Below are 57,671 nucleotides of genomic sequence, written 5' to 3'. Positions count from 1 at the left end.
AAGGATTATACGCTCTGGTATCTGTACCCGAGTCAGACGGCACCTAAGAGTTGGATGATCCCGGATCATACCGCAATCGAGCCTTACAGCTCGGCCGTCATCTGGTTCGCGAAGGAAGCCGTGGCCAACGGCAAAGGATACACAACGACGGCCGACTTCAACCTGCACTTTAACAGCACACTGAACGATAACGACATTATTTTCTACGATAATTCGAAAGCTTCGGATTTCAATCTTCCGAATTCCCTGCATCGCGGGCTTGCTCTGTCCGCGCCGGGACAAGCCCATTCGTACATCGTACAGGCCTGGTATGATCCCAGCACGCCGGACAGCCCGGACAGGCTGGTCAACGACGTACGTAATGCAGTCGTTCGATATGCCTATCCGGATGCAGGGACGACCATGAGAAGATTGGATAACCGGATGTACGCCAATCCTGGCAGCATTGATCCGGGGCAGGTGCCGCCGGTAACAGGCGTCGACATGATAGCCCCGACGCTCGAGCATGAGCAGACCGCCTATAATTTGGGCAAGGGTCAGGCATATGCAGTTACCGTCACTAGCGACGAGCCACTTGCTTCCGCCGAGGTGTTGATTGGAGCAGCCTCCGAGGAGCCGACGGCTTTTACGGATAAACATGCGCTGACGCTTGCGTCCCAGGATAATGGACGTTATGTCTACCAAGGCTCGATCACGCTGAATGAAATCGGAGCCTATCGTTATATCATCGATGCAGTCGACGGAAACGGCAACCGCACGCGGGTCCCATATAACTCCAGAGGCGGGCTTCTGACAGTTAACGAAGAAAGCACGGGGACGGAGCTGCCGGATCCGGGGTTATCCTTAGCCAAAGGCAGCATGCTGAGCGGGAAGGCATCCTTCTACGCTTACGGCTCCCGCGCCGAGGACGATATCGAAGTTCGCTTCGACGGCAATCCGCTGCCGCTTCGCAAGGCGCTGACGGGCAAGGTAAAGCTGGGCATGCAGACCCGGGGGATCGATCAGATCTATCAAGCGTCGGCAAGCGCACTCAATGCAAGCGGAGAGACGGAATTTTTCGGGCGCATACTGCCCAAATATATCGACGGCGCATGGTCGATGTTCGATATGGCTCCCGACCTCTTCGTGACCGGAACGACTGTTTCCGTCCATACCGGGAATGAGAATGCGCCGTATCAACTCAAAGATCACGACAAGGTATTCGGCAAGAACAATCATGACGATTTCGAAGTGATGAATCTCCATCTCGTGCTCCCGGACGGTTCGGTAGTCAAACCGGATAAGGTGCTGAACTACCTGGGCAATCTCGGACAGTCGACCGTGAATTATCGGGAGGATACGTATTACGGTTTCGGAGATGCGGATTACGGCAGCAACCCGAACAAGCCGATGATCAGCGATTTCCATTTTCCGATTCCGCAGGACAAGTTCACGGCAAGATATGCAGAGCTCGACACCGCTTCCGTAAAGGATGGGGTGTATCCTCTAAGCATGTCAATGAACGGACAAGCCTTCCAGTCCATCGACGTGACTGTGGACAATACCGCTCCCGAGATTGAAGGAATATCGTATGGGGAAGGGCAGTTGTTGACCGACGCCATGCAGCTCAAAGGGGCGTTCACGCTGGATGTGGTCGCATCGGACCATCTAAGCGGCGTGACCGACATTACGGCGGAGCTTGATGGCGAGCCAATCTCACTTCCTTACGAAACGTCTTCCGCGCTGCTTGCACCGGGCGAGCATATTCTAAAAGTGACCGTACTCGACGGAGCAGGCAATTCGGCGGACATCTCCCGTAACTTCATAATTGAAGACGAGATACCTCTTCTTCCTGGCGAAGTTTCCCCAGCCGATTTCGCGGAGAACACAGGGTTGAATCCGAGCCTGAGAGCGCGACTCAGCGATCCGAGCGGGGACTCGATGGACGTTCGCTTCTTGGAAGGGGATAAATACGATTTTGCCCGTGAAGACGGGATCAAAGGCCATATCAACGTTGCAGACCGGGAGCCGCCGCTTGTACTGGCGCCGGACGGCGAAAAGGGAATCGGCAAGGAGGAGGCCGACAAAGTTGCTTACCCTGACGGGGAGTATCTTGTTACGGATACGGAATCCGGCTTCCCATATCATCGATTCGAAGTCCAACTGGACGAAGCATGGTCGGAACAGGATACGGTAGAGCTGCACTGGCAAGGACGTACGCTTCCTGGACGCATCGTGACGCTGTATGCATGGGATTATGAGACGGGCAAGTGGACCGCGCTAAAGTCGGCCACCGGTGATGAAGCCGAATCCGACATTACCCTGACAGCAGAAGTGGATCCTAAGCGTTACGTGCGAAACGACAAAATCCAGGCCATGGTTCAGGATGAAGTGAAGAGCGCGAATGCGCCGTTCAACATTTTGTGGTTTACGGACACGCAGTATTACGCGGAATCGTACCCGGACATATTCGATAAACTGGGCGATTGGATCGCAGAAGAATATAAGAAGGGCTTGTTCAGTTATGTGATCCATACCGGCGACATTGTGAACGTGGCTGACGACGAGAAGCAGTGGGTGGTAGCCGACCGCAACTTGAAGAAGCTGGATGAAGCGGGCGTACCGTATGGTGTACTCGCGGGCAATCACGACGTCATCATTGATGGTGTGGATTACTCCTACTACGGTAAGTATGTCGGGGCCGACCGGTATAAGAACAATCCTTGGTATGGCGGGGAAATGGATAACAACCGCAACCATTACGACCTCGTGTCGTTTGGAGGCCATGACTTTATTTTCCTGTATATCGGCTTTGGACTAGAGGACACGCCAGAGACGATCGCTTGGGCCAACGAGGCGCTGAAGAAGCATGCGGACCGCATTGCGATCGTCGGCATGCATGCATATCTGGAGAGCAACGGCACCTTGTCCAATATGGCGCAGAGCGTTTATGACCAGGTCATCGCGCCGAACAAAAACGTACAGCTGGTGCTAAGCGGACATTATCATGCTGCGAACCGGGTCGTGAAGACGGTGACGCATCCGGACGGATCGACAAGGCAGGTCATCGAAATGCTGGCGGACTATCAGGGAGGACCGAACGGAGGCAACGGGTATCTGCGCCTGCTGAAATTCGATCCAACCTCCGGTACGCTGGACGTGGATACGTATTCACCTTACTTAGACGATTATAATTTCTTTGATGATGCCATCGAGGATTTTACCGAGCCGTTTGCGTTCAGGGACATTCAAAAACGGGTGGCAACCGATTATTTTGCGGTTAACGTGTACAAAGATACACTGATTGGCGAGCAAAAGGACGTGAAGTCCGGGGAAATCGCCTCTACCGTATGGAATGGACGCGAAGCCGGTGAGACGTATTACTGGTATATGGATATTACCGATGAATTCGGCGCCAAGCAGCTTAGCCCAATCTATCGCTTTACGACCTCGAAGAAAACGTCTCCTCCGGGCGGCGGGAATGACGGAGGCGGAAACAATGGGGGCGGCGGCAACAACGGAAATAACGGAAATAACGGAAATAACGGCAACAATGGCAACAACGGAAACAACGGCAATAACGGAGGCAACAGTAATCATCCGGGTCAAAGCAAGCCAGGAGGAACGCTGCCGACCACCGGACCTTCCAGACCGGGAACGATTACGGCGGAGGTCGCCATAAACGGTCAGAAGGCTCAGGTAGCGATCGGCGAAGCAGAGCTCAGCCGTGCCTTCGACAGCGTCGCAGCGAACTCGCGCGGAATCAAGACCGTGACGATACAACTGGACGAAAGTGCCCGGTCTTTCAACGGTGAAATCGTCATCCAGGTCCCGTCAGCTTCATTGAACCGCAATCACACGCGGGAACGGATCGAGATCGTTACACCGCAGGCAACCGTGAAGCTGCCTTCCGATATGCTGAACCGTCTGTCGGAAGCAGGGCAGTTGACGAGCCTCGTAATTCGGCCGGGTAATCGAAGCGGGCTTTCCGCGGACCGACTTGCCGGGATTGGGAACAGACCGGTCGTCGAGTTGCTGCTGCAAATCGATGGCAAGACGGTGGAATGGCCGGGAAGCGGCACCCCTGTAACGGTATCGCTCCATTATGAAGCCAAGGCTGACGAACGAGCGGATCAGTTAGTCGCGTGGGAAGTCGATGCGATGGGCTCCGTATCTGCTGTGCTGAACGGATATTACAATGCCAATACTCGTACCTTGACTTTCGAGACGGACAAGCTTGGCACGTATGCAGTCGCATATAAGCAAGTATACTATCGGGATGTAGAACCGGGCAGCTGGTATGCAGACGCCGTACATTTCCTCTCTGCCCGAGACATAGTTAAGGGGACAGGGGGAGGTCAGTATCTCCCGCAGAAGGAGATCAGCCGGGCCGATTTTCTGGTCATGGCCATGAACGCCTTCGGCATCAAACCGGAGAATACGGATGATGACAGTAATTTTGCCGACGCGGGCAGCCGGTACTATACGCCGTATTTATCCGCAGCGAAGAAGCTGGGACTGGTCCATGGAACGGGAGATAACCGGTTCAGACCGGAGGACTCGATCACGCGTCAGGATATGGTCGTCATGCTCCATGCGATCATGGAATCGGCCGGTAGCGAGTTGCCGGGTGGAGATGATAACATCGAACGCTATACCGATGCGAAAGACGTATCCGGTTATGCGAAGGAAGCGATGGACTTCATGCTGGATGCCGAATTGATTCAAGGCACAGGTGGAGGCAAGCTGTCACCGAAGTCCGTTACCGATCGGGCAATGGCAGCAGAGCTGATCTACAACTACCTGGTCAAAAGCCGGGAAGCTTCTTAAGAATCAGAATAAAGATCAGTTATATCATGTTCATGGATTAACGTAGTTAGAGCGGGAGGAGCCTCCCGCTCTTTTTGTTGCCGTTCGGTTGCGGCTGTGATTTCAGGCTGTTGTTAAACTAACTGTCAGATACGTTCAATTAAGGTACTATACTTTGGATATCTTCCTTGACTTGTTCTGGTTATATTTTGTAATCTGTTCTTGGAGATGAAGGAAAGGGGACTCGTATTCCAATGTGGACTTCCTTGTAATGGTTTGATTGTAGGTGATCGCGTGATTCGACCTTGGCTAATTGCCATAGGTTTGGTGAATCATGCCATCCTCAACCATTTCGAGGGATGCGAGAGACCGTTTATTTCATCCGCTGCGCGAATACTTGATGTATCCGCTTTTTTTGGTTAAGGCAGCGGAAGCAATTCATCTCCCATGATGAACGATTCTCTTGTCTTCTCTTAACCGTAGGAGGTATTTCTAATCTTGAAGAGACTGCAAGGGAAAATTGCCATCGTAACTGGCGTAAGCCGTCCGGGGGGAATCGGAGCCGCGATATGCCGGACATTGGCTCGCGAAGGTGCCGATTTATTCTACACTCATCTATATGACTATGATAAAACAATATATCCAAATGACGCAGACAAGAGTTGGCCAAATTTATTTGCCGACGAACTTCGCCAGTTGGGCGTTCAAGCCGCACATATGAATTTGGACTTAGCCGATTCCGGTTCGGCTGTCAAACTGCTGCAAGAAGTCCGAACTACGATCGGTCTTCCGACAATCCTTGTCAATAATGCTACGTATAGCGTCGATGCCGATTTTCGTCAATTAAATGAAGCTCTTATCGATGCCCATTGTGCTGTAAACATTAGAGGGACTTTCATGCTATGTGCCGAATTCGCTCGTATGCTTGAGTCAGAGCAACGTGCACATAACGACGGGTTACCCGGCGGAAGAATCATTAATCTTACCTCTGGACAAGGAAAAGGCCCAATGCCCGGTAATCTCATCTATGCTGCAACGAAAGGAGCCATCTCCGTTTATACCGAATCATTGGCTGCAGAGCTGGCTCCGCTTCATATCACTGTGAACGCTATCGATCCCGGTCCTACCGATTCGGGCTGGATGTCCGAAGAGGTGAAAACAGCCCTGCTTCCGAGATTTCCGATGGGGAGGATTGGTCTTCCCGAAGATGCGGCCCGTCTGATCGCTTTTCTAGCAAGTGAAGATTCACAATGGATTACCGGACAAATTATTCATTCCAGAGGCGGTTTCTAAAGTGGATTTACTTTACCGTCTAGCATTGTAACGTACGAGTTACGAGCTGTCATTGTATTATCAGAGAACCAAAGTTTAATCATGACAGAAGAAGGCAGCCGATCATTATGATCGGTTGTCTTTTTTAAGCTAACGGGCAGATAAAATACATTTATGATATAAGACATAAGATGACATAATTATAATTTACACTGAGTGATATATCCCGAAAGGAGCTACAAATCGTGAAACGTAAAATCATTTTAGATTTAGCCGTTACGTTGGATGGTTTTATTGAAGGGAAGAGTGGGGAAGTAGATTGGTGCATTATGGACCCTGAGATGGGGTTTGCGGATTTTTTAAATCAAATCGATACGATAATGTATGGAAGAAAAAGTTATGATTTATGGGGGCGGTTCACGCCGGATATGGATCCGTCGGATGCTGAGCAAGAATTATGGTCAAACGTTCACAGTAAAGAAAAATATGTGTTCTCCAGGACGCAAACAGGGAGCGATCATAAAGCGACATACATCAATGATCATATCCTTGAAGAAGTAAATGCATTAAAGAATAAGCCGGGTAAAGACATCTGGTTATATGGGGGAGCAAGCCTTATTACAACCTTTATTCAGTTAGGGCTGGTTGATGAATTCAGATTATCGGTTCACCCTGTCATCCTGGGAGAAGGAAAACCGTTGTTTATGGATATCAAGCAAAGGTTGAATTTAAAGATGGTGAATACAAAAACGTTCTCCTCCGGGGTCGTGCAGCTCATTTATCATTTGGATAGGAATGCAGTTAACGATGTTAATCTCGAGAAGACGCCTTAGTTAAAACATAGCTTTGTTTGATCATTTCACGGATTTCTTCTTCAGGTACGGTGCCGTCAAGAATAATCGAATTCCAATGGTCTTTATTAAGATGAAAGGCCGGGACTACTGCAGTGTATGCCTGCCGTAAGAACTCCATCATGCCGGATTCACACTTTACATTGATCCAAATATGATCCTCTTTTTCAAAAATCCACGCAAAAACTTTATTTGTATCTTTATGTCGAACCACGGTCCAATTTTTATCACGAAATGGTTGATCCTCATACGAATGGTCCAAGCTCAAGCAGTAATCGATGGCTTCCTGTCTACTTCTCATCCCTAACTCCTCCAACCTATAACATATAAAAATGCCGTAAGTTTAACGGCATTTTTGTGCTCTCCTAATCAACATCAAGCGTAGGACTACGTATACCATAACAAATAGGATTGTCGGAGGACAAGCCATAACTGAGGTGGAATTCATGGGCATCAAACAAATTCAACGCCCACAAGCCTTAGAAACAAACATTAAAGTACCTAGCTAAGCTATTATAAATTGAAATGGGAAGGATCAAGGGTGTACCGACTTTAACTTAGCACTTGCATCCATGTTGTACAATCCAACTAGATACGTAAAGGAGGAGATCTTTTTGAGAATGGATCATTTTGCTTCCCACCCGTCCCGAAGCGCAAAGGCTGGCGGCTTCATTACCTTCGGCACTTACCCGCAGTCTTCTGACGGTGCAGACAATTCCCCGATCCTGTGGAGGGTGCTGCAAAATTCAGGAAGAGAGCTGTTCCTGTTGAGCGAGTACATTTTGGACTGCAGGCGGTATCACGGCGAAAGCGTGGATACGAAGTGGCGTGATAGCGTGGATATTACGTGGCATGATTGTGATTTGCGCAAGTGGCTGAACGATGAATTCTACAACACCGCATTTAATGCGACAGAAAAAAAATTCATAAAGACGTCGCATTGTTCGGACAACGGAGATGGCAGCCCGGATACGGAGGATAAAGTTTTTTTGCTTAGCGTTACAGAGATCAAGGAGTTATCGGAGATTCACGGAAAGGAGTTACGGCGTGCCGTTGGAACGGATTTTGCCAAATCGAAAAAATACGATGGATGCAGCTTATATGTATACGATAAAACAAACCAGGATAACTACATCATCAGAAACGGCGAAGAAGTCGGCTGTTCCTGGTGGTGGCTGCGAACACAAGGAAACAAGCCTTCGCGTGCGTTTTTTGTCGGTCCAAGCTGCAGTATTCGCAGCTATGCGAATGTCAGTCTCTCCCGTGACGGCGTGCGTCCCGCTTTAAAACTTACTCTGAAATAGAACGGGGCTTTCCCAGATTGGGGAGGCGCTCTAACCCGGATCTTAAAGAATCGCCGTCGGAAATGTCACAAATCAGCACCCTATATTGTTTTATGTGCAAAATGCAAAGGAGCTGAGGAATGATGAACGACTTGACATGCATCATTATTGGAGGCGGCCATGCAGGGCTTTCAGCGCTTAAAGCGATAAAAGAAACAACCCGGAACATGACGAATGGACGGCGGATTCGGTTTGTTCTGTTTGACAAGCAGCCCGGTCATGTGCGCAAAATACTGTTGTTCCGTCCGGCCGTAGGTGAGGAAGTGATTATGATTCCTTGGACGCATTATAGTTTTTCAGAAGGAGTCGAATTCGTGCAAGGAACGGTTGCGTCCGTGGATAGCGGGGGGAAGCAGATTCAATATAAGGATGCGCATGGAGATGAGGCCTGGATTCCTTATGATCTTTTAGTTGTAGCGGTCGGTAGCGTCTTTCGGCGCCCTGATCCTGATCGGGGAGGCATTTCTTTAACCGATCAGCAAACCGCAGCAGTCATCCGGGAGCGCTGGCGCGCCAATCTACGGCAATCTGTTCACGAGACAGATGTTAAGGAACGTAAGCGACTGATGAGCGTCGCAGTTGCGGGAGCGGGTATCAGTGGCATTGAGACATCGGCTGAGCTGGCGCTAGAGATGCAGAAGGAAGCAGCTTTACTGGGACTTGATTCGTCCGAAGTCGCTGTCTATTTACTGAATGCGCGGGAGCGGTTATTCCCAGAAGCACCCGAGAAAGTGGGACATAAGCTGGAATTGACGCTTAACAAATGCGGAGTGACCGTGCTTCATAATCGTAAGGCGCTAAGAGAGGAAGCAGGCGTGGTGACGGTCAGCAATGGTGATCGTCTGCCGGTTGGCCTGTGTATATGGACGATTGGTCTGATTCCGAATCCGGACCTTCGCAGTATGGGCTTGCCGCTTACTCCGGACGGTCAAGTTCTAGTGGATGGATCCTATCGCGTGCAAGGGGCAACGGGTGTATACAGCATCGGCGACTGTACGAGAATCGTCGATCCGAGAAACGACATCGCAGATCAAATGACGTGCAAAGAAGGCGGCCTACAGGGAGAACGATTGGGGAAAATCGTTATGGCCGATTTGGAGGGACGCCCCGCTCCGGTTCACAAGAAGGTTCCCTTAGATTTTTTCTGCATTGGACTTGGGAAAAACCGCGGGTTGGTGTGGGGACGCAAACGGGGGGTCAACCTGATTATAACCGGAAAACTTGCATGGAAATTCAGGAATATTGCATGGAAAGCAGGCAGTAAACTTCTATAGAAAGAAGAGATCTAGCTTGCAGATAAGAGAAGGTGAGAAGACGAAGTGGAAGAACTGTACGATCAATATAAAGCGCTCCTATTCACGCTGGCCTATCAATTAACAGGCTCTGTGGCAGATGCGGAAGATGCGGTGCAGGACGTGTTTGTTAAGGCGCACGACGTACAACCCGAGCGTTTGGAGGAGCCGAAGGCATATTTGTGCAGAATGGTAACCAACCACTGCCTTAATCAGCAAAAATCAGCACGGAAGAGACGCGAAATTTACGTTGGTCCCTGGCTCCCTGAACCGATTCGGACGCCTGAGGCGGATACCATCGAAGCAACCGTTGTCCGCTTCGATCTGCTATCTTACGCCATGCTCGTACTGCTCGAGCGGCTGTCCCCGTCAGAGCGGGCGGTTTTCGTTTTGCGTGAAGCACTTGGCTTCGAATATGCAGAAATTGCCGATCTGATCGGGAAGCGAGAGGCGAATTGCCGGAAGATGATGAGCCGGGCAAGAAGCAAGATGGGGGTTTCCGAGAAGGAGCCCGTAAAGAACGACGCAGATGAAAAGGAATGGATAAACCGTTTCCTCGTGTCCCTCGATCAAGGGAATATCGATCATTTGTTGTCACTGCTTACCGAAGACGTCATGTTCGTTGCCGACGGAGGCGGTAAAGCCCTGGCGTACAAGCGCCCCATACAAACGCGCGATTATGTGGCCCGAGTCTTGCTCGACGGGTTCCAAAGCATACAAGGGAAACTTCACCTCGAGCCCGCACCTCTTAACGGTGAGACCGGCTTCGTCATCCGTTCGGGGAACGAAATTTTGGCGGCGATATGCATACAACTCCGGCACGGAAAGCTTGCCAGAATGTATGCCGTACGGAACCCGGATAAGCTTGCTCGGGTTTAGGTCCTCGAGTGCAGCTTAAATCTAATGACCATTTCGATGAATCAGGACATTTCATTGAAGTGGTCATTTGTTTTATTGCAAATACAACATTGTTATATTAAAATAAACATGCGTTTTATTGCATTTACAATATAAATGAAAACGAGGGAGTCAATGTATGAAAGGAATTCTTCGTGAAATTGGAATGATCGCAAGGGCATTAGATTCGATTAGCAATATAGAATTTAAAGAATATGACCTGACGAAAGGACAGTATCTGTACCTTGTGCGAGTATGTGAAAACCCAGGAATCATTCAAGAGAAGTTAGCTGAGATGATAAAAGTAGATCGAACAACTGCAGCCCGTGCTATCAAAAAGCTTGAACTTCATGGCTTTATTGAGAAGAAAGAAGATCAACATAATAGAAAAATCAAAAAACTCTTTCCAACGGAGAAAGGGAAACATGTGTATCCTTTTATAAAAAGAGAACATGATTACTCGTATACGGTTGCATTAGAGGGATTTTCCGAAAGTGAAGCAGAAGTCATGTTTAATCTGCTACAAAGAGTCAGAAAGAACGTTGAAAAAGACTGGGAGTTTGTAAAAAAGGGCAATAAGAGATTATATTGAATTACTAAATGGAGGAGAAACCCATTGACTCTAAAAATAAGGAAGTGCACGTTAGAGGACCTTTGCTTACTTCAAGACATTAGTGTTGAGACGTTTAATGAGACATTTAAAGGTCAAAATTCACCTGAAAATATGAAAGCCTATTTAGAAAGAGCATTTAACTTAAACCAATTAGAAAAAGAGATTTGCAATAGCTCTTCGGAGTTCTATTTTATTTATTCTAGTGGGGAAATCGCCGGGTATTTAAAGGTCAACACCCATGATGCCCAAACTGAAATGATGGGCAATGATTCGCTTGAAATCGAGAGGATATATATTAAGGGCATATATCAAAAATTTGGGCTTGGCAAGTTCCTGCTGAATAAAGCCATGGAGATCGCGATGGAACGAAATAAAAAGAGGGTCTGGCTAGGCGTTTGGGAACGAAATGAAAATGCCATTGCTTTTTATAAGAATAGGGGGTTTGTTCAAACAGGAACCCATTCTTTCTATATGGGTGATGAAGAACAGAAGGACCTTATCATGACCAAAACATGCATAGAGCACTAAAAAGAATTTTAGCTAAAAACGGGTATTGGGTTCGTGATATCGGATGTGGGTTCAAGGCAAACCTAAAGGCAGCTAATCTGCGGATTAACTGCCTTTGTTTTTGTTCAAGCAACGTTCTTGGATATGCATATGGCGATATAGAGAGGATTAACCCAAATCCACGAAATCATCGTGTAATCTGCGGAGGCGATAAGCGTTCATGGCGGATTCGCGCAGCTCCTCGAGAATGGTGTAATTGGCCCACGCGCCCGCGACAGCGCCGATCCCAGGAACCATCTGCAGCATCTTCCGAAAGTCCATGGCGTCGCGATACTCGATCTGAAATGTCTCCCAGTCCATATTCTGGGCGTATTCTGCGTCAGAGAGCCATTGTTCCTTTTCCATATGCCAATGTTTGATGGAATGGAGCAACCTCGCACGGTTTTCCTGCCCTGAAAAGGTCATTTGAAATACCTTGAGAATGAACACCCGTTCGGAGAAGTGTTTGGTGTCGTAACCGTAAACATGGGCCAGCTCGAACAAAAATTTCATTTTGATCGCAATTAAAGCTGGAAAGTCTACCATGCTAAACATAATGCCGCCAGCACCCGTTCCAGCGCCTTCGGCAACCGCAATTTTCTGGTACAGGGCAAATAACTCTTTCGCTTCTTGATCGGCAGTCTCCAGTTCCAGCGTATGCTGAACCGGACGGCTAGGCGTATATTCCGCACCGAACAACGCTGTGCGCACGATCGATCGTATGGTGGTCGTAATAATGCTGTGCACCTTCGGGGGAATCAAATGATTGATTCGATTGCCAATGGTTTTCGATGTCTTTTCCAGCCATCCCGGCGGTTTGAACATTTTCTGTTCCCAGTCGGCAATTTCCCTTTGTACTTTATGTTCGTAATTCATGATCATTCGCTCCTCAAAAATACTTAGCTATATTGTAACGATTAACTCCGTGATTCGAAACAGACTGCGGAAGGGAGGGGACCTCGACTAAAGTCCAGTTTCACATTGATTTTATGATTTATCAAGGGTTATTCCTGATGATTTCGGTATCCAGCAGCTTGTTAGAAGACAACTATTTTGATATTTCTAATTGGCAGTAAATAGAAATCTATGATAAAATATGAATATGTATTATTGATTTAAGTAACTCAATTCAATGGGGTGACTTGGCAGTGGAGGATGAACAATTCAAGATCGGTCTTTCTAAAAAAGACGGTCAGCTCGGCTTCGTCTTTGATCGTGGAGGGCCTCGCGAGGGGGCAGGAAGAAAGGGAATCGGCATAACAAAGAAGATATCATTGACTCTGACAAAAGATATTTGGGAAGAAATTGATCGTGAGTGTGAAGAACGAGCGATCTCTCGGTCTTCATTCTTCAGAAATATTATGGAGTCCTATTACGCCGCCGCTAATAAGAAAGGCAGGTGAATAAGTTGTTAGTGCACATATCAAGGAATTTACTTGCTAAGGCTGTTCAACATGTCTATAACAATACTTCGCGAGGTTTAAAAAAGGAGATACTAGATGGAAAATAATCAAACTATTCGTTTGGCCATTGAAGAATCTATTCAGTTTCTTGAATTTGCACCGCATTTTACGATGGCTCACGGCGAGTACACTCGTCGAAAATGGGATGGAGCTTGGTGGCATATGGCTGCTCTTTATGAAATGGGAGAAGTGAAACGAATCCCCCAGTCCGCTATTGAAAGAGCGATACACCTTCTCAAAACCCAGGTCTGGCCAACTTTTATTATATCCGCCGATGATCATCCAACAAGTGAAAGTGATAAGATGAAGTTGGATTGCTGCCATTGTGAACTTGCCGTATTCTATATGATTCTAATGGGGTATGGCTGTGATTTGGACAAGGAACTGCCTTGGATTCGTGAATGGCTCTTAAAGCATCAGCTTCCTGATGGCGGACTGAATTGCGATCCTGATGCTTATACTCGTTCTAAAAAAAGCTCTGTTGTCTCAACATTGCCTCCGCTTGAAGCTATCTTACGGCATACTGATCGGGAATTCACTGAACAGGAAGCTGTTTTCTTAGACGAAGGTGCACGTTATTTAATTGAGCATCGACTTGTTTGTTCTAAACAAAATGGGAATGTCATCGATACCGATTGGCTGAAACCTTGCTTTCCGAGGTTTTTTGAATATGATATATTGCGCGGCATGTCCTTCTTAGCAGAATGGTCTCGGCGTAGGAACAAACTGCTTCCGGTTGGGTTAATTCATGAAGGATTGGAACGCTTGAATACATCAATGGCAGCAGATGGTTTGCGAATCGGTAGACAAGTCTTTGATCCACAAGGCCCGTGGGGTGGGCAAACTTTTTCCTTGTTAGAAGCAACGGCCGGCATTGGTGTCGTTTCGCCTTATCTAACCAGACAATTGGATCGAGTAATCGAACGGCTGGGACCGGAATATACCTTACGATCAAAGACAATGGGAAGAGTACCTTAGTAGTGGATGTTTCCAAAGGCAAAACCTACGGACAGTAGTGGCTTAATCGTTCTTTTAAACCTGAAACGACTTCATCCGGTATTTCCCTGATCTTAATATCTCCACCTAGGAAAAGCAGCCAATTGGTCATTTCGGTTAATTCTTCCGAATGAAGAACATTGATAAATGTCTTTAAAGTGGCGGTGGTTTGGTATGGATTCGTATAAGAAATTGAAACTTTTAAAGGATGGTATTTTTTGAACTGAGCAATCGCCTTTGGGCCAAGATCAAGGACAAGATTGATGATCTCTTCCTGCTTACTTAGTTGCTCTAGAATCTTTTTCTTACTTATTCTTTTCTTCACGGGGTATGGTTGTACGTCGGTGAGATTGTCGACAGGAATAATCCGCCTCTTCCCATCCTCTAAGTCAAAACCTTCGATTTGCCATAGGCTTTTTTCACGATAAAGATGCAAGAGATAAATGGGATAAGACTTTATGATCTTCTCTTCCTTGACGGAAACCAATAGATACCGGTCCACCAGAAGGATCTGGATGAGTTTTTCTAACATCGGGTGGGGCAGGTCAGACAGATCAAGCAGGTCTGGATTATGAGGGTTAGTCCCTTCAAAAAGCAAAATTTGATTTAACAGAACAAGGTCATCTTGCTGGTTTTCCGAGATGAGACCTAGCAATTTTTCTGCTAAAGATTGACGACTCTTCAGATAAGGGAGTTGTTGATTTCTTGTGGCCATAAAGGCTATAAACAGAGCTTTAATTTCATTATCGGTAAAGCGGACTGTGGGCAGGACAGAGTTGTTCATGACAAAATAACCCCCATCCCTCCCAACTTCAGCGACAAGCGGCATCCCCATGGCTTCAATTTCTCTAATATCTCGAATCGCTGTCGAACGAGAAATGTTAAATTCCTGCATGATTTCAGAAATGGTAAAGTGGGCACGGTTGTTGATATACCGCATAATGATATTGATCCGTTCAACTTTTTTCATCGGTTCTCCTTTAAACAGTATCATTTTTTGACATGATTTAAGGTTATTATAAACCCATCAAGTGAAAAGACAAATCATTTGATAAAAATAAAAAAAGAGGTAGGGATTGAATATGACAAATTATACGCTTGAGGAAAAAGACAGCTTTATCGTTTTGGGAATTGGGACTGAGCTTCAGAGCGATTACACAGACTATGCTGGCATAAACAAGGAGAAGGCAGACTTTTGGGAAGCAGTGAAACAAGATGGAAGCCTTGATACGTTAAAGGCTGTTGCCGCAAATGACTACATTTTTGCCGTAAACGAAGCGGTGAATAACAAGATGATGTATTATGCTGGCGTCATGACAGAGACATCTCTACCCGAGGCAACTAGGGTTATTCAGTTTCCTAAAGGGGAATACCTCGTAGTAAAAGGGGAAGGGAACACGGCAGATGAGTTGAGTAATAAACTTACTGGCATTGCCTTCGGACAAGTCTTGCCGGAAGCTCAGAATTTTGCCTATGTAGGCGGGCCAAATGCAACGGTAGAGATGGGACAGCGAGACGGGTTGGTATTTGGTGAGTTGTGGATCCCTGTTGTCAGGAAATGAGTGAATGTTTCGATGTAATCTTTGCTCGAAGTAGGTCCATGAACTAACGCTCACCAAACTTTTAGGAGGGATGAACATGTCCAATATCGTTGATTTTAAAACGGTGTCTACGGTGGGTTTAGAGTCTTCACCCGTAGTAGAAGCTCTTGCTGGTTTACGAGCGAATGAAGCCCGTTACTTTATGAACAAATATAAGCATGAATTCACCGTCGTACCAGCCGACGAAAGCCAGGAAACCCTCGACTATGTGAACCGGATTTTGAAAGAAGAACGTGATATCGAGTTTGCGGCCAACCCATTAGAAACATCTCGTTTCCAAGTGGAAAATATCAAATGGGCTTTCGTATTTTATGAGGATGGTCTTGCGGTCAATGTCATGTATACGATTGATGACCCGAAGAAGCGTGCCGTCGGTTTTAAGCTTTCTGAGGGGATGGAGGTACCGCAGGAGTTAGAAGGGAAGTTTAAATTTGCTAGGCAGAAGTCTAAACTAGCTGGAACCATTCGGGGTTCGTTCTTTGTCATAAAAGGGGAATACTGAAGTAAGCAAAAGCGCAAGTGGAGGATTCCAGCCAATTTTAATACATAAAAAGAGCAGCGATAATACGCAGCTCTTTTTATTTGCCTGAAACGTGCGACGAAAATGGGTGGCGCTAAGATTGCTGCGGCCAATGCATCGATTAGAATCAACCTCAGTAGTGCTGTGAGATGTACTCCACGTGCCGAGAAGCGCTTTTAGATCTAAGTAGCTAACATGCCAGCGGCTTACCTGACCTTTTAAACTTTGGGCAAGATGTAGCTGGGTCGGAAGAAGCGAGACATCTTAGCCTGATGACAAGAACAATAGTAGCGAAACTAAAAAAAGAACCTGGCAGTTTCATCAGATTCTTTTTTATTGCATATAAACAGACGCGATGATATAATCAGATCACGACTGAGATTTGATGTATGGACATAATTATCTTATCTTACAATCTAAGTGTATCATGCTGAGAAACTCTTGTCAAATGTTTTTTCTCAAATTAATGGTTAGGAGAGATGTTGAATGCGTTCGTTGGTTCTCGATTTTCAGGAAATGGACAAAAAGCAGCTTGGGCTCGTTGGCGGAAAAGGGCTCCACTTAGGGGAATTATCAAAAATTGCAGGAATACGAGTTCCCGAAGGATTTTGCGTGACAACCATAGGATATCAACGAGCCATCGAACAAAACGAAACGTATCAATCTATGCTCAATCGACTAACCATGCTATCAGCAGAGGATCGAGATCAAATTGTTGAAATTAGCAGGAAGATCAGACAAACCATCATGGAGTTAGAAATTCCATCCGATGTAGTGACAGCAGTAACTCGCTATCTCTCCAGGTTTGGCAAGGAACAGGCATATGCCGTTCGATCCAGTGCAACTGCTGAAGATTTACCGCATGCCTCTTTTGCGGGTCAACAAGACACCTATCTAAACATCATCGGCGTCGATGCCATCATGCAGCATATCAGCAAATGCTGGGCTTCCTTGTTTACAGATCGCGCGGTGATCTATCGTATGCAAAACGGATTTGACCATCGTCAAGTTTATTTATCCGTAGTCGTTCAAAGGATGGTTTTCCCAGAGGCTTCAGGGATATTATTCACCGCAGATCCGATGACTTCTAACCGAAATCTGCTATCCATCGATGCCGGTTTCGGACTTGGAGAAGCGCTGGTCTCTGGCTTGGTATCTGCCGATGGTTACAAAGTACGGGAAGGAGAAATCATCGAGAAGCGGATAGCCGCTAAAACATTGGCAATCTACGGACGAAAAGAAGGCGGAACAGAAACAAAGCAAATCGATCCCGATCAGCAAACGTCACAAACTCTTACGGATGAGCAAATTTTACAACTGGCACGCATCGGAAGACAGATTGAGGCTCATTTTGGCCAGCCCCAAGATATCGAATGGTGTTTGGCCCAGGATACCTTTTATATCGTTCAGAGTCGGCCAATCACGACTTTATATCCGATTCCTGAAGCGAGCGATCAAGAAAACCACGTCTATATCTCTGTTGGTCATCAACAAATGATGACGGATCCCATGAAACCACTGGGATTGTCTTTTTTCCTGCTAACGACTCCTGCACCCATGCGTACAGCCGGCGGAAGGTTGTTTGTTGATGTCACACATCATCTGGCATCACCTGAGAGCAGAGAATCTTTACTGAATGGCATGGGACAACACGATCCGCTCTTAAAAGACGCACTTATGACCATAATAGATCGAGATTTCATAAAACCATTACCAAACGATAAAAAAGAAACGAGTCCCAGTAAGAGCAATAAAGTTATGCCGCCTGCCGGTGCTCAACCACAATTCGAAAACGATCCGACAATCGTTTCTGATTTAATGAAACGCACTCAATCATCGATCGAAGTGTTGAAACAAACCATCCAAACGAAATCCGGATCCGATTTATTTGATTTTATATTGGAAGATATCCAGGAACTGAAGAAGATCTTATTTGACCCCCAAAGTTCGTCTGTGTTTATGGCTGCCATGAATGCTTCATCATGGATCAATGAAAAAATGAACGAGTGGTTAGGTGAAAAAAACGCTGCCGACACGCTTTCTCAATCTGTGCCCCATAATATTACTTCGGAAATGGGTTTAGCGCTGCTCGATGTCGCAGATGCAGTCCGTCCTCATCCGAAAGTCATTGATTACTTACAGCATGTCAAAGATGACAACTTTTTGGATGAACTGGTTAAGTTGGATGGTGGACAGGAATCCCTTTACGCGATCCTTGATTTTCTCGACAAATATGGCATGCGATGTGCGGGAGAAATCGATATCACCAGAACTCGTTGGAGTGAAAAACCAAGTACGCTTATCCCTTTGATCCTGGGCAACATCAAAAACTTTGAACCGAATGAAAGTGTTCGGAAGTTTGAGAATGGGCAACAGGAAGCTTTGAAAAAAGAAGAAGAACTATTAGAGCGATTGAAACAATTGCCGGATGGTGAACAAAAAGCCAAAGAAACCAAACGAAAGATCGACCTCATCCGGAATTTCATCGGCTACCGCGAATATCCCAAATACGGCATGGTGAGTCGGTACTTCGTTTATAAGCAGGCTTTGCTGAAAGAAGCTGAACGGCTCGTGCAAGCGGGCGTTATTCATGATAAGGAAGATATATATTATCTCACTTTTGAAGAGCTTTACGAGGTCGTACGCACAAATAAACTGGATAATCCGGGTTCCATGGTCGAGCAGCAAGCGAAGCTTGCGACCAGACAGATGATCAGCAAACGAAAAGACGAGTACAAAGTATATGAAAAATTAACGCCGCCGCGTCTCATCACATCGGAGGGTGAAATCATCACAGGGGCTTACAACCGAGAAAATCTTCCTGTCGGAGCAATTGCAGGTCTAGCCGTTTCCTCCGGCGTTATCGAGGGACGCGCACGCGTCATCTTAAACATGGAAGACGCCGATCTGGATGAGGGGGATATTTTAGTCACCTCCTTTACAGACCCTAGCTGGACGCCATTGTTTGTATCCATCAAAGGACTGGTCACCGAAGTGGGCGGCCTGATGACCCATGGAGCCGTTATCGCGCGTGAATATGGCTTACCGGCCGTTGTCGGCGTTGAGAATGCTACCAAACGGATAAAGGACGGGCAGCGCATTCGCGTACATGGGTCCGAAGGCTATATTGAAATATTGTCATAGCTAAATACGACAAGCCGTGGCATTCGCCACGAGACCACAATCAACAGTATGCAAAAGAAGTCGCGGAATCCGCGACTTTTTCTCATTTTACGCTGGAAGCTGTAAACGTCCCGGCATTTTTTATATTTATGACAATAACTGTCACTATTATCAATCATAATAGGTTCAAAGCCTAAATGCGCTTAGGCATGTTAGATGAAGCTACAAGAGGAAGTAAGTAGAATCCAAAAAATGAAGCTAAAGGAGCTGTTTAGAAATGAAGTTACATTTCATTCCCTACATTATGCTGAACGGAAACGCCAATGAAGCGATTGCATTTTACGAAAAAGCATTGGATGCTAAAGTCTTGTCAAAGCAAACATTTGGACAGGCACCTGAGAGTATCCAGAACGCCATGCCGTCAGATGTAAAGGATAGAGTGGCTCACTCCGTCTTAAGGATCGGGGAAATTGAGATGTTTGTAGCCGATACGGAACCTGGTCAGCAAACGCAGCCGGGAGATCGGTTGAGCATTTGTATTACGACAAACGATATTGAAAAATCAGAACACTTTTATGAGGCTTTACAACAAGGAGGTCAAGTGATTACGCCACTGCAAGAAATGTATTTTAGCCCAGCTTACGCAATGGTTACGGATAAGTTCGGAATTACCTTTCAGATTTTCACTACAAGGTAACACAAATAAAGAGCTGGCCTGCTTTCAATCTTCCGGTACATGTCGGGGCGTAACATAGAGTAAGCTGCTATATAGTATTCTTAGAAGAGCCTGGTTCACCAGGCTTTTTTTTTAATGCAGATTTCGATAGAGCAGGATGTAGAACAGTATTTAAAAGCCTTATCAGCTCCAGCCCATACGGGACATTGAGCTTCCTCATACGTTATATGGTACCTGCCTAATTTGTTGAAGCAAAGAATGCTCACTAATGATTAAGGAGTTGGATAGCTCGGTGAAATCAGACATTAAGCTTACAGGGCGAGTGATTTTTAGGGGGGATCCAGGTTATGAGTCGGCTCGCAAGAATTGGGATCCTCATACGGACAGATTTCCCAAAGTTTTTGTGTTCGCTCAAAGAACGCAGGATGTAGCAAACGCCATAAGATGGGCCCGGAAAAATAATGTCCCTATTCGCCCGCGAAGCGGAAGGCATGCCCTAGAGACCAACCTTTCACAGGTCAATGGAGGCATAGTCATCGACGTAAGCGAGATGAAGAAAATCAAGCTGAATAAAAAAAGCGGCACCGTTGTCGTCGAAACAGGGAATCGGGTAGGTAGGATCGTTGATACGCTGGCGCGCCAAGGCTATATTGCACCATTTGGTGACAGTCCGACGGTTGGCATCGGCGGAATTACGCTTGGCGGGGGAATTGGCCCGCTGCAAAGGACGATTGGCCTCATCAGCGATAATTTACTCGAGCTTGAGATGGTTGACGCTAAGGGAAGAATCATTCGGGCAAACAAAAAACGAAACTCCGATCTCCTATGGGCTTCCCGCGGCGGCGGTGGCGGCAACTTCGGCGTATACACCAAATATAAATTCAAAGTATTGCGAGCACCAGCCAAAGCTACCGTATTCAGCATCACCTGGCCTTGGGCACAATTCGAAAAAGTCGTGAAAAAATGGCAAATATGGGCTCCTAACGCCAGCACCAAGTTGGGCAGCGAATTAAACGTCGGTCCCAAAAAAGGCGGAAACGTCAGTATGTTGGGACTGTACCTTGGATCAAAAAGCGAAGCCCTTCGCCAATTGGAACCTATTCTTAGCGTGGGGACACCTACTCAAAAAACCATCCGATTCCTACCATACACGGAAGCTACGAAATTTCTGCTAGCTCCCGATCCAGTTCTTACTCAAAGATATAGCAATCAGTTCTCCAGCAGCTTCGGCAGACGCCCATTCCCGGATAAAGCCTTTAAAATCATGCGCGAGTTTCTAGAAAAAGCAGAAGGAGGGACTCCAGCCGGATTTTTCTTCCTCAACTGGGGTGGCGCCATAAGTCGTATCGCACCTAAATCCACCGCATTCTACTGGCGAAAAGCGAAGTTCTATGTCGAATGGAACAGCTCATGGGTGAAGCCATCCCATGCGGCTAGAAATATTGCCTTAGCCCGGAACACCAGGAAGAAGCTGCAGCCTTATATCGTGGGGTCCTACATTAACGTTCCGGATCAGGGCATAAAAAATTCAGGATCGGTCTATTATGGAAAGAACTACGCCAGATTGAGGAAAGTAAAGGCGAAATACGATCCGAGTAATGTATTTAACAACCCGCAAAGCATTCCGCCAGCTTAATCAAAACAAAGTAGTCGATATATGTGCTATTGCAGTCGCATTTTTGAAGTAGTTAACCATGGTTTATACCAAATAAATGATCCCAAACCCCAAAAGCAAGCCGAAAAATCACTCGGCTTGCTTTTGGGGTTTCCCTTACCTATTCACCTAATCCGGATTTTCGTATATATCCTTCTCGTTCCGGGTAATTAAATTACTAACAGCACACCAATCGTGTGACTATGAAGCGGGAAAGGGGATCGACAAATGAAACGCAAATTGTTAATAACGGGAGCGGCAGGCACCATAGGAAATGTCATTTACAACGGGCTGCTTAAAGACAACCGGTATGAGGTTGTTGGAGCGGATATACAGGCGGACGAGAAGCTGGGCATTGTACAAATGGACATCGGAGACGAAACGAGGCTGACGGAGCTGACGCAAGGAGTTGATACGGTGCTTCATTTTGCATGGATCAAGGACAAGGGGGATTTTCTTGGCAAAGTGCTTGCGGGAAATGTGAGCGGTGCCTACAAGTTATTTGAGACGGCGGTGCACAATGGCGTGCGCCGTATCATATTCGCCAGCTCGAATCATGCAACCGGGTATTACAAGACAAATGAGATGGTAGGGCCCCAAGATCCATATCGTCCAGATAGCTTTTACGGACTCAGCAAATGTTATATCGAGCTGCTGGGCCGACTGTATTCGGACCAAGGCAAGATCTCATCGTTCAATATTCGTATTGGCAACTTTCCCGGGGACAATCGTCCTCATTCAGAACGTGCGGGGCATATCTGGATATCCGAACGCGATATGCTCCAATTGATCGTTTGTTGCATTGAGGCAGATGACGAACTGAAATTTTTGAATCTGTACGGCACCTCTGCTAACAGTGATAACTACTACAATATCGATTATCTGGAGGAACTGATCGGATACAAACCTCAGGATGATGCGACAAAGCTGCTTGAGCTGGCCAAGGCAGCGGGACGCAAAGTGCGTCAGGATGAAACGATCTATCAGGGGGGACAGGAACAGTAGCAATTGAACAATGTGACAATGTTGTCACTTGGAATGAAATAATGTTATATGAATCGATGGGAATATATAGATGTCCCCCTTATACTGGAAATGTTAGATTTCCAAAGGGGGATATCCACTAATGACGGATGTAATTAAAGCAATCATACTCGGCATAATAGAGGGCTTAACCGAATTTTTACCGGTATCGTCTACTGGACATTTAATTTTAGCGGGCCATTTGCTAAGCTTTGAGGGAGACGCCGCCATAACTTTTAAAATTGTTATCCAGCTGGGTGCGGTAATGGCCGTTCTCATTCTGTACTGGAAAAGGTATTTGGCGATTGGGACTAATCTGATTCGAATGGACTTTTCCCGTAGTCGAGGATTAAATGCTATACATATGATTTTGGCTATGTTACCGGCATTAATTGTATATCTTCTGCTCAAGGACACAATAAAAAGCCAATTATTCGGCCCAACCCCAGTCTTAATCGGGCTAGTGGCCGGTGGCGTGTTAATGATCATTGCAGCACGGAGTAGGAGAACCGAAACCGCTGATACAATGGATCGGATTGATTATAAACAAGCCTTCGGGATTGGCCTGTTTCAGTGTTTGGCTTTATGGCCGGGATTCTCGAGATCGGGTTCGACGATTTCAGGCGGACTTTTACTTGGCACCAGCCAAAAAGCCGCCGCGGATTTTACGTTCCTAATCTCCGTGCCTGTTATGTTTGGTGCAAGCTTGCTAGATTTATATGATAGTCGGGATTTGCTGAGTTCTGATGATTTCGTCCTAATGTTTATTGGCTTTGCAACATCCTTTCTTGTCGCCATGATTGCCGTCGTGACGTTTATCAAACTGATTAAGCGACTTCGGTTGGAATGGTTTGCTCTATATCGTTTTGTCTTAGCGGCTCTCTTCTATTTGATCATCTTGCGGTAACCCCTATTCGCTATCATTCAGTCAAAACACACGAAATGAGGGAGCGCGTGGTGGTTGAGGGAGTATCTGAAGCATAGCAAGATGAAGCGCAGCATGGGCAAGTTTATTATTTATGATCCACTTCATCGGTCTGGATGCAACTTACATGATGTTGAACTTTCCAATAGCCTTTCATCAATTGTTAAAGCATAGAGCTATACGGTAATCCCATGAATAGGATGAGACGGTTAACAAATAATAAGTAAATTCATGACAGCATGAGATACGTAACCAACTGCATTGAGTAGGGAATGAATGCTCTTGATAACGTCAGATCAATATTAGTAATTTTCTTCATCATAGAATCGGTAATAGCAATTAGCATACAAGAGGGGGATTAGTTTGTTTCGTTGGATGATTCGCAAGATGACGAACGGTGTAATGGACGAGATTGTGGACCATTATATGAAGCGTATGTTACAAGATCCATATACGGAACATGCGTTTTTCATGTTTACAACCATGCAAAAGCTGACGCCGCGGGCAATCATTGAAGCCGGGATGCGGGCGGAAAGCGGAAAAGCAATCGAACGCACTTTGGGGAGTCCGATGGTATTATCCGACTGGCATAAAATTTTGCTTAACCCCGTACATATGTTTCGCCTGCCCACAGAAGACAGCGTGCAAATCCAAACAGGCGTCACGATTGGTCCTCAAGCGAAAAAGCCACTAAATCTAGAAATTCCTATTCTCATTAGCGGTATGTCATATGGTGGAGCATTAAGTTTGAAGGTAAAGGTCGCTTTGGCTCGTGGTGCAAGTATGGCAGGTACGGCAACCAATTCAGGAGAAGCGCCTTTAGTCGATGAGGAACGAAGGGAAGCCAAGTTGTTCATCGGCCAGTTTCATCGCGGCGGGTGGATGAACGACGATGAATCTCTCCGGCAATTGGATGCTATAGAAATCCAGCTCGGTCAAGGGGCCCTCGCAGCCGCTCCGATGTCGATGGCGTCGGAGCAGATTGAGGAGGATTTGCGGATTGCCAAAAAACTGAAACCCGGCGAAAATGCCTCGATTCATTCCCGTATCTCGGGAGTAAACAAAACGGAGGACATGATTACTCTGGTGCAGGACTTGAAGAATAAATACGGAGTGCCGGTTGGGATTAAAATCTGTGCGACTCATTTTATGGAACGGGAGTTGGAGGTCGCCATTCAAGCGGGAGTGGATTATTTTGTCGTGGACGGTGCGGAAGCAGGAACGCAGGGAGGTCCGCCGACACTTCTGGATGACGTCGGGCTCCCAACGTTATTTGCGCTCGCAAGAACGGTTCAGTATTTGGAAGAACGCAGGGTTAAACAAAGCATTTCCGTCATCGCTAGTGGGGGGTTAACGACGCCGGGGCATTTCCTAAAGGCAATGGCGTTAGGGGCGGACGCGGTCTATATCGGTTCAATCGCCTTGATAGCCCTACAGACGCAAGCGGCTAAGACGCTGGCGACCGAACAACCGCAGCAAGTTCCTATCGATTGGCGTAAGTTCAAAGAAGGTTTGGATGTTGATAGGGGCGCGGAACATTTGGCTAAATTCCTCAAATCGTCTGTCGAGGAAATGAAATTAGTCGCGTATACCCTTGGGAAAACGGATTTGGCACAAATCAACAAAAGGGATCTGGTTACAGTGGACCGGGATTTAGCCCAAGTACTGCGGATCGATTATGCCGGTTTCCCTCCAGGAAAGCCAAAACCATCCACGGCATCTAACGTTATTCCGGACGTAATGGAAATGAACGATCCGGATGAACCTCTGTCTCTACAGTAAACTCCCTTATTCATTGGGGGCGCCCACCATAGTTGATTAAACTAAACCCGATTAGCATCTGGTTCTATCCCAAGTCAAAGAAAAATGAGCTAGGCCTTCATTGCCTGAGCTCATTTTCTTTTTGGTGTATTTTTCGAACATGAATATATGTGTAGTGGACTTATATGTTTGTTTTCGATAAAGCAAGCTGATCTTCAGGCAGCGCCTTCGATGAACCATCGTTATGAAGAACACTACGCCATGAATACCGCGGTTCATATCCAAGTATATCTCTTGCCTTATCAATTGCCATCAGCGTCTCATGTCCCTGTACCTCTCTCTTTAAGGACACATTGGGAAAAAATCGTTTGACCAAATCCTGGCTAAGATCCGGCATGATGGTGTCCGGGGCTGTGATATGGAATACTTGATTACCTAAATTATCCTTCTCAATTGCAAGAAGACAGGCTTTGGCAGCATCTCTAACATCGCAATAGGCCCAGGCGTTTTTCTTTTGAATATCCTTTTGTTCATCATTCCAATGCATGATAGGGATTTTTTCATACTCATCCGGTTCATACATATTTGCGAAGCGAAGCGAGACGAGCTGTTGATTCGTAAGTTTATGATACATGCCTGTTAGGTGTTCCGTCAGCAGTTTCGCCATGGCATAGGATGACTTCGCGGTAGTTGGATGCTCTTCATCAACAGGGAGGTAATCCAGTTGCTCCGGTACAAACGGATAACCCAAAACCGTTTCACTTGAAGCCCATACCAGCTTGGGAATTTTAAAATCTTTACATGCTTCTAGAATGTTAAAATTAACGAGCATATTATTCTCGAATATCGCTTGGGGTGTATTCCTTACATCAGTTGGGATATTCCCAAGATGTACAACGGCATCACTTCCCATTAAAAGCTGACAGACTTGACCATAATCACGCAGCTCTGCTTGTATAAAATTTTTTGATGCTGATTCTTCCCGTAGTAATCGATCTGTGGCTATAACATCATGGCCAGCTTCCAATATGGTTCTTACTGTCCAGCGGCCGATTTTTCCGGCTGCTCCTGTCACCACTACTTTCATCATTTCCCACTCCTTATTCATATTTCCGGCACAGCAAGTTGACCTTAGATCGCTGTTAGACTTCCCGTTACTTTATGGTTTTATTACTCTGCAGTTTCACGACATGCGATCAAGTTCGTCGTCTGTGGTGAGTGGAAATCGTTTGCAATATTAAATACAAGGAGGTATTTGTATGAGTAATGTTTTTGTAAAAAGTGAGTTTGCTCCTTTGAAAAGAGTTGTGATGGCTCAATCTGAGTTTGCATTTCCATCGAAGGAAGATTCAGGTGATGAGGAGTTTTTATCTGTTAATAGAAGGTTCTCTTAGATTTCCACATAGAAGAAATGAGATACTGCCCGTTAGAAATATATTAGCAATGGAGTCAGACAATAATAAATGCTTATACTTATCTATTCCTAAGCCAGATATATCAAAAGGGCATTACTCAGAAGAGGGGCCATTTTTGGAAGGAGGAGATGTTTTAGTCCTGGATAAAACTTTATTTGTAGGCAGGTCCGGGCTTGCATCCAATGGAAATGGTATTAGATGGCTGAGAAATTTAATGAGTAATTTTGGATATAAGGTAGTCGAGGTACCACTTCACCATACCATCCTTCATCTTGACTGTGCGATTAGCCTGGTTAGAGAAGGGCTAATGATAGTATGCGAAGAAGCATTGTTAGATGGAATACCTGAACAGTTTAAAGATTGGGATAAAATACATGTAACATTAGAAGACACTTCCAGACTTGCAACAAATGGTCTTCCTGTGAATGAAAATGTATATATTACAGATCATGAATTTAAATTTATTGGAGATGAGTTAGAAAAAAGAGGAGTTAAAGTAGAGTATGTAGATTTTAAAATATCAAGAAGTTTCGGGGGATCTTTCCGATGCAGCACTCAACCGCTGTTGAGAAGTGATTTTGAATAATCGTCCCGATTATAAAATAGCCTCCGTATGTAATGTCTGAGACCAAGAGGGTTTGAAAGCTGCATAGAAATTGGCGGCGTGATTCCTCGGTAAAACACACAATCGGTTGATTCCATATGGGGAATATGGTAAATTTATCTTATTCAGTAATGAAAGGGTGACCAAAAGCCGATGATCTACTAATCCTATCCACCAAAGAAAACGATATTTCCAGGTTTTCAGGATAGGATTCGTGCGGGCTTTTTATATATTAACATAAAGTGCGACTGTTTTTTGTATAGCAGTGCGTCTTTTTGTTTGTATGTGTGCCTCCTATCCGATGACCGGAAAGGAGGCTTTTTTGTGTGGCCGATAGTTGTGTGAACGAAGTTATCGTATCAGCCAGATAAAATGCGAAGAGAGGGATGATGTAACAATGACAGGACCGAATCCAAATGAGAGATATCCTATACCCGGAGATAACAATCTTCAGTTTATCAAGAACACGATTACAATGCCTAATATTATCGCAGGGGATTATTCATACTACTATGCCTTAAACGGAGAATCATTTGAGGATCAAGTATTGTATCATTATGAATTCATTGGAACTAAATTAATGATCGGCAAGTTTTGTTCCATTGCTTCCGAGGTCAGATTTATGATGGATGGAGGGAATCATCGGATGGACGGTTCAACCTTTCCATTTAATATCTTTGGAAACGGCTGGGAGAAATTCACTCCATCATTAGATCAATTACCGATCAAGGGAGATACGATCATTGGAAATGACGTGTGGATCGGAAGGCGTGCAACGATCATGTCCGGTGTAAGGATTGGCGACGGGGCTATCATTGCCGCTGAAGCTGTCGTTGTAAAGGATGTGGAGCCGTATACGATCGTTGGAGGCAACCCTGCGAAGGAAATTCGCAAGCGATATTCCACCGAAGTCATTCAAGAGTTATTGGATATTAAATGGTGGGATTGCGATATCGAAGTCATAAATCAATATATTGGCGCAATTGTAAGCGGAGATATGAACTTGCTTAGAAAGATGAGACAAAATTAGAGTCCTTTTTAATGAAAAATGGCCATCTGATATGATGAACGTCATGGGCGAAAAAAGGGTTCTTAAACGAATGTAGAGACTTATGTTGTCATAGGGGTTTAGAGGTAAATGACCGGTCGAACCGCCGGTCATTTTTATCCTTGGATGATCCGGGCCTTGCCACCATCATCGTGCAAGCTTACAAGCGTGTAAGGTAATTGTCATCTAAATCAATGGTACCAACCTGGCTGCTCCTCTAAAATACTCACTTGATAGGATTATTTTTAAGGGGGAGTTGACGTGAGGTTTTTTGAAATGCTGCTATTCTTTTCGAGTGCGTGTTTGTTGGCATTCCAGTTCATTGCTAATCAGCGTATCCGAAGAACAGCTTTGCTCCTGACAAGTGGAGCAGGCTCCATTTTTTTGGTGATCCATTTGCTTGTCGAAGGATACAGGGTTCAGCTTTTATTTTTATATGGATTTACGCTCCTGATGCTTATTCTTTCACTGATAGACGCTTTCAAAACACCGGCAGTCGTTCAGACTGCTTCGCGAATCCGTAGGGTGCTGGGCCGCCTTTTTATCGGATTTGGGTTAATCGCAACGGGATGCTTCCTCTATGTGTTTCCCGTATTCAACTTTCCGGAGCCAACTGGCGAGCTGAAGGTAAGTACACAAGTCTTTCATTTCATCGATTCAAGCCGGGAGGAGACATTTGGCACAACCGCGACAGGCAAGAGGGAATTGATGGTTCAGGTGTGGTATCCGGCCCAAGCTGGCTCCGGCAAGTATGCTCCCTTTATTCCCGATACCCGAATTTTACGTTACATGGCAGCGAACTATGGCCTTCCCGGGTTTACTTTTCAACACTTGAAGTACGTATCCAGTCATGCTTATTCTGGGGCCGAAGTCTCTTCAGCACAGACTTCATACCCGCTGATCCTTGCGAATCCCGGCTTCGGCTCTTCCAGGTTCCTCCATACGTCGCAAGCCGAAAATCTCGCGAGTCACGGATATATCGTGGCCGTGATCGACCACACCTTCAATACATTTGCAACTGAGTTTCCGGACGGTCAAATCACGACCAGCACAACCAACGACTTATTTTCGCCCGACCACGATTATCGGACCGAAAGCGGAAATCGCGACATATTGGGAAAAGTTTTAACAGATGATGTGGCTTTTGCGCTGGACCAGTTCGAGCTTATCCAATCGGGGCAGATTCCAAGTCGTTTTAAAGGGAAGATTGATCTCAAACATGTCGGGGTGTTTGGTCATTCCATCGGCGGAGCGACGGCCTATGACGCTTCATACGATCCGCGAATCACGGCTGGAATTGACTTGGACGGAGGGCTTTACCGACTGCGTGACAGAGAGGGTCTGCAAAAGCCGTTTTTATTCATCCACTCGGAAAGCGGATTTGAACAATTACAAATGGTGAGGGAAAACCGAGTTTACACGGATGCGGAGCTTGACCGTATGGGCTCAACACGAGAGTGGATGGATCAAGTAACGGAAGATAAAAAGCTGGAGCTTAAACGGATGCGCGAAACGGTCGGCGAAGGGGGACAAGTCCTCTATATTGAACATACGGAGCATTTGAATTTTGCCGATGTCCAGTTCATTTCTCCCATTTTCAAAATACTGGGCATTACAGGAAAAATTGCACCTGAAAGAGCGAGCTCCGTTATTAATGCCTATATGCTGGATTTCTTCGACATGTATCTGAAAAATCAAGGTGGAAACTTAATGAAAGGACCGGATAACCGCTTTCCCGAGATGAAGTTCGCAACCTCACTATTATAAATGATGGAACAACATGCTCCCTTATTGATACAACGATTGTCCGAGTCCACCAGCATGGGGCCAGCCAAAAGGGGACCAAGCAAGCGATCGGACATCACGGGGCGGATTGACGACCGAGATTCATGCCGTGGTCGACGCAATGGAATGTTAACTCAAAATAACAATTCATGTTACCGATGATTGGTAGATAATCCGAATGAGAATAGTATAATGCGAAGTAGGTTACTGGCTTTTGGTGAAGGTAATCCAAGCTGAAGTATTCTCGGAGGAGGAGTAGAGGGAGTGATACATAGTGAAGGAGTAATTTTACTGGTACTTGCAATCATTGGTGTAATTGTCGCAATTACCCTAGTCATTTATGCTTATCTAAATATGAATTATGATAAAAAACCGTTAGAGCAAACATATCGTGCCGGCTACATAGAAAAACAGGTGACTCTTGATGATGGAACGATATTAAATTACGCTGAAGGACCAGCTCATGGACCGGCTCTTCTGTTAATACACGGGCAGTCCATGCTGTGGGAAGATTATGCTAGAGTACTTCCGGAGCTCGCTCAATATTATCATGTATTTGCAGTTGATTGTCACGGGCATGGAGAGTCTAGTCATGATGCTTCAAAATATACAGCTGTTGCTATGGGAAAGGATTTTGTTTGGTTTATTGAAAATGTCATAGGTGAACCAGCCGTGGTATCAGGCCATTCTTCCGGCGGTATTTTAGCAGCATGGATTGCAGCTAATGCACCCGAAGCCGTGCAAGGCATTGTTTTGGAGGACCCGCCGTTTTTTAGTGTGGAGCCGCATGAAATGCAGAAAACATTTGTCTGGCTTGATAGTTTTGAACTCATCCATAACTTTAAGAATCAAACCGTTGAAGATGATTATGTCGTGTACTATATGGAAAACAGTTATTTATGGGGAAAGTTTGGCGATTTAAGAAAACTTATTGCAAGGAGTACAAGAGGGTACCGGAAAGCACATCCCGGTGAGCCGTTGAAATTATGGTACGTCCCCTATAAATGGATACATGGCACACATTATTTAGACCAGTTTGACCTCGATTTTGCTGAGACTTTTTATACAGGTGATTGGTTTAAAGGATTTAATCAGGAAGAAACCTTGTCCAGAATAAACGCTCCTTCTGTATATATTAAGGCAGCCACACAATTTGGCGAAGATGGAGTGCTTTATGCGGCAAACCGTGATGAGGATGCTGAAAAGGTACACAGCCTTTTAAAAGGAAATGAGATGAACACGATTAAATCCGGGCATGATATTCATTTTGAAAAGCCGGATGAATTTATTAGGATCATGGTTGATTTTTTGAAGAAAATAAAAAAACATGGTTACAATGAAAGCCGGTACCCAGGATAATCCTGAGTAACCGGCTTTTTATTTTTTTGATAACCCGTTCAGGGAAATTTTTTAAAAATAATCGCACGTAAACTTTGAAAACTCAGCCATTGAGCCTTCTCCAAAGGCATATAAACCGATGAGTACGCCTGTAAATCCTCCCGCAACCTCAGAGGAAAGGTATCTGGTTTGTGCCGTGCCCAGGAGTATGTCCTTGCCGTTAGCGTGAATGAAGAAGCTGTAGCGCTCATGACTTGCCCGTATCTTTAAGGTCGCATGATTGACATTCCCCAGTTCTACTTCAGATTCAATGGATTTAATGTCACCGATATTCAGGCGCTCGATCACTTTATAACCGGTCTCCTCTTTACGTATGGCTAAATCATAATGATGATGTTCATCCAAATAAAGCGTGATGCCGGCTTCTCCGCTCGTAAGCTGCACGTCACATGAGATTTCCGCGTTGAAGTCTCTTTGGCGAATGCCGATAAATGTGGGCGACCCCGGCATATCCAAGCTCACTCCGGTCCCTTTAAGTTGTGCCTTATCGATTTCTAACCGATAGTTCTCTGCAGCAGGATGGCGGAGGAAGCACCAGTCCAGATTCCAGTCCGTGTTCTCGAACGTAAAGGTTTTTTTCTCCTGCTGGACGACATGATTTGAGATCCGATCGGTCTCAAAACTCGTGAGGACGGTGCCGTTATGTCCTGCCGTAAACCAGCCATCCTTGTTAAAAGTTACCGGTGTAAGGAAAACTTCGCGACCAAGATGATGGTAGGTAAGCCATTGGCCAATTTGACGGAAACCCAGATGGAGCATCCACCAATTGCCGCCGTTATCTTGGATCAGATCGCCATGGCCAACGCCCTGCAGCTCATACCCGCCCAGATTGCGATTGGTCAATACGGGATTGTTCGGATAGGCTTCGAACGGGCCGGAGATCGAATCCCCCCGTGCATAAGTGACCATATGTCCATATTCCGTACCGCCTTCAGCCGCCATAAGGTAGTACCGGCCATTGATTTTATACATATGAGGGCTTTCCAAATATCGTCCGCCGGTTCCTTGCCATATGGAACGACTTGGCGACAGCTTGTCGCCCGTTTCAATGTCAATTTCACACTGCACAATGCCGCCAATCCCGTTATCGTCTTTTCCGTTGCTCATAAAGAAGACTTTTCCGTCTTCAAAATACAAATCGGGATCGATCCCCCCTTGATCCACCTCAATCGGTTCGGACCATTCACCGTAAATATCGTCCGTCCATACATAGAAATTTTGACGCGTGGTGTCGTTGGTCGTGGTCATGTAGAATCTCCCGTTGTGGTGCCGTATCGTGGGGGCGAAAACCCCGCCGGAACTGCTTACCTTGCCGAGCTGAATCTGACTCTCTCTGGTTAGGCAATGACCGATTTGCTTCCAGTTAATCAGGTCTTTGCTCTCAAAAATCGGAACACCAGGGAAGTACTGAAAGGAACTGCATACTAAATAATAAGTATCTTCTACTTTGCATACACTGGGGTCAGGATAAAATCCTTTAATGACCGGGTTATGGTATTTCATCGATCCACCTCTTTCATAAATTCACATGTATATAAATCTAAAGTGATTAGCAGCTAAGGAAATTAAACACCATGGGTTAAAGTCTTGCAATGGATTTGGTTTGAAGATTCATGTTAATTCCATTAAATTAATATATATGTGATTTCAACAGATACGAGGAGATTATGATGATCATCAAAGCAAACGGGGAACCGAAATTCATGCCGTTATACGAAGCGTTAGCCAGCGAGGTCAGATGGAACATCATGCGTCTCGTTGCCGATCAGGAAATGAATGTGAAGGATATTGCCAATCGATTGGAGCTCAGTCCATCGATCGTCACGATGCACATCCGGAAACTCGAACAAGCCGGACTCATCGGAAGTCGCAGGGTGCGGCAGGGCGGGGGCACGCACAAAATGTGTTTCCTCAAACCAAAAACCATCGAGATTGAGCTGCCTTTTGCTAGCCAACCCGTGAAGATTAGGGAGCAGCGTATTTCAGTCGGTCATTACACCGCTTTTGAGATCCATCCGACTTGCGGGCTTGGTACGCGCGAGAAAGAAATCGGAGTGTGGGACGACCAGCGGTACTTTCTCGACCCCGAACGGGTACACGCCGCCATTCTGTGGTTTGGGTGGGGCTATGTTGAGTACAAAATGCCTAACTTTTTACTAGCCGATCAATCCGCTGAATACATTGAAATCGCCATGGAAATTGCTTCGGAAGCTCCAGGTTTAAGAGACCATTGGCCATCGGATATTGATTTTACATTCAACGGGATCCCTCTTGGGACATGGACAAGTCCGGCTGATTTCGGAAGAGCGGCGCGAGGGAGATTTACACCTGATTGGTGGCATCGAAACGTGAATCAATACGGGTTGTTGAAGACGATCCGGATTGATGCATCGGGTACATACATGGATAATGAACGAATGTCGGAGGTGACCCTCGGGGATATCAAGCTGTGGGAACCGTTCTGGACGATTCGTTTCGCGGTTGATGAGCATGCGGTTAACGCAGGGGGATTGACGCTTTATGGTGCCGGATTCGGCAATCACGACCAAGACATTGTCATCCGCGCATACCTTAACGACGAGCAATAATTAGGCATCAGAAGGATAAAGATGGGAGTTATTTCTGGATAATCTCGTGGAGACTTAATGAAAATGAGATCCGCCTCATTGCAGACAGATCTGTAACTTTACATGGAGCAGTTGCTCGATATTCTGGACTTAAACCGATTGCAAATATCGTGAAATCAGTGGCTATGTGATCATCCATTGCAGACATGAAGCGTATGAACGGAATACAGAAAGGGTGAACTCATGTGAATCCAAGACTCTCTGCTGGTGTGGAAGTCTGAAACAGGCGACGCTTTCCTGTTCCGTCTTCACAATCCAAAAGGCGAGGAAGCTTCGGATTTTGCCGGTCCGGTCCTCGTTTCGTTATCTACGGTTCAAAGCGATTCCTAATGAATTTAGGTCCGATTGAAGGGATGTTCGAATTATTCCGGGGAACATGTTGAAGGGAATACCGGCGAAGCGAACCTCGGTTACCGAGGCGATGTATGAATATCACTCCATATAAGCTACAAGAAAGAGGCTGTCTCAAGAACAGCCTCTTTCTTCTGACGAATGTATGGTTTTTTCTGTTTAGAGTCAGATTGTTAACAGAGCACCAACGTTGCAAATATCAAAGGAGGCAATAACAGCATGAAAATAATGGTTACCAGTTTATTCGTGGAAGATCAAGACAAGGCACTGGAGTTTTATTCAGAAAAGCTTGGTTTTGTAAAAAAGGAGGACGTTCCCGTCGGAGAATTTAGGTGGATAACGCTTGTTTCGCCCGATGAGCAGGACGGTACCGAGCTTTTACTCGAACCGAATAACCATCCTGCCGCCAAGGAGTATCAAAAGAAGATATTTGCCGATGGCATCCCAGCAACCATGTTTGGCGTTGCAGAAATTAATAAAGAGTATAAACGATTGTTGGAACAAGGCGTAAAGTTTACTATGGAGCCGACAAAAATGGGCGAGCTTACAATAGCTGTCTTCGACGATACCTGCGGTAACCTAATTCAGATTGTGGAGAAGTAACTTTTACGACGAAGTGTCGATAAAGTTCTTTTCGACATAAAGAATACCAGAATATCTCTAGGCCGATATGTACCAATATACCTAATCATTTTACTCTGGGGAATTTTGGCCGGAATAGGAGCTAACATCAATCAATACTGGATTACGTCCACAGCTCCCGAGGCTCCCGAGTTTGCTAATGGTATATTCTTGACATCCACAAATTTAGGAACAACCATTGGAGCCACAGTGTGTGGACTATTTATATCAAGATTAGGAACCCAATACGTTGTCTTTGGGGGAATTCTATTTTTGATTCTAAGTTCTGTATCCATATTTCTGAGGAACTCCGTGTATCATCCTACAAAACATTCCTAGTAATCGATTTCTATTCACTTTTTAAACATACATGTTTCAAAAGTTTTGGAAATAAGATATTCTATATGCAAGGAATTCGCATGATATTGAAAATGGAGGCGTTTTCATGAATGGTTGGATTCAGGCGGGTACAGTGGATGATCTTCGAGAAGGACCGAAGCTGATTAAGGGGGGCATCGTAGTATTTTATCACGAGGATGAAGTGCACGCGCTTGACAACCGGTGCCCTCACCTCGGTTTTCCGCTCCACATGGGAAGTTTATGCAACGGAATTTTGACATGCCATTGGCATCATGCCCGGTTTGATGTATGCAGCGGCGGAACGCTGGACCCTTGGGCGGACGATGTACCGGTACACGATATAACCGTTCAAGACGGTTTGATATGGGTCAACCCAAAATCCAGGAACAGCAATCAAGTACAGCTGTATAAAGACCGACTTCTGAGCGGCCTTGAGCAAAATATCGGACTTGTCATAGCCAAGTCCATAGTCGGATTAATGGAGGCGGGCGTTCCAGATACGGAAATTGCCGCGATTGGGATCGAATTTGGGGTCAAACAGCGCAGGCAAGGGTGGGGCTCTGGATTAACGATTTTGACCGCGATGGCCAACGTCCTGCCAAAGCTCGATAAACAAGGCCGGATCCTTGCGTTGTTTCAAGGACTCCTGCACACGGCGCGCGAATCAGCCGGTGGCGGAACGCGATTCTTACTCGATCCACTTCCGGATGCAGGCGTCTCCGAAGAACGGTTGACGGGATGGTATCGCGATTGCATTGAGGTTCGGGATACGCGCGGTGCGGAACGGGTACTGCTGACTGCCGTGCAAGCGGGAACCGATAAGAAGCGATTATTCTCTATGATGAGCATGGCGGCGACGGATCATTTTTATATTAATGGAGGCCATACGCTAGACTTCCATAATAAGGCATTTGAGAGCTTGAAGTACGTTGGGCACGAGCAGCACCAATATGTACTCGCTTCACTCGTTCCGATGTTCGGGAACGCATCGCGGAGCGAAGAGCTTCATAGCTGGCAGTCCCCGGTCAATTTGGTTCAGCCGATAAAGGAAGCGTTTGAGGAGCTGTCCCAAAAAGGCGTTTCAACGGGAAGCGGGGGCTCTGGCATCGATGACGAGGCGCTGTTTCAAGCGCTGCTTGGCGATGATCCGCTTCGGACAGTACACATGTTGAAGGATGCTTTACTCGGGGGCGCCTCTGCAGTGCGTATCTCGCAAATTGCCGCATTGGCTGCTTCAGAACGGATCGTCCGTTTCCATACGCATAACGATTTCGGGGACTGGATCTCGGTGCTGCACACCTTTACGCATGCTCACGCCGTTCACGAAGGTTTGATCCGCTCCGCTGATTTATGGCTGGTTCGCGGTATTTTCCATACTGCGGCTACGATTTACCTCGACCGGTTTTTGAACGTCCCTGCTGCACCGAGACCAGATGCAATGGGTGCAACAGAGGAAGTACCGCAGCCCGCCGAGCTGCTTGAGATTCTCAACAAGCAACAGCAAGTGGCGCCGGCGGCGGCATGGGTGATCCGTTATCTGCGCAGCGGCGGAAAGCCAGAACCTTTATTCAACGTATTGGGTCATGCGCTCCTTCGAGAGGATGCAGAATTCCACACCTTCCAGATGTACGAGGCGGCCGTGGCGGAATATGACCACTGGGCTTCCGAGTCTGGACCGTTCGCAGAGAGGGCCCGCGAAACGCTGATCCTTGCGGTTACCCGTTATTTGGCGTCGCATGCTCCGACTTCCCGTGAGACGCCGCATACGGCTAAAATTGCATGGCGGCTCCATCGTGGCGAGAAGTTGTTCGAAGAATAATATAGTGAGAATCCCGCTACAACGACTTCAGAGTATAGGTGTTAGCTGAATCATCCTTAATCAACATTCTTAGCATTAACCTAAAAAAGGCTCTCTTTGAGGGTCTTTTTATTATGAACATAAAACAAGGCTGCCGAGGTTATCTCGACAGCCTGATCTTTTAGTAGCTGAATAGCTCTTTGCTTTATCTTATGAGTATTACCAAGGTTGCTTTGTTGGTCCAATTGTAAATTCATTAACGTTCGTATCTTCTGGCTGATCAATCGCGAATGCGACAACATTGGCTACTCGATCAGGTGAAATGCCATATTGTTCGTACAACGCAGTCATACCTTCAGAAATATTCTTATCCGTAATTGTATCCAGCAATTCCGTGTGGATCGCCGCGGGATATATCGTTGCTGTGCGGATGTTCGTACCTTCTTGGGCTGATTCCATGCGCAACACTTCCATCAAATCCCGAACAGCCCACTTTGTTGCGCCATAAACCGCACCGCCTGGGTAAGCTTTGAGCCCGGCCACGGATGAAGTAGTGATGATATGTCCAGACTTTTGCGATGTGAATGTTGGCAATACTGCGGCGATACCATTCAATACACCTTTAATATTTACGTCAACCATCTGGTGCCACTCGTCTGTTTTTAATTCGGAAAGGGGGGAATTAGGCATTAGTCCAGCGTTCAAGAAGATTACATCGACACCGCCAAAAGTGTCTTTAGCTAGCTGAACAAGTTTATGACTATCATCTGGATTAACAACATCTGTTACACGATAAGCAGCATGTCCACCAGCTTTTTGAATTTCCTCAGCCAAGGCTTTTAATTTGTCTTCGCGGCGTGCGCCCATAACAATTCTGGCACCCTTGCTTGCCAATAATTTTGCAGTAGCTTCTCCAATTCCGGAAGAAGCTCCAGTGATTATAACTACTTTGTTTTCAATCGTCATCTCGATTCCTCCTTTGAGTATAAATTGAGTGTAAACCATAGAGTTAACTCTAAAGCAAGAGAGGATTTTAACGATTTAGAGATCGGCTAACGTATAAGAAACAAAAGAAAGAGCCACCCGTATTTATCATCTAAATTACAGGAGGCTCATCTTTAGTTAGAAATAGGAATTTCTATTTTATTGTTTATATGAATATCTTCAGTTCCGGCTTCTAATGCCGTTTTGTAGTATAAGCATTTATGCTCGACTAGTTCCATTGTTTGTTTTAGTTCTTCCATCTGTTTTTCCACTATAGCTTTTCGTTCCATAAACATGTCAAATCTTTGCTGCAATGTGGCATCTCCATCCATCACCCAATCTATGAAGGTCTTTATTTCCTTGATTTGCATACCTGTGGATTTTAAACATTCAATTACCTTTAAAGCGGCAAGATCGGATTCTTTAAACAAACGTTGGCCGCTTGCCGTGCGTTCAACAAAAGGCATAAGTCCTTCCTTGTCATAGTAACGCAGCGTATAAGCAGTGACATTTAATTCCTTTGCTGCTTCACTGATCGAATATGTCTTCATCATATCTCTCCTTATAACTACTATAGACTTCGAGTTAACTCTATGAATAGGAAGGATAGTATCATAAGGTTTGTATGGATGTCAATTTGCTGATCCCGAAAAAATGCAGCAGACCCATAGGTTCGATGCATTCTTTTTATAACGAGTTATACTTCGATGACGAGGGGATAACTCCTCTTCTCTGGACCATCCCTCACCAAATAAGACGTCATCATTGAGTTGAGCGAATTTGGGTGCAAACTCACCGAGTAAATTACGTCCAGCCGTTTGTTTTTCTGCCATATCATTTATTCCTCCAATCATTTCATGGTTAGGAATAAGTATAAACCTTAAAGTCATCTCTAACGCAAGCAATTCAGTTCGGGAGCTAAGGTGTATAATATCTTCTATTACTGGTTGTACGAGGTACGCCCGGCACCAAACTTAGATCTTCATATTTTCTCAATGCGGTGGTGCTAACGAGAAGTCCTTTGGAAATTGGTTACGGTATAAAGGTATTTTGTCCCATTGGCTACACCTTCCTTAAAGTCAAACTCTGAAGTATGATGACAACATCTTGAGATTTACAGCCATCCCCACAAGGATTATGGGTATATCAAACGAGTACTTGCATGAATGTTGTATGATCGAAGTTAGACGGAACAAACGAGGAGGAGAGCTTAATGGAAAAGGGTGAACTTGGATATAGCAAGGTATGGGCAATGCCGAAAGATATCATAGCAGCGGGTTGCCGTCATACCGTAGGACTTAATTCGGACGGTACGGTAACAGCTGTAGGGGATAATAAATATGGCCAATGTGATGTAAGCGGCTGGCGAGATATGGTTGCGGTAGCGGCGGGGAATGTTCATATGGCGACGAATACAGGTAATGCTCATACCGTCGGGCTTAGATCGGACGGCACCGTGGCAGCTGTGGGTTGGAACAAGCATGACCAATGCAATGTAAACGACTGGCGTGACATCGTGGCGGTTGCGGCGGGTTGGCGTCGAACCGTCGGGCTTAAATCGGATGGCACGGTGGTGGCTGTGGGTCGAGATCATGAAGGCCAATGCAATGTGAGCGGCTGGCGTGATATGGTTGCGGTTGCGGCTGGTGACTGGCATACCGTCGGGCTTAAATCGAATGGAATGCTGACAACTGTGGGTAACAATCGTTATGGCCAATGTAATGTAAGCGGCTGGCGCGACATTGTGGCAGCTGAGGCAGGGTACCTTCATACTGTCGGGCTTAAGTCGGACGGCACGGTGGTGGCTGCGGGTTTAAATAAGCATGGCCAATGCGATGTAAGCGGCTGGCGCGATACTATGGCGATAGCGGCGGGTAGTCATCACACCATCGGCCTAAGATCGGACGGTACGGTGACGGCTGTGGGTTGGAATGAGCATGGCCAATGTAATGTAAGCGGCTGGCGCGATATTGTTTCAATTGCTGCGGGTTGCGTTCATACTCTCGGCGTAAAATCGGACGGCACGGTGGTGGCTGTAGGCGATAATGAATATGGCCAATGTGATGTAAGTGGTTGGCATGACATCCAACTGCCCAGTAATTAATTTCCAATATTAAAGGATACATATACTATTATGAGCCATGCCTGAATTGTGAAATTGCTTGACTCTGAAAAGTAAGACAAAATAGCAAATAAAAAGAAATATCCAATACTCTACTGTAATAGGATGAGAATGAGTTGATTTGACATGATGGAAAGGTGAGGCAATTGAATTATTCGGAACTAATCGATTTATACAAGATCAATCTGCAGCAGTATTCCATCGACCAATTAAGACATGTATCTGATCGAGGCGTATGGTCACTCGGCCAAATGTATGACCATATGATCCTCACTGCTCTCGATTACCTTGACCAAGTGCAAAGATGTGCGTCCATGAGTGAAGAGCAACTGCAAGGAAAGACAGAGGCTGGTTATCAATTGTTTTGCGCCGGTTCATTTCCTCCGATAAAAATCAGATTACCGGATGGGCCTGAGAATACCCCAAGTAATTCGGAAACCGTGGATGATCTCATTCGCGGACTCGATACGGTGCTTCAGAGAATGTATGAATGGGAGGAAAACTTAAATGCAATAAACCCAAATTATAAAGTCAGACATGAGGGATTTGGGTGGCTCAACGCACGGGAGTGGTTCGATTTGGTCGGTATGCATTTCCGCCATCACTTACGGCAGAAGGTCGAACTGGATCTAAAACTTGAGTTTTAATTTTAACGTGAAGGGGTATATGATGAAAACTTTAGGATCCTTGAATATGGATGTGATAACTTTATTTGTAGAGGATTTGCAAAGAGCGAGGGCGTTCTATCAAGAAGTATTCGGATTATCCGTCGTATATGAAGACGCTGTTTCTGCGGTATTCAACTTCGGAAATATGAGCATAAATCTCCTGGATATTTCTGAAGCATATGGTCTGATCCATCCTGGAACAGTCGCAAACCGAGATTCCGGATCTCGTTTCCAGTTTACTATCCGGGTGGATGATGTAGATGCAGTGTGTGATGAATTGAAACCACATGGCGTAACTCTACTTAACGGTCCAATGGACCGGCCTTGGGGAGTACGCACTGCTGCCTTCATGGATCCGGCAGGACATGTCTGGGAGATAGCGCAGCAATTAACCTAGAGACGAATGAAATGGTCGCAAAGAGTTTATTCACAAAATAACTACGGCATTTGCATCTTGACATTGCTACGAAAACGTATTAAATTTGGTACAGCCACTTACTACGAGTTCGTACTAAAAAGAAGTCGCCGGATGGAATGGGGGCGCCGCTACGTTCGAGGACCGGTATCGAGAGCTATCATCGGGTAAATTCCAAGATCTAGCAGTGACTTTTTTCAAGTTCGACACTTTATTTTTATTATTTATTACGAAATCGTACTAAATATGCAATGACCGCTGCGGCTGCTGATACGTATTGAGGTGAATTGGCATGACATAGCATTAATAGTGGCGCGGATCATAGGAATCGGAGAGCCGTTGATTCATGGCATTCTGACCCAACGGACGTTGGTCAGGCCGTTTGCGAATTAGGAGATCACTATTCCCTGACGCAGAAATCAGACGGATCGTGCCGGGATTCATACAGTTCAGCACATCGACTGGATCCTCGGCGTCAGCGCCTTGATCGCTATGAAGAAAAGGAGGGAACAATATGGTAAGTGGGGCAAAGCGCCATGTTGGCCTGATGCTTATGTTAACCGGGTTACTGCATGTGATTTATGGACTTTTTGCATACGCAAGTCAATTACACCCCCTCATCACTGAAGGCTTGTGGGGTACAGTGGCGGATGATCAGTGGGATCGTGGAACCGCGTTCTGGTTCACGATGTTTGGATTTCTGCTAATGTTGCTTGGCTATATGGTGGATTGGCTGATTAAAAAGAAGGGGATCGTTCCTCCCGCAGTTCTCGGTTGGATGCTGCTAAGTGTCTGCTTAATCGGCGCTATCGTAATGCCAGCTTCGGGTTTTTGGCTTGGCCTGCCTCAGGCATGGCTTTTATTACGAACGTGAAAGGACACTACAAAAAAAGAGGCCAACCAGCAAGTTCTGGTGACCTCATATTACGATCGTGCAGGGTCGTTACTTCATGAGAGTTATGACAGACGAGAGCCATGTTTCAACCATACTTAGAAAATAAAGTTTAAGAAATGAATTGATATTTTGTAGCATCGAGTGATGATTTATCCGTTTGTCCTAAGCGCCAACAAGCGTTTAAGGTTGTCATCAATACATTTATTATCGGCTTGGTTGATACCGCGACCAGCAAAATGTCCCCAGATCGACTCGATCGGATTAAACACAGCATGAGGAATAAGCTTAGCCTCGTATTCGTTATCGTCCGCCGTGCAGAAAAGATCCGTGCTCCCTGGCATCACACACGCAAGTGCTTTGATGCTTCTGAGCGCCTTATCGAAATCTCCGTTATAAGAGGGGTTTGCACTAATATCTGCATGCTGCCCTGTCCATAACATGGCCAGGACATTGTGCGGATCCATCTGCATAAAGCTTTCCTCCCAAAAACCAGCCACAAAATCCGGCAATGCGTCAAATCCCAGCTCACGATAAAGTTCCTTTCTGTAAAACGCATGGGATACCCCCCATCCCGCATAGACACGACCAACGGCACGCATGTCAGCAGAAGTCAACTGGTCTAGTTTACTTGAATTGGAGCCGACTGCAGATAAGAGTGCAGCTTTCATCCCTTCCAAGACGACATACGTTTGAGGCCAAGTCTTTGCAACACCGGCGAAGGGGGCAATTCGTTCCACCATGTCTGGATAACTTGCTCCCCACTGGAATGCTTGAATGCCTCCCATGGACCATCCAACGACGAGTGCAATCTTATGAATCCCGAATTTTTCGGTGACCAGCCGATGCTGGAACTTAACGTTGTCATAGATGGTTACCTGCGGAAAATTAGCCCGGTCGAATGGGGGAGGCGTGTTGCTGGGTGACGAAGATAATCCGTTGCCCAGCAGATTTGGAACGATAATGAAGTATTCTCTCGGATCTAGTGCCATATCGTTTCCAATCAACCACTCATTCTGAACATGGTGGTCGCCAAAAGCCGTTGGATAGACGATGACATTATCTTTCTTCTCGTTCAATTGTCCATATGTCTTATAAGCAAGAAAAGCGTTCGGTAACGTCACTCCGGATTGCAAGGTAACGTCACCCAAATTAAAAATCTCATAATCCATCGTATTGTTTACTCCCTTCAAAATGAAACCATATATTTAAAATGTAGTTCTTGTTGTTAGTATAGTTCCGTGATACTCTCAATAAAAGTGAATGGATTTCAAAGCAATATTCAATAATTTTGAAGGTAAAAAGGTAAAAGGGGGATCGTATGATGGAATTGCGCCAACTGAACACGTTCCGCACGGTTGCCACAACTTTAAATTTTAGTCGGGCTGCGGAAGTGCTGAATTATGTCCCCTCCAACGTCACGATGCAAATGAAAGCATTGGAGGATGAACTTGGTGTTCGTCTCTTTGACCGCTTGGGCAAGCAGCTCGTTCTGACGACTGCGGGTAAGCGTTTTTTGACTCAAGTCGAAGGGGTGCTAAACAAATTGGACGAAGCACGCAGCGTCGTACATGACAATGATAACTTAAGCGGCACTCTAACGATTAGCGCTAACGAAGTTCTTTGCGCCTATCGGCTTCCCGTTGTCTTTCAACGTTTTCGTTCGCGCCATCCGGGCGTGCGCCTCATCTTCCGCTCCGTTCCCAATCAGGAACTCAAGCAAACGCTCTTTGAGGGAACCGCGGATGTCGTCTTTATGTTGGACGAACCTATTCGCTCAAGCGGACTTGCGGTGGAGCCGTTGGTGGAAGAAACTTTCCGATTATTCGCTGCTCCGAACCACCCGCTTGCAAAACGCACTGTGCTGCAGCTGGAAGATTTTCACCGAGAAGTGTTTCTGACGAATGAAAAGGGTTGTCCCTATCGAACCATGTTTGACCGGTCGTTTGAGAAAGAGGGCATTGATAGTATTACTTATTTAGAGTTTCAAAGTGCCGAAGCCATTAAACAATGCGCAATTACGGGAATCGGCATTGCCTTTCTTCCTGAGATCGTCGCGGAAGCCGAAGTTGAACGGGGCGTACTTGTTGCCCTTCCATGGCAGATTCCGGACTTGCACGTGTATACACAAATGTCATGGCATAAAGATAAGTGGCTTTCACCTATCATATTATCTTTCATAGAAGCAGCAAGGGAGGTAATTGCTGTAGAGGAGGAGGAGAAAATCGTATAGCTTAAAGTAGCTGTCGAGAGACAAGAACGAATCAAATATCATTCGAAAGTCGCTAAATTAGCGGCTTTTTGTTGTTGAAACCAAGTCCTCGTCCTGAAAATGAGGTAAATAGAAAGAGATAACCATATTGGGATGAAAGGAAAAGCAGCGAATCAGGCGTTGACGCTGCCCCTTGATACGTGGTAACTTATGAACATAAAATACATGTTAAATACATGTATTCGTCAAGGAGGGGATAGCACATACATATCAGGAGAGCAGAAAGGAAAGTTATGTTTTCAGGAATTGAAAGCGCTACCATTTAATTAAGCCAAAGGAGAGAATTGATGAAATGAAGCTCAGATTGTTTCGATCCAAAGGTTGGACGTGGACCCTTGCTTTCGCAATGATTTTTCCCCAGCTGTTTATGCCGGCGGGCGCCGATGCTGAGGGGAGCACTAAGCCCGCACACTCGTCGTACGGTCTGGACCTAACGCTGCCGGACACGGTTGATGTAGGTAACCTGGTTGATTACACCGTGACGCTTGCCACTTATGAGACGGCCTCTGCAACCTATGGAAATGTTTATTTTGAAGTGGATACAAGCGGGCCGGGGCACGCGGTTTATAGTTCTGCCGAGGTTCCAGGAGCTGGGGAGGTATCCTTCACTGACCGTTCGAAATTGCATAAAGAGGGATTCCGACTGCCTCCGCAATATTCTAACACCTCGAACTGGACGGTAGAGTTCGATCAGCCGGGAGAATATGTCGTGACCTATAAAGTCATCAGCCGGGATGGAACGGTGGTTGCTGCCACGGTGAAGAAGGTCAATGTGACCTCGGGCCAATCGCAGTATCAGATCGAGATCATGGATCTGGATCAGGCTGGCGTAGGGGAAAACCTGTCTATGCCCGTCACGATCTCCACGAAAGCCCGCGAAACAGAAGGCATTAAGCGTGCCTATCTGCAGGTTTCCAAGACCCAAGGAGAAGGAGATATGATCTTCACCGTTCAGGACGAAGAGGGACGCTATCAGTCGATACTGAACAACGGGGAGTACGGCAGGCCGGGCTTCGAGCTGCCAGCAGATTACCATTCCACCAAGGATTGGAGCGTCAAATTTTCGAAAATCGGTTCGTACACCTTCAGCTACCGGCTGATCGACAGCGAAAGCGGTGATGTGCTGGCTGAAGACGAGGAATCGGTGGAAGTCGTTCCCGCCTATCAAAATCTGGGCATCCAGGTGTATAACAACTATGTCATGCGGGCTGTATTCGGAAAAGAAAACGGACGCGATGTCGCTTATATGGTTCAGGTCGGCGATCCGGCCCAGCTCGTTGTCGTCGATATTCAGACCGAGGAGACGATACAGGCGATCGATCTGCCGGGGGCAACCGGAGCCTGGGGGATGGCCGTAGCTACGGACGGCATGGTTTATCTCGGTTCCTACGGCACCGCTTCACTTTACCGGTATGATCCGTCTACCGATACGATCGTCAATCTGGGAGACCCGGCCGAGGGCACGGCCAGCCCAACCACTCAGTTTTTCGAGCTGACCCCGGGAGTGGACGGCAAAATCTACGGCGGTGTCTATCCGTCAGGTTCGGTGTTTGAATATGACCCGGTAAAAGGCTTTACGAATTTCGGCAACCCTGTGCCTGGCCAGATTTATCCGCGGAGCGTGGCATACGACAAGGAAGAAAACATGTTGTACGTCGGAGGCGGCGGAACGAAAAACTACCTCATTCGCCATGATCTGAACACCGATCAGAAGACCAACATCATGCCGGCACAGTATAATCTGACGAGCACCTATGATCTGAACATCGCCGGCGATAAGCTGTTCCTGAAGATGGACCCAGGCTACAAGATGATCGTGTTGGACAAAATCACCGGTGCGGTGATTAAAGACGATGAGCTTATCCACTCCAGAGGTGTGTCCGAGCCGCACGAAGGGAAGGTATACTTTACCTACGGCGGCATTCTAAAAAGCTATGATCTGTCGACCAACCAAGTGGAAGAGATATACACAGGCAGTGAAGTAATCAATTTTGTCTCCAACGTGATTGGCTGGGGCTCAGCTTTGATTGATGATCCCGATTATCCTGGTCCGACGCTGATCGGCGTTGCCGGAAATAATTCGGCCAAAGTAATCAAATACAATTTGGAGCGTGGCACGCTGAAACAGGCCATCATGCCGCTGCCAAAGCAACCGATCGACTTGCATATTACCGGGCAGGGGCCGGACGGCAAAATCTATGCCGGCGGATTCCTTCCCGGCGGTATGGGCATTTATGATCCGGACACAGGCCTTTCCACCAACAACTCGATCGGGCAGACTGAAGGGATGACTTCCATTGGAGAGAAAATGTACTTCGGTACCTATCCGGGCGCAAATATTTTTGAATATGATACCAACAAGCCGTGGAGAAGCTCCGGTACCAACCGAACCGTGAACAAGCTGTTTGATTTGAAAACCGAGCATCTGCAGGATCGTCCATTTGCCATGCTAGGAGCGGAAAACATGCTGTTCATCGGCACAGTTCCGGACTACGGGAAGCTAGGTGGAGCCTTCAGTGTTTATGACCCGGCCACCAAGAATTTGTCGGTTCATACGCAGATCGTGCCGAATCAGAGCATCGTATCCCTGGCCTACAAGGATGGAAAGATTTATGCAGGCAGCTCCATCCGGGGAGGCCTCGGCAGCACACCGACCGAAAATGAAGCGAAGTTATTTGTATGGGATATAGCGAGAGGAATAAAGGAAAAAGAGATCGTGCCAGTTCCAGGAAAAGGAGCTATCACCTCGCTGATAGAAGGTCCGGACGGGAACATCTGGGGCTTTGCCATGGGAACGTTGTTCATCTATGATCCGTCGTCAGGAGAGGTGATATATCAGGACGAGAAGTTTCCGGATGCGGGCGGACAGTGGAGAGATGCAAGCCTCGTTATCGGGAAAGACGGCCTCGTCTATGGAACGATGAGCGGTAAGCTGTTCTCCATCCATCCTGACGACAAAACATTAACCGTCATGAGAAACCAGGCTGCCTGGTTGTCGCGGGATAACATGGGCAACCTGTACTTTGTGACCAATAATGAGCTTTGGCGCCATGTGATCGAGGATAACAGAGCTGCGGTTACCGAGGTGCGTCTGAGCGCGAGCACGCTGGAGTTGTCCGTTGATCAAACGGCCGAATTAAAAGCGGAGGTTCATCCATCATTTGCAACAGTAAAGAACGTCACGTGGACCTCCAGCAATAGCGCCGTTGCCTCCGTCAGCGCTACCGGAGTCGTCAAAGGCCTGCAGCCGGGAACGACGGTTATTAGGGTTACAACTTTAGACGGCAGCAAGACGGCGGAATGCGTAGTTACCGTTAATTAGTTCGGAACTGCAAAAGAAGCAGCACCAATTGGAACATTTGGTGCTGCTTCACCTTCGTAATGGAGTAAATACGACAAAAATTTGAATTGACAGATCATTAAAAATACAAGTAATATACATGTATGTAAATGAGAGGCCGAAAGTTAGCGAGTTGCCCAGAAGGGTATAAACGCAGATTGACCTCCATTGGGTATTGTTCGCCATTAAATTATGACAGCGTTTTCTTGGTCGGTTGTACAGTATGAAACTCACTTATTAACGGAGGAGCTGAGATTAATGCTTCGAACGGAATTTATAAAGCCCTCGCTGCTGGAGACGGGGGAAGAGCACCGGCTGAGCTTCATGCTAGCGGAGCCCTGCGGGAGACTAGAACCCCAATCGGATTCAGCGTATAGAATTACCTGCAGCGATCCGGAGACACTTGGGGTGAACGGAAGTCTGATAACCGGGCTGAAGCCGGGCGAGACGGAGGTATCCGTATATTCCCAGGGCGATAGCCCATCAGCGTGCAGCTGGAAGGTGCGGGTACAGCCGGCAGGTATGGATTCAGTCATGAAGCTGCAGGACCATCCGAGAATATTGTTTTCGGAAGAAGAACTCAAGGCATTTCGGGAACGGATTAAGCCGGGCGAGGGCCGTTCTTCGAGGATCATCGATGCATCTCGGCTATGGGAGGAATACCTGGCAAAAGCGGACGCCTATGTGGAGGAAGAAAGCTTCGAGGTGCTGTATCCGTCCATATCGGAGCAGTGGAAGGTTGAGCTGCCTCTGACAGAGCCGAAGCGGGCGCCCGAACCGCAAGGACATACCTTCTTCCCCTTCTGGACGATGTATGCCAGAGCGATTGAGGATCGGCTGGTCGTCATGTCCACGTCCTTCCTGGTGACGAATGAAAGAAAATATGCGGAGCGAGTGAAGGAGCATCTGTTGTCCCTGACTTCCTTCGGTAAATGGTATGAGTTTGACGAGCGGGGTGCAGAAGGAAATCTGAGCAACGCCCACCTGCTGCTTGGCGTTTCGAGTGCCTATGATGCGATTCACCGTCTTCTAACGGAGGATGAGCGGCGATCCATTCGCCAAGCCATTCTGGAAAAAGGACTGCAGCCGCTGGCCATCGATATCGGAAGCAGCGATATGCACAATATTGTCGCAGCCAAGCAGGTGGCGATGGTGTACGGTGCGGCGGCTATCATGGATGAGATCTCGTTTGCCGCCAAATATTTAAACGCCGGACTTACTTATCTTCAAAGCTATCTGGAACGAAAACGGGTGTCCGGCGAAACAGAGGGGCTGCTGTACGACAATGTGGCAGCACGACATGCTTGGATGGCGGCGGATCTTTACCGGAGAATCAGCGGCGATGACAGCCTGGTACAGGACCCGTATTTACGGGAAGAGCTTCCCGAGCGTTTTTTTCGGCTGATGGCGCCGGGGGAGGAGAGCTCGTTCCCGAATCTGTCGGATTCGTTTTCCAAGCTCGATATCACATACCTCATGGCCATGACAGCTACCCATTACGGCCATCCGGCAGCGGTGTGGTACTTGCAGAAGCATGCAGCGGCACATTACAATTCGCTTCTTTATTTGCGGAAAGAGACCTCCCCAAAGAGCCCGTCGGAGCTGTACGGCGCATGTGCTTCAGCGGTCTTCCGGAGCGTAGGCTGGGCCGCCCTGCGGTCAGGATGGGGCGATGAGGATCATCTGCTGTGCTTTGCCTCAAGCAGCTCGGCGAAGGACCATAATCACAGAGACCAGAACAATCTGGTGATCAATGTCGGCGGAGAATGGCTGCTGACCAATCCTGGCTATCAGGATTATGTACCCGGTCCGAAGGCGGATTACACTACCGGCACGATAGGACACAATTCGCTGCTCGTCAAGGGTCAGGGACAGCTCCACCTGGGAGGAGGCGATCTTCGGGAGGAACTGCTGCTACCGTCATTCGAGGCGGTTGTCGGGGACGCTACCGAAAGTTATGGGGGGCTGCTGAAAGGCTACCAGCGATCTGTCATACATATCGATTCGGCTTATTACGTCGTCGTGGATGATGTGGAACTGCATCAGGATTCAGATGAGGCGGAACTGCTGTTTCATACGACCTCGGCGGTCTTGGACGGTGATGAGCCCAAGGCCCCGGGCGAGAACCTGGAAAGCGACTCCATTGTATTCCAGGGGGAGAAGGCCGCTCTGCAGCTCATGTTCCCCTTTCCCGAGGAGAAGATGCTTTCCCTCCGTGAATACCCAGGGGCGGAGAGCTACGGTCCTTATGTTGCTGTCGGTGGCGCGACGGGAAAAAGACGGCGGTTTCTCACGCTGATCAACCCGCGATTCCAATATGGTGAAAGGCTGGAAATCCGTCAAAAGGAACAGAATGCCGGCAGCCTTACCTACGGTTTGACGGTGGTAAGGCAGAATAGGGCGGAGGATATCTGGCTGTTCTGCGCTGACGCGGCTGAAGCACGCTACCGGGGCATTACCTTCCTGGGAGATACCGCCCACATCTCCGGTGACGGCAAGCTTCATTTGTGGAAGGCGGTGCGTCTGTCCGGCGGGGACATCGCTTTCGAGGCGGAACTGCCTCTAAGCATATACACCGATGCCCGCGATTCAACCTGCTTCGTGCATAATCCCCATCCGGTAGAAGTTCTCTTCAAGCTGAAGCTGATAACTGCCGGCGTGGAAGTCGAACAAACCACGCCACCCGGCTATTATGAATGGAATCTTATGAACATCGGCAGAGGTGGTCAGGCGGAAGGGAGAGAAGCTATGTGGAAACCGTGACTTCGAAAATCAATAAACCAACTCCTACCAAAACGAGCGCATGGAAACGAATTCGAACTCGTATGTGGAGGGACCGTTATTTGTACCTCTTGCTGCTGCCGGGCCTGCTCTATTTTATCGTGTACCGGTATCTGCCCATGCTGGGCATATCACTTGCCTTTAAAGAATACAGTCCGTTCCGGGGATTTGCGGAGAGTCCTTGGGTCGGATTCGCGAACTTTGCCCGTATTTTCGAAAGCTCCGAGGTGATCCAGGTGATCTGGAATACCCTGACCATCTCCTTCCTGCAAATCGCGTTCGCATTTCCGGCACCGATCTTTCTGGCTATCATGCTGAACGAGGTGGCCAATCCGCTCCTGAAAAGAGGGCTGCAATCCATCGTTTACATGCCGCATTTTCTGTCCTGGGTCGTGGTGGTCGGCATCGTGACGATCTTTTTCCGCAATGAAGGTCTGGTCAACGATGTGCTCCGCGAGCTGTTCGGTCTGCAGCAGACGATTCCTTTTCTGACCGAACCCGATTATTTCCGTGCCTTTCTGGTGCTGGAGGTCATATGGAAGGAAGCCGGCTGGGGGACGATTATCTTCCTGGCGGCGCTCGCAGGCGTTAACCCGGCTCTGTACGAGGCAGCCGTCATGGACGGCGCTGGACGCTTCCGCCAAATCTGGCATATTACGCTGCCCGCCATCCGCAGCACAATCATTATCATGCTGATCATACGACTCGGTGACGTGCTGGAGATCGGCTTCGAGCAGGTGTTCCTTCAGCTGAACGCCTTTAACATGCATATCGGCAATACGCTCGACACCTTTGTGTATTACAAGGGTATTCAACAGTCGGACTACAGCTTCTCCACCGCGGTTGGCGTTTTCAAGGGACTGGTTGGTCTCGTGCTGGTTATGGCCGCCAACAGGCTGTCCAAGCGCTTTGGCGAGCAGGGCGTATATTAAGCGATTCGATTCTTTCAGAGAGGAGATCGACACATGAAGCAAAAATCCATCGCGGACCGTTTGTTTAACGGTGTGAATATCAGTCTGCTGCTTGTCATATCCGCGGTCATGCTGTTTCCGTTTGTATATTTGTTCTCGGTTTCATTTTCCTCGTTCGAGGATTTTTTGGGCAGCAAGCTGCTGCTATGGCCGTCTAAATGGACGACCGACGCCTATGAATATATTTGGGCCTCCAGGACGTTCCGGCAGGCGCTGCTGAACACCTCGGTGGTTACCGTGCTTGGCACCATCGTCAATCTGTTTTTTACGGCGACGATGGCATACGCCTTGTCCCGTCCGATCGTTGGTCAGCGTACCGTTATGTTTATGGTCGTATTTGCGCTCCTGTTCTCGGCCGGCATGATTCCGACCTATTTGGTCGTGCAGGAAACAGGACTGCTTAATTCCATCTGGTCGCTTATTCTGCCGGTGGCCATTGCGCCCTTCAACCTGATTGTCATCCGCCAATTTTTCATGAACATCCCAAGCGACATGATCGAGGCAGGCATTGTGGATGGCGCGAATGACCTGCAGATTTTCGGACGTATCATCCTGCCGCTCTCGAAACCTGCACTGGCGGCATTCAGCCTGTTTTATGCAGTTACGCACTGGAACAACTATTTTGCGCCGATTCTGTACATCAATGATCCGTCCAAATGGACGATTCAGGTGGTGCTGAGACAGATTGTGGTGGTGGGGGAAACGACAGGCACGCTCGGGGGGGATAATATGTTCCTCGAAAATCCGCCTCCGCCCGAGACGATTCAGATGGCCGCCATTCTGATGGCGACGCTGCCGATCCTGATCGTGTATCCGTTCCTGCAGAAGCACTTCGCCAAGGGCGTCATGCTGGGCGCCGTTAAAGGTTGATGACTTCGCACGGCCGGACCATGGCGGCTGTCGAATGAATCATAGATGGAGGTCACACTCCGACATTGATATGAATGGGGGAAAGCTCATGTTAAAGAAACGCAGACTTACCGCAGTAATGGCGGCCTTGCTCTCTATCAGCCTGGCTGCATGCGGCGGCCAGCCGAAAGCGGAGGAGCAGCCGAAAGCCCCGGCTTCGGGCGATAAGAGCCCGGCGCAGGCGGATCCAAAGTTTTCGATTACCGCAATCGATTTCCGGTATGGCGATCCGCCGCCGACTTCAAGTCCCGGCATTGACATGATCAACGAGAAATTCAATGTGGACTACAAGCCTGTTTTTGTACCGAACACCGCTTTTGATGAAAAGATCAACGCTGTATTCGCATCAGGTCAGATTCCGGATATGATCGGCTTAATGTCGACCGACTTGAAAAACCGCTACAACAAGTTTGCGAAGCAGGGTGCGTTTTTGGACCTCGAGCCGTACATCAACGATTATCCGACCTTGAAGGCCGTGCCCGATTACATATGGGACTCCATGCGAGTAAACGGCAAAATTTATGCGATTCCACAATATGCCCCGAAGTATCAGGTGGTACCGGTGATCCGCAAGGACTGGCTTGATAAGCTTGGCCTGAAACCACCGACCAATTATGAGGAGCTGAAGGAGGTAGCGCTGGCGTTTACGAACGGAGATCCGGACGGCAACAGCAAAAAGGACACGTACGGGATCGCCATCGGCCAGGATATTAATCCAAACTTTAACCAGGGACCCTATTGGGACCCGGATGCCTGGTACCATCAGGATGCGCAGGGCAACTACATCCCGGGCATAATCGGTGAAGGCCGCCGGGAGTTTATTACGATGCTGTCCGAGCTTTACAAGCAGGGAGCCATGACGAAGGACTACGCGATCCTGAACTGGGGAGACACGAACAAGGAATTTTATTCCGGCAAGGCAGGCATCTTCATCGGAACGCCGCGCGGCATGTCGCAGGACTATATGAACGGGCTGCTGGCGATACATCCCGAAGCCGAGTTTATACACCTGGAGCCGTTCGAGGACCCATACGGAAACAAGGGACTGACGGCTGGAGCAGGGTATAACGGCCTTACCGTGCTGAGCGCCAAACTTGAAGATGAGCCGGAAAAGCTGAAGAAAGTGCTGGAAATGATCGATTTCGGCCGCAAATTCTATCCGCAGGATCAGAAGAATGAGAAGAACGCCGATTTTGACTGGTGGTCAGGCAAAGTCGGTTCAGGTTACGTTATGCAAGACGGCGTGCCTGTCTTCAACGAGAACTTCGGCAGAGACGGCCTGGGTCCTTCAACGTATTATGTTGATAATTCATCTTGGGTACCGCAGGACTCGGACAATGTATATTCCATTACGTATCAGACCAAACAGCTGGTGGATCTTGTAGCCGCCATTGAAACGATGTACAAGGATATGAAGCTTTATATCAACCCGATCAATGGATTGGAGTCGCCGACGGACAACGAGAAAGGCGCAGAACTGAAAAAGTATGTCATGGATGAGCAGGTGAAATTGATTGCAGGCACCCGTCCCGTGTCCGATTGGGATAAACTGGTTCAGGAGTACATGGACAAAGGCGGAGCCCAGATCGTCCAGGAATACAACGCGAATATAAAAGAGAAGGATCCTAAAGCACTTTTTAAGTGAGATTGGTTAAAGTGACGCTTTATAAATGATCTGTAGAACGGCGGGGCGGGGCAAATCATTTTGCCCCTGTTCTGCATTGGATGACAGGCACCTATGCGAATGCGAGCAGGGGAAGGGGGAGAGATGTATCATGAGAAAGACAGCCAAAATCGGTTTATGGTTTAACAAGCGGTCGGCGGAGTATCTCTGGAGACACAGCCAGGACCAGTTTCAGCTTTATCTGGAGGAGGTGCTTGGGCATGCCGGCATTCCTTATACAAGGTTTGATGATGCCGATACCCTTGAGTCCTATCATCCCGATATCATCGTCGTGCTGCACGCTGGAGAGAAGGAAGAGGATCTGAACCGACTGGAGCAGTGGGCCCGACAGGGTGCGACGCTCATCAGCTACGGTGGATTGAATCGTATGGCCCGCCGGATGGGCTGTACCCGGTTTGCCATCCGGGATGCGGTGTATGGCGATCTGTCGGGGTTAAAATATGCGCAAGGCATTCCGGTTCTGAGGGCGGTAATCAGTGATCCGTGGATGGTATCGCAGACATCTGTCATGCCGGTTGAAGCAGACGGCGTTCTGCGCCGGCTACGGAAAGATGGTGCCGAGGCGTCCGCGGCCGTCATCAAGTTCCCACTCGGCGGCGGACGGCTGATCCGCTGGAACGTGGACATTCCTGCGAACATCGTCATGCTGCAGCAGGGCGGAGGGCCGGTCGTGCAGGACGGCATACCTGCTCCGGACGGAACAGGAGCGGTGGACGAAGGCATTCTGAAGGCGGATGACCGGTGTGAGCTGGACTGGAATGAGGACCGCTCGGTGACAGAGACCGGGATGCCTTATTTTGATACGCCGTATGCAGACTGGTGGCGCGAGGTGATTGTCCGCCAGCTAATGGAGGAAGCGGATGCGCTTGGATTGTCGCTTCCGTTTCTGGATTATTGGCCGGAAGGCGTCCATCAGGTGGCCATGATTTCGCACGACAGCGACTTCAACGTTGAGGAGGCGGCCCGAACGACGTTGAGCGTGCTTCAGAATAACGGCGTCCGATCGACCTGGTGCATGATCGAGCCGGGTTACTCTCCTTCGTTGTACAAGGAAATTCAGGCAGCCGGGCATGAGCTGGCTTTTCACTTCAATGCTTTGGAGCAGGAGAATGGCATATGGAGCGCCGAAGAATTCACACGTCAACTGAGCGTGATCCGGAGCACCAGCGGATCGCCAATCGTATCGAACAAGAACCACTATACCCGGTTTGAGGGCTGGGGAGAGCTCTATGAATGGTGCGAGTTGAACGGCATTGAAGCGGATCAGACCCGGGGGCCGAGCAAAAAAGGAAATGTCGGCTTTCCGTTCGGTACCTGCCACCCCTATTATCCTATCGCTCGTTCTCATGAGCGAAATCGGCTTTACCGGGTGCTGCAGATCGGCTTTCTGACCCAGGATCTGGAGCATCCCACACTTTCGGATGTGTCGGTGATTACCCCGTTTCTCGAAAAGGTGGCGGAGGTCCGCGGCGTCGCTCACTTTCTGTTTCACCAGCAGCATATCCATAACCTGGAGCAGGTCCGGCATGTGCTTTCGCTTGCCGTCGAAACCGCGAAGCGTCTTGGTTATGCGTTCTGGACGAGCGAGGAGATCACTCGATGGGAGCAGGCCAGAAGATCTGCGGTACTGCGGGTCGGCGCAGACGGAATCCTGATCGCCGAGAATCTTCCGCAGGGAGCGGTATTGCGTCAGCCTTTGAATGCGGAGGCGGACCCGTCAGCTTCACGGACGGAAATTCGCTTTGGGCGCCCGTGTGCAGAAGCGGCGAGCAGCGTGAAAACAGCAGCTGAATAACGACGATGAGGAGGAATCAGATCGTGGAAACGTTAGCGATTCATGGCGGAGCGCCAGTCAAGACCGGTCCTTTTGGCACAGGTAAAAGATTCGGGGATGAGGAGGCCGCGCAGCTGCTTGAGGCGCTGGAGCAAAACACGCTGTTTTATCATTTCGGCTCCAAGGTAAAACAGTTTTTGGCCGATTTCAATGCGATGTACGGCCGGGAATACAGTGTGGCGACATCCTCCGGCACCGCAGCCCTTCATGTCGCGCTTGGTGCGGCTGGCGTCTCCGTAGGGGATGAGGTCATAACAAGCCCGATTACGGACCAGGGAACGCTGATCGGCATTCTGTATCAGAATGCCATCCCGGTGTTTGCCGATCTGGAGCCGCACACTTACAATTTGGATCCGGCTTCGGTTGAGGCGCGCATCACACCGAGAACCAAGGCCATTATCGTCGTCCATCTCGCGGGATATCCGTGCGATATGGATCCGATTATGAAGATCGCGAAGAAGCATGGCATCAAGGTCATCGAGGATTGCGCACAGGCCTATTTGACCCGGTACAAGGGCAGGCTGACCGGGACCATCGGAGATTACGGCTGTTTCAGCACGAATGATTTCAAGCATATTTCCACCGGGGACGGCGGTATGGTGCTGATCAATTCGGGAGCGCGCGAGGATTACGAAACCGCTCACGCCTTTGCGGACAAAAACTATCGCCGTCTAGGCACCACGGTTGACCGAGGAACGAGTTATATTGCACCGAATTACCGGATGACCGAGCTGCAGGGAGCCGTCGGAATCGCCCAGCTGAAGAAGCTGCCCTGGATATGCGAGCGGCGTAAGCAATACGGCGACCGGCTCAATGAAGGATTGCAGGGAATCCAGGGTGTCATTCCGCCGCAGGTTGACCCGGAGCATAATTGTACATACTGGTTCTACATGCTGCGGCTTGACCTGGATCAATTGACCTGCAGCCGCGAAGAGTTTTGCAGAGCGCTGGAGGCGGAAGGCATCCCGAACCGTGCCGGCTATATCCCACAGGTGTGCTATTTGCAGCCGCTGTTCCAGAAGCGGCAGGCTTATCCGGGAAGCCATTTTCCGTTTGACGGCAGCAGCGTTTCCTATAAACCTGGCCTGTGTCCGGTAGCGGAGGAGATTCTGGTCACGGCGGTTCAGATTCCACTGAACGAATTCTACTCGCTGGAGGATATTGAGGATATTATTCACGCGGTTGCCAAGGTGGGTGCTTGTTATGCCAAAAGCGATGAGTAATACGGATAAAGCGGGCGGCGGTAAGATCCCGGAGAGGATGGGGGCTTTTGAGCGGATCGGCGTTCCCGCGGACGTGGATGAGAGCCGGTCAGCGGCGGTCTGTCGTAGAGACGACGGAGCCGAACGCATCGTAATCGCTGCCCGGGGATACGTGCTGATTGTGGATCCCGAGACGGGAAGCTGCAGCCAGCTTTATTTTCCGGGGGCGAGGGCCAGTATCCGTTC

Annotated in this window: 49 protein-coding genes and 1 pseudogene (2 of these 50 only partly in view); 41 read left to right on the top strand and 9 right to left on the bottom strand. The window is 47.6% G+C overall.

Annotated elements, in window-relative coordinates:
- From BJP58_RS04805 to BJP58_RS04795, 3 genes are all read left to right on the top strand, one after another.
- Window positions 1-4,809, top strand: the 3' portion of a protein-coding gene (locus tag BJP58_RS04805) for an S-layer homology domain-containing protein (RefSeq protein WP_194543014.1). Its footprint begins 1,125 nt before the window's first position; the window shows 4,809 of its 5,934 coding nt (coding positions 1,126-5,934); its start codon lies off the left edge, out of view; it ends in the stop codon at window positions 4,807-4,809.
- A gap of 477 nt (window positions 4,810-5,286) precedes the next feature.
- Window positions 5,287-6,081, top strand: a complete 795-nt coding sequence (locus BJP58_RS04800; RefSeq protein WP_194543013.1) for an SDR family oxidoreductase — start codon at window positions 5,287-5,289, stop codon at window positions 6,079-6,081.
- A gap of 224 nt (window positions 6,082-6,305) precedes the next feature.
- Window positions 6,306-6,893 carry a dihydrofolate reductase family protein gene (locus BJP58_RS04795; protein WP_194543012.1) on the top strand — a complete coding sequence of 196 codons (588 nt, stop codon included), beginning with the start codon at window positions 6,306-6,308 and terminating at the stop codon, window positions 6,891-6,893.
- Here BJP58_RS04795 and BJP58_RS04790 read toward each other — a convergent pair.
- Entirely contained in the window at window positions 6,871-7,212 is a 342-nt protein-coding gene (locus tag BJP58_RS04790; RefSeq protein WP_194543011.1) for an MmcQ/YjbR family DNA-binding protein, read from the bottom strand. The two genes, BJP58_RS04795 and BJP58_RS04790, sit on opposite strands and share 23 nt — an antisense overlap.
- Before the next feature lie 319 nt (window positions 7,213-7,531).
- Here BJP58_RS04790 and BJP58_RS04785 point away from each other — a divergent pair, with 319 nt between their 5' ends.
- The 5 genes from BJP58_RS04785 to BJP58_RS04765 all read left to right on the top strand — a co-directional run bounded on the left by BJP58_RS04785 (window position 7,532) and on the right by BJP58_RS04765 (window position 11,584).
- On the top strand, window positions 7,532-8,215 hold the full coding sequence (locus BJP58_RS04785; protein ID WP_194544825.1) for a DUF6273 domain-containing protein: 684 nt from the start codon (window positions 7,532-7,534) through the stop codon (window positions 8,213-8,215).
- 122 nt (window positions 8,216-8,337) lie between these two features.
- On the top strand, window positions 8,338-9,528 hold the full coding sequence (locus BJP58_RS04780) for an NAD(P)/FAD-dependent oxidoreductase (RefSeq protein ID WP_194544824.1): 1,191 nt from the start codon (window positions 8,338-8,340) through the stop codon (window positions 9,526-9,528).
- A gap of 45 nt (window positions 9,529-9,573) precedes the next feature.
- Window positions 9,574-10,425, top strand: a complete 852-nt coding sequence (sigJ, locus tag BJP58_RS04775) for an RNA polymerase sigma factor SigJ (RefSeq protein WP_194543010.1) — start codon at window positions 9,574-9,576, stop codon at window positions 10,423-10,425.
- Between the two features lie 157 nt (window positions 10,426-10,582).
- Window positions 10,583-11,035, top strand: a complete 453-nt coding sequence (locus BJP58_RS04770; RefSeq protein ID WP_194543009.1) for a MarR family winged helix-turn-helix transcriptional regulator — start codon at window positions 10,583-10,585, stop codon at window positions 11,033-11,035.
- Between the two features lie 24 nt (window positions 11,036-11,059).
- The gene (locus BJP58_RS04765) at window positions 11,060-11,584 is read left to right on the top strand and encodes a spermidine/spermine N(1)-acetyltransferase (RefSeq protein WP_194543008.1); all 525 of its coding nucleotides are present in this window, start codon (window positions 11,060-11,062) and stop codon (window positions 11,582-11,584) included.
- A gap of 147 nt (window positions 11,585-11,731) precedes the next feature.
- Here BJP58_RS04765 and BJP58_RS04760 read toward each other — a convergent pair whose 3' ends face one another.
- The gene (locus tag BJP58_RS04760; RefSeq protein WP_194543007.1) at window positions 11,732-12,478 is read right to left on the bottom strand and encodes an EcsC family protein; all 747 of its coding nucleotides are present in this window, start codon (window positions 12,476-12,478) and stop codon (window positions 11,732-11,734) included.
- A 272-nt stretch (window positions 12,479-12,750) separates the two neighbouring features.
- Here BJP58_RS04760 and BJP58_RS04755 point away from each other — a divergent pair, with 272 nt between their 5' ends.
- Window positions 12,751-13,005 carry a hypothetical protein gene (locus BJP58_RS04755; RefSeq protein ID WP_194543006.1) on the top strand — a complete coding sequence of 85 codons (255 nt, stop codon included), beginning with the start codon at window positions 12,751-12,753 and terminating at the stop codon, window positions 13,003-13,005.
- 96 nt (window positions 13,006-13,101) lie between these two features.
- The gene (locus BJP58_RS04750; RefSeq protein WP_194543005.1) at window positions 13,102-14,043 is read left to right on the top strand and encodes a hypothetical protein; all 942 of its coding nucleotides are present in this window, start codon (window positions 13,102-13,104) and stop codon (window positions 14,041-14,043) included.
- A 25-nt stretch (window positions 14,044-14,068) separates the two neighbouring features.
- Here BJP58_RS04750 and BJP58_RS04745 read toward each other — a convergent pair whose 3' ends face one another.
- Window positions 14,069-15,031 (bottom strand): helix-turn-helix transcriptional regulator, encoded by a 963-nt coding sequence (locus BJP58_RS04745; protein ID WP_194543004.1) that lies wholly within the window; start codon window positions 15,029-15,031, stop codon window positions 14,069-14,071.
- Between the two features lie 112 nt (window positions 15,032-15,143).
- On the opposite strand from BJP58_RS04745, the gene BJP58_RS04740 reads away from it, so the two are divergent.
- From BJP58_RS04740 to BJP58_RS04705, 8 genes are all read left to right on the top strand, one after another.
- Window positions 15,144-15,623: a GyrI-like domain-containing protein gene (locus BJP58_RS04740; protein WP_071218938.1), complete on the top strand. Its 480-nt coding sequence runs from the start codon at window positions 15,144-15,146 to the stop codon at window positions 15,621-15,623.
- Between the two features lie 76 nt (window positions 15,624-15,699).
- Window positions 15,700-16,164 carry a phage tail protein gene (locus BJP58_RS04735; RefSeq protein ID WP_194543003.1) on the top strand — a complete coding sequence of 155 codons (465 nt, stop codon included), beginning with the start codon at window positions 15,700-15,702 and terminating at the stop codon, window positions 16,162-16,164.
- A 504-nt stretch (window positions 16,165-16,668) separates the two neighbouring features.
- Window positions 16,669-19,326 carry a phosphoenolpyruvate synthase gene (ppsA, locus tag BJP58_RS04730; RefSeq protein ID WP_194543002.1) on the top strand — a complete coding sequence of 886 codons (2,658 nt, stop codon included), beginning with the start codon at window positions 16,669-16,671 and terminating at the stop codon, window positions 19,324-19,326.
- Between the two features lie 256 nt (window positions 19,327-19,582).
- Window positions 19,583-20,002, top strand: a complete 420-nt coding sequence (locus tag BJP58_RS04725) for a VOC family protein (RefSeq protein WP_194543001.1) — start codon at window positions 19,583-19,585, stop codon at window positions 20,000-20,002.
- A gap of 247 nt (window positions 20,003-20,249) precedes the next feature.
- Window positions 20,250-21,617: an FAD-binding oxidoreductase gene (locus BJP58_RS04720; protein WP_194543000.1), complete on the top strand. Its 1,368-nt coding sequence runs from the start codon at window positions 20,250-20,252 to the stop codon at window positions 21,615-21,617.
- A gap of 246 nt (window positions 21,618-21,863) precedes the next feature.
- Complete coding sequence (locus BJP58_RS04715; protein ID WP_194542999.1) at window positions 21,864-22,640, top strand: NAD-dependent epimerase/dehydratase family protein; 777 nt, start codon at window positions 21,864-21,866, stop codon at window positions 22,638-22,640.
- Window positions 22,641-22,761: 121 nt separating this feature from the next.
- Window positions 22,762-23,565, top strand: a complete 804-nt coding sequence (locus BJP58_RS04710) for an undecaprenyl-diphosphate phosphatase (RefSeq protein WP_194542998.1) — start codon at window positions 22,762-22,764, stop codon at window positions 23,563-23,565.
- A gap of 381 nt (window positions 23,566-23,946) precedes the next feature.
- On the top strand, window positions 23,947-25,365 hold the full coding sequence (locus BJP58_RS04705) for an FMN-binding glutamate synthase family protein (RefSeq protein WP_233354966.1): 1,419 nt from the start codon (window positions 23,947-23,949) through the stop codon (window positions 25,363-25,365).
- A 160-nt stretch (window positions 25,366-25,525) separates the two neighbouring features.
- On the opposite strand, the gene BJP58_RS04700 is transcribed toward BJP58_RS04705, so the two are convergent.
- Window positions 25,526-26,434, bottom strand: a complete 909-nt coding sequence (locus tag BJP58_RS04700) for an NAD-dependent epimerase/dehydratase family protein (RefSeq protein ID WP_233354965.1) — start codon at window positions 26,432-26,434, stop codon at window positions 25,526-25,528.
- A gap of 169 nt (window positions 26,435-26,603) precedes the next feature.
- On the opposite strand from BJP58_RS04700, the gene BJP58_RS33865 reads away from it, so the two are divergent.
- The 5 genes from BJP58_RS33865 to BJP58_RS04680 all read left to right on the top strand — a co-directional run bounded on the left by BJP58_RS33865 (window position 26,604) and on the right by BJP58_RS04680 (window position 31,555).
- Entirely contained in the window at window positions 26,604-26,738 is a 135-nt protein-coding gene (locus BJP58_RS33865) for a hypothetical protein (protein ID WP_259445240.1), read from the top strand.
- A 49-nt stretch (window positions 26,739-26,787) separates the two neighbouring features.
- A complete protein-coding gene (locus BJP58_RS04695) occupies window positions 26,788-27,345 on the top strand; it encodes a dimethylarginine dimethylaminohydrolase family protein (protein WP_233354964.1) in 558 nt (185 codons plus the stop codon).
- A 415-nt stretch (window positions 27,346-27,760) separates the two neighbouring features.
- Window positions 27,761-28,393, top strand: coding sequence for a streptogramin A O-acetyltransferase Vat(I) (gene vat(I) / locus BJP58_RS04690; protein WP_194542997.1), 633 nt, complete (start codon window positions 27,761-27,763; stop codon window positions 28,391-28,393).
- Window positions 28,394-28,672: 279 nt separating this feature from the next.
- Entirely contained in the window at window positions 28,673-30,178 is a 1,506-nt protein-coding gene (locus BJP58_RS04685) for an alpha/beta hydrolase family protein (protein WP_194542996.1), read from the top strand.
- A gap of 282 nt (window positions 30,179-30,460) precedes the next feature.
- Window positions 30,461-31,555, top strand: coding sequence for an alpha/beta fold hydrolase (locus BJP58_RS04680; RefSeq protein WP_233354963.1), 1,095 nt, complete (start codon window positions 30,461-30,463; stop codon window positions 31,553-31,555).
- A gap of 51 nt (window positions 31,556-31,606) precedes the next feature.
- Here BJP58_RS04680 and BJP58_RS04675 read toward each other — a convergent pair whose 3' ends face one another.
- Window positions 31,607-33,097, bottom strand: coding sequence for a glycoside hydrolase family 43 protein (locus BJP58_RS04675; RefSeq protein ID WP_194542995.1), 1,491 nt, complete (start codon window positions 33,095-33,097; stop codon window positions 31,607-31,609).
- A gap of 170 nt (window positions 33,098-33,267) precedes the next feature.
- Here BJP58_RS04675 and BJP58_RS04670 point away from each other — a divergent pair, with 170 nt between their 5' ends.
- From BJP58_RS04670 to BJP58_RS04660, 5 genes and pseudogenes are all read left to right on the top strand, one after another.
- Window positions 33,268-34,182 carry an ArsR/SmtB family transcription factor gene (locus BJP58_RS04670; protein ID WP_194544820.1) on the top strand — a complete coding sequence of 305 codons (915 nt, stop codon included), beginning with the start codon at window positions 33,268-33,270 and terminating at the stop codon, window positions 34,180-34,182.
- Window positions 34,183-34,428: 246 nt separating this feature from the next.
- Window positions 34,429-34,551: a hypothetical protein gene (locus tag BJP58_RS33860; protein ID WP_259445243.1), complete on the top strand. Its 123-nt coding sequence runs from the start codon at window positions 34,429-34,431 to the stop codon at window positions 34,549-34,551.
- 240 nt (window positions 34,552-34,791) lie between these two features.
- Window positions 34,792-35,175: a VOC family protein gene (locus BJP58_RS04665; RefSeq protein WP_194542994.1), complete on the top strand. Its 384-nt coding sequence runs from the start codon at window positions 34,792-34,794 to the stop codon at window positions 35,173-35,175.
- A gap of 81 nt (window positions 35,176-35,256) precedes the next feature.
- A pseudogene (locus BJP58_RS33525) lies at window positions 35,257-35,532 on the top strand (MFS transporter); the annotation flags it as partial.
- A gap of 106 nt (window positions 35,533-35,638) precedes the next feature.
- Complete coding sequence (locus tag BJP58_RS04660; protein WP_194542993.1) at window positions 35,639-37,372, top strand: Rieske (2Fe-2S) protein; 1,734 nt, start codon at window positions 35,639-35,641, stop codon at window positions 37,370-37,372.
- A 198-nt stretch (window positions 37,373-37,570) separates the two neighbouring features.
- Here the strand turns inward: BJP58_RS04660 and BJP58_RS04655 are convergent, their stop codons facing one another.
- The 3 genes from BJP58_RS04655 to BJP58_RS04645 form a co-directional block, all read right to left on the bottom strand.
- Window positions 37,571-38,317 carry an SDR family oxidoreductase gene (locus tag BJP58_RS04655; protein ID WP_194542992.1) on the bottom strand — a complete coding sequence of 249 codons (747 nt, stop codon included), beginning with the start codon at window positions 38,315-38,317 and terminating at the stop codon, window positions 37,571-37,573.
- A gap of 152 nt (window positions 38,318-38,469) precedes the next feature.
- A complete protein-coding gene (locus BJP58_RS04650; protein ID WP_194544819.1) occupies window positions 38,470-38,886 on the bottom strand; it encodes a MerR family transcriptional regulator in 417 nt (138 codons plus the stop codon).
- Between the two features lie 81 nt (window positions 38,887-38,967).
- Window positions 38,968-39,168 carry a hypothetical protein gene (locus BJP58_RS04645; protein WP_233354962.1) on the bottom strand — a complete coding sequence of 67 codons (201 nt, stop codon included), beginning with the start codon at window positions 39,166-39,168 and terminating at the stop codon, window positions 38,968-38,970.
- A 380-nt stretch (window positions 39,169-39,548) separates the two neighbouring features.
- Here BJP58_RS04645 and BJP58_RS04640 point away from each other — a divergent pair, with 380 nt between their 5' ends.
- From BJP58_RS04640 to BJP58_RS04625, 4 genes are all read left to right on the top strand, one after another.
- On the top strand, window positions 39,549-40,439 hold the full coding sequence (locus BJP58_RS04640; RefSeq protein ID WP_194542991.1) for an RCC1 domain-containing protein: 891 nt from the start codon (window positions 39,549-39,551) through the stop codon (window positions 40,437-40,439).
- A 155-nt stretch (window positions 40,440-40,594) separates the two neighbouring features.
- Window positions 40,595-41,104 (top strand): DinB family protein, encoded by a 510-nt coding sequence (locus BJP58_RS04635; protein WP_336245441.1) that lies wholly within the window; start codon window positions 40,595-40,597, stop codon window positions 41,102-41,104.
- Window positions 41,105-41,126: 22 nt separating this feature from the next.
- Window positions 41,127-41,522 (top strand): VOC family protein, encoded by a 396-nt coding sequence (locus BJP58_RS04630; protein ID WP_194544817.1) that lies wholly within the window; start codon window positions 41,127-41,129, stop codon window positions 41,520-41,522.
- Between the two features lie 532 nt (window positions 41,523-42,054).
- Window positions 42,055-42,414, top strand: a complete 360-nt coding sequence (locus tag BJP58_RS04625; protein WP_194542990.1) for a DUF6463 family protein — start codon at window positions 42,055-42,057, stop codon at window positions 42,412-42,414.
- A 170-nt stretch (window positions 42,415-42,584) separates the two neighbouring features.
- Here the strand turns inward: BJP58_RS04625 and BJP58_RS04620 are convergent, their stop codons facing one another.
- Window positions 42,585-43,604, bottom strand: a complete 1,020-nt coding sequence (locus BJP58_RS04620; protein WP_194542989.1) for an alpha/beta fold hydrolase — start codon at window positions 43,602-43,604, stop codon at window positions 42,585-42,587.
- A 152-nt stretch (window positions 43,605-43,756) separates the two neighbouring features.
- On the opposite strand from BJP58_RS04620, the gene BJP58_RS04615 reads away from it, so the two are divergent.
- The 9 genes from BJP58_RS04615 to BJP58_RS33520 all read left to right on the top strand — a co-directional run.
- Window positions 43,757-44,665 carry a LysR family transcriptional regulator gene (locus BJP58_RS04615; protein ID WP_194544816.1) on the top strand — a complete coding sequence of 303 codons (909 nt, stop codon included), beginning with the start codon at window positions 43,757-43,759 and terminating at the stop codon, window positions 44,663-44,665.
- Window positions 44,666-44,996: 331 nt separating this feature from the next.
- Window positions 44,997-48,026 carry an Ig-like domain-containing protein gene (locus BJP58_RS04610; RefSeq protein ID WP_194542988.1) on the top strand — a complete coding sequence of 1,010 codons (3,030 nt, stop codon included), beginning with the start codon at window positions 44,997-44,999 and terminating at the stop codon, window positions 48,024-48,026.
- A gap of 276 nt (window positions 48,027-48,302) precedes the next feature.
- Window positions 48,303-50,807, top strand: coding sequence for a heparinase II/III domain-containing protein (locus BJP58_RS04605; RefSeq protein WP_233354960.1), 2,505 nt, complete (start codon window positions 48,303-48,305; stop codon window positions 50,805-50,807).
- Complete coding sequence (locus tag BJP58_RS04600; protein ID WP_194542986.1) at window positions 50,795-51,757, top strand: ABC transporter permease; 963 nt, start codon at window positions 50,795-50,797, stop codon at window positions 51,755-51,757. The genes BJP58_RS04605 and BJP58_RS04600 overlap by 13 nt, the downstream gene beginning before the upstream one ends.
- A 33-nt stretch (window positions 51,758-51,790) precedes the next feature.
- Window positions 51,791-52,666, top strand: coding sequence for a carbohydrate ABC transporter permease (locus tag BJP58_RS04595; RefSeq protein ID WP_194542985.1), 876 nt, complete (start codon window positions 51,791-51,793; stop codon window positions 52,664-52,666).
- 88 nt (window positions 52,667-52,754) lie between these two features.
- Complete coding sequence (locus BJP58_RS04590) at window positions 52,755-54,350, top strand: extracellular solute-binding protein (protein ID WP_194542984.1); 1,596 nt, start codon at window positions 52,755-52,757, stop codon at window positions 54,348-54,350.
- Between the two features lie 130 nt (window positions 54,351-54,480).
- Window positions 54,481-56,184, top strand: coding sequence for a polysaccharide deacetylase family protein (locus BJP58_RS04585; protein WP_194542983.1), 1,704 nt, complete (start codon window positions 54,481-54,483; stop codon window positions 56,182-56,184).
- A gap of 23 nt (window positions 56,185-56,207) precedes the next feature.
- Window positions 56,208-57,446, top strand: coding sequence for a DegT/DnrJ/EryC1/StrS family aminotransferase (locus BJP58_RS04580; protein WP_194542982.1), 1,239 nt, complete (start codon window positions 56,208-56,210; stop codon window positions 57,444-57,446).
- A protein-coding gene (locus BJP58_RS33520) for a hypothetical protein (protein WP_233354959.1) crosses the window boundary here: on the top strand, window positions 57,427-57,671 show its 5' portion. 64 nt of this gene lie beyond the right edge of the window; the window shows 245 of its 309 coding nt (coding positions 1-245); it begins with the start codon at window positions 57,427-57,429; its stop codon lies off the right edge, out of view. The genes BJP58_RS04580 and BJP58_RS33520 overlap by 20 nt, the downstream gene beginning before the upstream one ends.

The organism is Paenibacillus sp. JZ16 (assembly GCF_015326965.1).
GTDB lineage: Bacteria > Bacillota > Bacilli > Paenibacillales > Paenibacillaceae > Paenibacillus_AQ.
Note: the sequence above shows the minus strand (reverse complement) of the source record. Positions and strands in the feature narration are given on the sequence as shown.

Coding starts and splice junctions, on each gene's coding strand:
- ppsA (WP_194543002.1), top strand. CDS start 16,669: ATGCGTTCGTTGGTTCTCGATTTTCAGGAAATGGACAAAAAGCAGCTT.
- BJP58_RS04695 (WP_233354964.1), top strand. CDS start 26,788: ATGGAGTCAGACAATAATAAATGCTTATACTTATCTATTCCTAAGCCA.
- BJP58_RS04590 (WP_194542984.1), top strand. CDS start 52,755: ATGTTAAAGAAACGCAGACTTACCGCAGTAATGGCGGCCTTGCTCTCT.
- BJP58_RS04715 (WP_194542999.1), top strand. CDS start 21,864: ATGAAACGCAAATTGTTAATAACGGGAGCGGCAGGCACCATAGGAAAT.
- BJP58_RS04605 (WP_233354960.1), top strand. CDS start 48,303: ATGCTTCGAACGGAATTTATAAAGCCCTCGCTGCTGGAGACGGGGGAA.
- BJP58_RS04595 (WP_194542985.1), top strand. CDS start 51,791: ATGAAGCAAAAATCCATCGCGGACCGTTTGTTTAACGGTGTGAATATC.
- BJP58_RS04785 (WP_194544825.1), top strand. CDS start 7,532: ATGGATCATTTTGCTTCCCACCCGTCCCGAAGCGCAAAGGCTGGCGGC.
- BJP58_RS04615 (WP_194544816.1), top strand. CDS start 43,757: ATGGAATTGCGCCAACTGAACACGTTCCGCACGGTTGCCACAACTTTA.
- BJP58_RS04655 (WP_194542992.1), bottom strand. CDS start 38,317: ATGACGATTGAAAACAAAGTAGTTATAATCACTGGAGCTTCTTCCGGA.
- BJP58_RS04625 (WP_194542990.1), top strand. CDS start 42,055: ATGGTAAGTGGGGCAAAGCGCCATGTTGGCCTGATGCTTATGTTAACC.
- BJP58_RS04640 (WP_194542991.1), top strand. CDS start 39,549: ATGGAAAAGGGTGAACTTGGATATAGCAAGGTATGGGCAATGCCGAAA.
- BJP58_RS04790 (WP_194543011.1), bottom strand. CDS start 7,212: ATGAGAAGTAGACAGGAAGCCATCGATTACTGCTTGAGCTTGGACCAT.
- BJP58_RS04760 (WP_194543007.1), bottom strand. CDS start 12,478: ATGAATTACGAACATAAAGTACAAAGGGAAATTGCCGACTGGGAACAG.
- BJP58_RS33865 (WP_259445240.1), top strand. CDS start 26,604: ATGAGTAATGTTTTTGTAAAAAGTGAGTTTGCTCCTTTGAAAAGAGTT.
- BJP58_RS04675 (WP_194542995.1), bottom strand. CDS start 33,097: ATGAAATACCATAACCCGGTCATTAAAGGATTTTATCCTGACCCCAGT.
- BJP58_RS04665 (WP_194542994.1), top strand. CDS start 34,792: ATGAAAATAATGGTTACCAGTTTATTCGTGGAAGATCAAGACAAGGCA.
- BJP58_RS04720 (WP_194543000.1), top strand. CDS start 20,250: ATGATTAAGGAGTTGGATAGCTCGGTGAAATCAGACATTAAGCTTACA.
- BJP58_RS04650 (WP_194544819.1), bottom strand. CDS start 38,886: ATGAAGACATATTCGATCAGTGAAGCAGCAAAGGAATTAAATGTCACT.
- BJP58_RS04585 (WP_194542983.1), top strand. CDS start 54,481: ATGAGAAAGACAGCCAAAATCGGTTTATGGTTTAACAAGCGGTCGGCG.
- BJP58_RS04660 (WP_194542993.1), top strand. CDS start 35,639: ATGAATGGTTGGATTCAGGCGGGTACAGTGGATGATCTTCGAGAAGGA.
- BJP58_RS04740 (WP_071218938.1), top strand. CDS start 15,144: ATGACAAATTATACGCTTGAGGAAAAAGACAGCTTTATCGTTTTGGGA.
- BJP58_RS04725 (WP_194543001.1), top strand. CDS start 19,583: ATGAAGTTACATTTCATTCCCTACATTATGCTGAACGGAAACGCCAAT.
- BJP58_RS04735 (WP_194543003.1), top strand. CDS start 15,700: ATGTCCAATATCGTTGATTTTAAAACGGTGTCTACGGTGGGTTTAGAG.
- BJP58_RS04745 (WP_194543004.1), bottom strand. CDS start 15,031: ATGAAAAAAGTTGAACGGATCAATATCATTATGCGGTATATCAACAAC.
- BJP58_RS04770 (WP_194543009.1), top strand. CDS start 10,583: ATGAAAGGAATTCTTCGTGAAATTGGAATGATCGCAAGGGCATTAGAT.
- BJP58_RS04710 (WP_194542998.1), top strand. CDS start 22,762: ATGACGGATGTAATTAAAGCAATCATACTCGGCATAATAGAGGGCTTA.
- BJP58_RS04700 (WP_233354965.1), bottom strand. CDS start 26,434: ATGATGAAAGTAGTGGTGACAGGAGCAGCCGGAAAAATCGGCCGCTGG.
- BJP58_RS04630 (WP_194544817.1), top strand. CDS start 41,127: ATGAAAACTTTAGGATCCTTGAATATGGATGTGATAACTTTATTTGTA.
- BJP58_RS04620 (WP_194542989.1), bottom strand. CDS start 43,604: ATGGATTATGAGATTTTTAATTTGGGTGACGTTACCTTGCAATCCGGA.
- BJP58_RS04610 (WP_194542988.1), top strand. CDS start 44,997: ATGAAGCTCAGATTGTTTCGATCCAAAGGTTGGACGTGGACCCTTGCT.
- BJP58_RS04645 (WP_233354962.1), bottom strand. CDS start 39,168: ATGGCAGAAAAACAAACGGCTGGACGTAATTTACTCGGTGAGTTTGCA.
- BJP58_RS04780 (WP_194544824.1), top strand. CDS start 8,338: ATGAACGACTTGACATGCATCATTATTGGAGGCGGCCATGCAGGGCTT.
- BJP58_RS04750 (WP_194543005.1), top strand. CDS start 13,102: ATGGAAAATAATCAAACTATTCGTTTGGCCATTGAAGAATCTATTCAG.